Origin of the sequence: Solwaraspora sp. WMMD1047 (genome assembly GCF_029626155.1) — a bacterium.
Lineage (GTDB): Bacteria > Actinomycetota > Actinomycetes > Mycobacteriales > Micromonosporaceae > WMMD1047.
The window spans coordinates 3026111-3081990 of sequence record NZ_JARUBL010000001.1 but is presented as its reverse complement, the minus strand read 5'-3'; the positions used below and the strand labels follow the sequence as shown (position 1 = coordinate 3081990).

General features: G+C 71.4%; 54 protein-coding genes, 3 pseudogenes and 1 riboswitch (2 of these 58 running past the window's edge). Of the genes and pseudogenes, 21 read left to right on the top strand and 36 right to left on the bottom strand.

All coding sequences use genetic code 11. The features are described 5' to 3' along the window. Nucleotides 1–508 carry the 5' portion of a helix-turn-helix transcriptional regulator gene (locus tag O7627_RS14285; RefSeq protein WP_278093995.1) on the bottom strand. It extends 11 nt beyond the left edge of the window, so only the first 508 of its 519 coding nucleotides appear in the window; its start codon is at nt 506–508; its stop codon lies off the left edge, out of view. A 579-nt stretch (nt 509–1087) separates the two neighbouring features. On the opposite strand from O7627_RS14285, the gene O7627_RS14280 reads away from it, so the two are divergent. Both O7627_RS14280 and O7627_RS14275 read left to right on the top strand, forming a co-directional pair. Continuing rightward, entirely contained in the window at nt 1088–2350 is a 1263-nt protein-coding gene (locus O7627_RS14280) for an IS701 family transposase (RefSeq protein WP_278098280.1), read from the top strand. Between the two features lie 173 nt (nt 2351–2523). After that, nucleotides 2524–2868, top strand: a complete 345-nt coding sequence (locus O7627_RS14275) for a hypothetical protein (protein WP_278093994.1) — start codon at nt 2524–2526, stop codon at nt 2866–2868. A gap of 59 nt (nt 2869–2927) precedes the next feature. Here the strand turns inward: O7627_RS14275 and O7627_RS14270 are convergent, their stop codons facing one another. From O7627_RS14270 to O7627_RS14235, 8 genes are all read right to left on the bottom strand, one after another. Beyond that, nucleotides 2928–3395 (bottom strand): hypothetical protein, encoded by a 468-nt coding sequence (locus O7627_RS14270; RefSeq protein WP_278093993.1) that lies wholly within the window; start codon nt 3393–3395, stop codon nt 2928–2930. Between the two features lie 147 nt (nt 3396–3542). Next, on the bottom strand, nt 3543–3731 hold the full coding sequence (locus tag O7627_RS14265; RefSeq protein WP_278093992.1) for a DUF397 domain-containing protein: 189 nt from the start codon (nt 3729–3731) through the stop codon (nt 3543–3545). Further along, nucleotides 3679–4503 (bottom strand): helix-turn-helix transcriptional regulator, encoded by an 825-nt coding sequence (locus O7627_RS14260; RefSeq protein WP_278093991.1) that lies wholly within the window; start codon nt 4501–4503, stop codon nt 3679–3681. Before O7627_RS14260 ends, O7627_RS14265 begins: the two co-directional genes overlap by 53 nt. Nucleotides 4504–4662: 159 nt before the next feature. Further along, nucleotides 4663–5076, bottom strand: a complete 414-nt coding sequence (locus O7627_RS14255; RefSeq protein ID WP_278093990.1) for a hypothetical protein — start codon at nt 5074–5076, stop codon at nt 4663–4665. A 163-nt stretch (nt 5077–5239) separates the two neighbouring features. Continuing rightward, nucleotides 5240–10156, bottom strand: a complete 4917-nt coding sequence (locus tag O7627_RS14250) for a class I SAM-dependent DNA methyltransferase (protein ID WP_278093989.1) — start codon at nt 10154–10156, stop codon at nt 5240–5242. Then, nucleotides 10153–13008, bottom strand: coding sequence for a helicase-related protein (locus O7627_RS14245; RefSeq protein ID WP_278093988.1), 2856 nt, complete (start codon nt 13006–13008; stop codon nt 10153–10155). Before O7627_RS14245 ends, O7627_RS14250 begins: the two co-directional genes overlap by 4 nt. A 46-nt stretch (nt 13009–13054) precedes the next feature. Beyond that, on the bottom strand, nt 13055–14185 hold the full coding sequence (locus tag O7627_RS14240) for a serine/threonine-protein kinase (RefSeq protein ID WP_278093987.1): 1131 nt from the start codon (nt 14183–14185) through the stop codon (nt 13055–13057). 268 nt (nt 14186–14453) lie between these two features. Continuing rightward, nucleotides 14454–16385, bottom strand: a complete 1932-nt coding sequence (locus O7627_RS14235; protein WP_278093986.1) for an N-6 DNA methylase — start codon at nt 16383–16385, stop codon at nt 14454–14456. Between the two features lie 102 nt (nt 16386–16487). Here O7627_RS14235 and O7627_RS14230 point away from each other — a divergent pair, with 102 nt between their 5' ends. The 3 genes from O7627_RS14230 to O7627_RS14220 all read left to right on the top strand — a co-directional run bounded on the left by O7627_RS14230 (nt 16488) and on the right by O7627_RS14220 (nt 19654). Then, a complete protein-coding gene (locus tag O7627_RS14230) occupies nt 16488–17039 on the top strand; it encodes a DUF4352 domain-containing protein (protein ID WP_278093985.1) in 552 nt (183 codons plus the stop codon). A gap of 265 nt (nt 17040–17304) precedes the next feature. Beyond that, nucleotides 17305–19110 (top strand): DUF6119 family protein, encoded by a 1806-nt coding sequence (locus O7627_RS14225; RefSeq protein ID WP_278093984.1) that lies wholly within the window; start codon nt 17305–17307, stop codon nt 19108–19110. Nucleotides 19111–19237: 127 nt separating this feature from the next. Continuing rightward, nucleotides 19238–19654, top strand: coding sequence for a YchJ family metal-binding protein (locus tag O7627_RS14220; RefSeq protein ID WP_278093983.1), 417 nt, complete (start codon nt 19238–19240; stop codon nt 19652–19654). A gap of 320 nt (nt 19655–19974) precedes the next feature. On the opposite strand, the gene O7627_RS14215 is transcribed toward O7627_RS14220, so the two are convergent. Continuing rightward, a complete protein-coding gene (locus O7627_RS14215; RefSeq protein WP_278093982.1) occupies nt 19975–21225 on the bottom strand; it encodes an HNH endonuclease signature motif containing protein in 1251 nt (416 codons plus the stop codon). 139 nt (nt 21226–21364) lie between these two features. On the opposite strand from O7627_RS14215, the gene O7627_RS14210 reads away from it, so the two are divergent. Both O7627_RS14210 and O7627_RS14205 read left to right on the top strand, forming a co-directional pair. Next, nucleotides 21365–21979 carry a hypothetical protein gene (locus O7627_RS14210; protein WP_278093981.1) on the top strand — a complete coding sequence of 205 codons (615 nt, stop codon included), beginning with the start codon at nt 21365–21367 and terminating at the stop codon, nt 21977–21979. A 136-nt stretch (nt 21980–22115) separates the two neighbouring features. Next, nucleotides 22116–22940: a TrmH family RNA methyltransferase gene (locus O7627_RS14205; RefSeq protein WP_278093980.1), complete on the top strand. Its 825-nt coding sequence runs from the start codon at nt 22116–22118 to the stop codon at nt 22938–22940. A gap of 79 nt (nt 22941–23019) precedes the next feature. On the opposite strand, the gene O7627_RS14200 is transcribed toward O7627_RS14205, so the two are convergent. The 5 genes from O7627_RS14200 to O7627_RS14180 all read right to left on the bottom strand — a co-directional run bounded on the left by O7627_RS14200 (nt 23020) and on the right by O7627_RS14180 (nt 27218). After that, a complete protein-coding gene (locus O7627_RS14200) occupies nt 23020–23610 on the bottom strand; it encodes a hypothetical protein (RefSeq protein WP_278093979.1) in 591 nt (196 codons plus the stop codon). Continuing rightward, nucleotides 23607–24938 (bottom strand): hypothetical protein, encoded by a 1332-nt coding sequence (locus O7627_RS14195; protein WP_278093978.1) that lies wholly within the window; start codon nt 24936–24938, stop codon nt 23607–23609. Before O7627_RS14195 ends, O7627_RS14200 begins: the two co-directional genes overlap by 4 nt. A gap of 44 nt (nt 24939–24982) precedes the next feature. Next, complete coding sequence (locus O7627_RS14190; RefSeq protein ID WP_278093977.1) at nt 24983–25783, bottom strand: ABC transporter ATP-binding protein; 801 nt, start codon at nt 25781–25783, stop codon at nt 24983–24985. 77 nt (nt 25784–25860) lie between these two features. Then, nucleotides 25861–26664, bottom strand: a complete 804-nt coding sequence (locus tag O7627_RS14185) for a zf-HC2 domain-containing protein (protein ID WP_278093976.1) — start codon at nt 26662–26664, stop codon at nt 25861–25863. Beyond that, on the bottom strand, nt 26661–27218 hold the full coding sequence (locus tag O7627_RS14180; protein ID WP_278093975.1) for a sigma-70 family RNA polymerase sigma factor: 558 nt from the start codon (nt 27216–27218) through the stop codon (nt 26661–26663). Before O7627_RS14180 ends, O7627_RS14185 begins: the two co-directional genes overlap by 4 nt. Nucleotides 27219–27507: 289 nt before the next feature. Here O7627_RS14180 and O7627_RS14175 point away from each other — a divergent pair, with 289 nt between their 5' ends. Beyond that, on the top strand, nt 27508–28503 hold the full coding sequence (locus O7627_RS14175; protein WP_347404657.1) for an EamA family transporter: 996 nt from the start codon (nt 27508–27510) through the stop codon (nt 28501–28503). 180 nt (nt 28504–28683) lie between these two features. On the opposite strand, the gene hisG is transcribed toward O7627_RS14175, so the two are convergent. From hisG to O7627_RS14155, 4 genes are all read right to left on the bottom strand, one after another. Beyond that, nucleotides 28684–29529: an ATP phosphoribosyltransferase gene (gene hisG / locus O7627_RS14170; RefSeq protein ID WP_278093973.1), complete on the bottom strand. Its 846-nt coding sequence runs from the start codon at nt 29527–29529 to the stop codon at nt 28684–28686. A gap of 95 nt (nt 29530–29624) precedes the next feature. Beyond that, the gene (locus tag O7627_RS14165; protein ID WP_278093972.1) at nt 29625–29888 is read right to left on the bottom strand and encodes a phosphoribosyl-ATP diphosphatase; all 264 of its coding nucleotides are present in this window, start codon (nt 29886–29888) and stop codon (nt 29625–29627) included. A 71-nt stretch (nt 29889–29959) separates the two neighbouring features. After that, the gene (locus O7627_RS14160; protein WP_278093971.1) at nt 29960–31126 is read right to left on the bottom strand and encodes a GerMN domain-containing protein; all 1167 of its coding nucleotides are present in this window, start codon (nt 31124–31126) and stop codon (nt 29960–29962) included. Then, nucleotides 31123–31686 carry a SigE family RNA polymerase sigma factor gene (locus O7627_RS14155; protein ID WP_278093970.1) on the bottom strand — a complete coding sequence of 188 codons (564 nt, stop codon included), beginning with the start codon at nt 31684–31686 and terminating at the stop codon, nt 31123–31125. Before O7627_RS14155 ends, O7627_RS14160 begins: the two co-directional genes overlap by 4 nt. Before the next feature lie 133 nt (nt 31687–31819). Between O7627_RS14155 and O7627_RS14150 the strand changes: the two genes are divergently transcribed. The 6 genes and pseudogenes from O7627_RS14150 to vanX all read left to right on the top strand — a co-directional run. After that, the gene (locus O7627_RS14150) at nt 31820–32680 is read left to right on the top strand and encodes an ABC transporter substrate-binding protein (RefSeq protein WP_278093969.1); all 861 of its coding nucleotides are present in this window, start codon (nt 31820–31822) and stop codon (nt 32678–32680) included. Continuing rightward, nucleotides 32677–33522: an amino acid ABC transporter permease gene (locus O7627_RS14145; protein WP_278093968.1), complete on the top strand. Its 846-nt coding sequence runs from the start codon at nt 32677–32679 to the stop codon at nt 33520–33522. The genes O7627_RS14150 and O7627_RS14145 overlap by 4 nt, the downstream gene beginning before the upstream one ends. 1 nt (nt 33523) lies before the next feature. Continuing rightward, nucleotides 33524–34294, top strand: a complete 771-nt coding sequence (locus O7627_RS14140) for an amino acid ABC transporter ATP-binding protein (protein ID WP_278093967.1) — start codon at nt 33524–33526, stop codon at nt 34292–34294. Between the two features lie 76 nt (nt 34295–34370). Beyond that, the gene (locus tag O7627_RS14135) at nt 34371–35345 is read left to right on the top strand and encodes a D-isomer specific 2-hydroxyacid dehydrogenase family protein (protein WP_278093966.1); all 975 of its coding nucleotides are present in this window, start codon (nt 34371–34373) and stop codon (nt 35343–35345) included. Continuing rightward, nucleotides 35338–36378 (top strand): D-alanine--(R)-lactate ligase, encoded by a 1041-nt coding sequence (gene vanA / locus O7627_RS14130; RefSeq protein WP_278093965.1) that lies wholly within the window; start codon nt 35338–35340, stop codon nt 36376–36378. The genes O7627_RS14135 and vanA overlap by 8 nt, the downstream gene beginning before the upstream one ends. Further along, a pseudogene (vanX, locus tag O7627_RS14125) lies at nt 36375–36977 on the top strand (D-Ala-D-Ala dipeptidase VanX); the annotation flags it as partial. The gene vanA and the pseudogene vanX, both read left to right, overlap by 4 nt. 43 nt (nt 36978–37020) lie before the next feature. On the opposite strand, the gene O7627_RS14120 reads toward vanX, so the two are convergent. From O7627_RS14120 to rpe, 8 genes and pseudogenes are all read right to left on the bottom strand, one after another. Further along, the gene (locus O7627_RS14120; RefSeq protein WP_278098279.1) at nt 37021–38106 is read right to left on the bottom strand and encodes a HAMP domain-containing sensor histidine kinase; all 1086 of its coding nucleotides are present in this window, start codon (nt 38104–38106) and stop codon (nt 37021–37023) included. Between the two features lie 16 nt (nt 38107–38122). Further along, complete coding sequence (locus tag O7627_RS14115; RefSeq protein WP_278093964.1) at nt 38123–38824, bottom strand: response regulator transcription factor; 702 nt, start codon at nt 38822–38824, stop codon at nt 38123–38125. Between the two features lie 65 nt (nt 38825–38889). Further along, nucleotides 38890–39381 carry a 6,7-dimethyl-8-ribityllumazine synthase gene (ribH, locus tag O7627_RS14110; RefSeq protein ID WP_278093963.1) on the bottom strand — a complete coding sequence of 164 codons (492 nt, stop codon included), beginning with the start codon at nt 39379–39381 and terminating at the stop codon, nt 38890–38892. A gap of 122 nt (nt 39382–39503) precedes the next feature. Further along, nucleotides 39504–40715, bottom strand: a pseudogene (locus O7627_RS14105) (bifunctional 3,4-dihydroxy-2-butanone-4-phosphate synthase/GTP cyclohydrolase II); the annotation flags it as partial. Beyond that, nucleotides 40712–41308: a riboflavin synthase gene (locus O7627_RS14100; protein WP_278093962.1), complete on the bottom strand. Its 597-nt coding sequence runs from the start codon at nt 41306–41308 to the stop codon at nt 40712–40714. The pseudogene O7627_RS14105 and the gene O7627_RS14100, both read right to left, overlap by 4 nt. Nucleotides 41309–41312: 4 nt before the next feature. Further along, nucleotides 41313–42374, bottom strand: a complete 1062-nt coding sequence (gene ribD / locus O7627_RS14095) for a bifunctional diaminohydroxyphosphoribosylaminopyrimidine deaminase/5-amino-6-(5-phosphoribosylamino)uracil reductase RibD (protein ID WP_278093961.1) — start codon at nt 42372–42374, stop codon at nt 41313–41315. A 159-nt stretch (nt 42375–42533) separates the two neighbouring features. Next, nucleotides 42534–42710, bottom strand: a riboswitch (FMN riboswitch). Nucleotides 42711–42827: 117 nt separating this feature from the next. Beyond that, nucleotides 42828–43877 carry a response regulator gene (locus O7627_RS14090; protein ID WP_278093960.1) on the bottom strand — a complete coding sequence of 350 codons (1050 nt, stop codon included), beginning with the start codon at nt 43875–43877 and terminating at the stop codon, nt 42828–42830. A gap of 104 nt (nt 43878–43981) precedes the next feature. Next, nucleotides 43982–44650: pseudogene (gene rpe, locus O7627_RS14085) on the bottom strand (ribulose-phosphate 3-epimerase); the annotation flags it as partial. A 308-nt stretch (nt 44651–44958) separates the two neighbouring features. Here rpe and O7627_RS14080 point away from each other — a divergent pair. Next, a complete protein-coding gene (locus O7627_RS14080; RefSeq protein WP_278093959.1) occupies nt 44959–45138 on the top strand; it encodes a hypothetical protein in 180 nt (59 codons plus the stop codon). A 51-nt stretch (nt 45139–45189) separates the two neighbouring features. Further along, nucleotides 45190–45723, top strand: a complete 534-nt coding sequence (cpt, locus tag O7627_RS14075) for a chloramphenicol phosphotransferase CPT (protein ID WP_278093958.1) — start codon at nt 45190–45192, stop codon at nt 45721–45723. Between the two features lie 70 nt (nt 45724–45793). On the opposite strand, the gene O7627_RS14070 is transcribed toward cpt, so the two are convergent. Then, nucleotides 45794–46219, bottom strand: a complete 426-nt coding sequence (locus O7627_RS14070) for a GNAT family N-acetyltransferase (RefSeq protein WP_278093957.1) — start codon at nt 46217–46219, stop codon at nt 45794–45796. A gap of 157 nt (nt 46220–46376) precedes the next feature. Here O7627_RS14070 and O7627_RS14065 point away from each other — a divergent pair, with 157 nt between their 5' ends. Next, nucleotides 46377–46805: an SRPBCC family protein gene (locus tag O7627_RS14065; RefSeq protein ID WP_278093956.1), complete on the top strand. Its 429-nt coding sequence runs from the start codon at nt 46377–46379 to the stop codon at nt 46803–46805. Between the two features lie 249 nt (nt 46806–47054). Beyond that, nucleotides 47055–47537: a GNAT family N-acetyltransferase gene (locus O7627_RS14060; RefSeq protein WP_278093955.1), complete on the top strand. Its 483-nt coding sequence runs from the start codon at nt 47055–47057 to the stop codon at nt 47535–47537. A 65-nt stretch (nt 47538–47602) separates the two neighbouring features. Here O7627_RS14060 and O7627_RS14055 read toward each other — a convergent pair whose 3' ends face one another. Both O7627_RS14055 and O7627_RS14050 read right to left on the bottom strand, forming a co-directional pair. Beyond that, the gene (locus tag O7627_RS14055) at nt 47603–48301 is read right to left on the bottom strand and encodes a TOPRIM nucleotidyl transferase/hydrolase domain-containing protein (RefSeq protein WP_278093954.1); all 699 of its coding nucleotides are present in this window, start codon (nt 48299–48301) and stop codon (nt 47603–47605) included. Nucleotides 48302–48353: 52 nt separating this feature from the next. Continuing rightward, nucleotides 48354–49142: a VOC family protein gene (locus O7627_RS14050; protein WP_278093953.1), complete on the bottom strand. Its 789-nt coding sequence runs from the start codon at nt 49140–49142 to the stop codon at nt 48354–48356. A gap of 175 nt (nt 49143–49317) precedes the next feature. On the opposite strand from O7627_RS14050, the gene O7627_RS14045 reads away from it, so the two are divergent. Then, a complete protein-coding gene (locus tag O7627_RS14045) occupies nt 49318–50010 on the top strand; it encodes an alpha/beta hydrolase (RefSeq protein ID WP_278093952.1) in 693 nt (230 codons plus the stop codon). Continuing rightward, nucleotides 50007–50450, top strand: coding sequence for a GNAT family N-acetyltransferase (locus O7627_RS14040; RefSeq protein WP_278093951.1), 444 nt, complete (start codon nt 50007–50009; stop codon nt 50448–50450). Before O7627_RS14045 ends, O7627_RS14040 begins: the two co-directional genes overlap by 4 nt. Nucleotides 50451–50537: 87 nt before the next feature. Here O7627_RS14040 and O7627_RS14035 read toward each other — a convergent pair whose 3' ends face one another. Next, nucleotides 50538–52013 carry an aldehyde dehydrogenase family protein gene (locus tag O7627_RS14035; RefSeq protein WP_278093950.1) on the bottom strand — a complete coding sequence of 492 codons (1476 nt, stop codon included), beginning with the start codon at nt 52011–52013 and terminating at the stop codon, nt 50538–50540. A 200-nt stretch (nt 52014–52213) separates the two neighbouring features. Here O7627_RS14035 and O7627_RS14030 point away from each other — a divergent pair, with 200 nt between their 5' ends. After that, entirely contained in the window at nt 52214–52582 is a 369-nt protein-coding gene (locus O7627_RS14030) for a RidA family protein (protein WP_347404709.1), read from the top strand. Between the two features lie 33 nt (nt 52583–52615). Here O7627_RS14030 and O7627_RS14025 read toward each other — a convergent pair whose 3' ends face one another. The 5 genes from O7627_RS14025 to O7627_RS14005 all read right to left on the bottom strand — a co-directional run. Next, nucleotides 52616–53194 (bottom strand): dihydrofolate reductase family protein, encoded by a 579-nt coding sequence (locus tag O7627_RS14025; protein WP_278093948.1) that lies wholly within the window; start codon nt 53192–53194, stop codon nt 52616–52618. Next, the gene (locus O7627_RS14020; RefSeq protein WP_278093947.1) at nt 53191–54390 is read right to left on the bottom strand and encodes a sigma-70 family RNA polymerase sigma factor; all 1200 of its coding nucleotides are present in this window, start codon (nt 54388–54390) and stop codon (nt 53191–53193) included. Before O7627_RS14020 ends, O7627_RS14025 begins: the two co-directional genes overlap by 4 nt. Before the next feature lie 18 nt (nt 54391–54408). Then, nucleotides 54409–54762 (bottom strand): YciI family protein, encoded by a 354-nt coding sequence (locus O7627_RS14015; RefSeq protein WP_278093946.1) that lies wholly within the window; start codon nt 54760–54762, stop codon nt 54409–54411. Nucleotides 54763–54805: 43 nt separating this feature from the next. After that, nucleotides 54806–55219: a DUF6069 family protein gene (locus O7627_RS14010; RefSeq protein WP_278093945.1), complete on the bottom strand. Its 414-nt coding sequence runs from the start codon at nt 55217–55219 to the stop codon at nt 54806–54808. Nucleotides 55220–55367: 148 nt separating this feature from the next. Beyond that, a protein-coding gene (locus O7627_RS14005; protein ID WP_278093944.1) for an oxidoreductase crosses the window boundary here: on the bottom strand, nt 55368–55880 show its 3' portion. 381 nt of this gene lie beyond the right edge of the window; 513 of the gene's 894 nt are visible here — the last part of the coding sequence; its start codon lies beyond the right edge, outside the window; the stop codon is at nt 55368–55370.

Here is a 55880-nt window from a genome sequence, read left to right as displayed (position 1 = left end):
GGAGGTCGGTCAATGCTGTCACGTGGGCGACCCGACTGCGGTGCTGCCTGGCCTGGAGCACCAGGTTCGCCATCACCAACGCCGGGTCGACGTCGGGCACGTCGATCGCCAAGTTGTGCCTCAGCCATGGAGCCACCTCGCTCCACCGGTAGAAGAGAGTGCCCTCCCGGGCCGGGTTGACCGGCGGCGGAAAGCCACCCGGACCCCGATCCCCGGTGGCGTACCGCCGTACCGACTCACGACTCTGCCCGATCCGCTCAGCGACATCGGCCAGCGTGATCAGGTCCTGATCCAGGACGCGGAGCGCGATCACGCCGACCCCGTCGAGGCTGCGTACGGCGGTCGCGATCGCGTCGGCCATCGTCTCCGCCTCGCGATCGAACTCGGCGATCGGGAGGCCGTTCTCCGCGCCGAACGCCGCGTCATCGCAGCCTGCGGCGAACAGGGCATCCAGTTCGTTGTCATCGGGCTGCCGATCGAGCACCACCGTGAACACGTGCGTCGCCATGGCTTACCTCCCTCCACCCTCATGAGTCGCCGCCGCTCCCCGACGGGGGCTGGGCGTGACTGTGACTCCGGGTGAACCGGTCGATCTGCTTTGCGTGGGTCGCGGGATCACGAGGTGTCGACCAGACCGCTCGGCTTGCCCGGCAAGGGGCACATCGAACCTCACCCCACCGGTGTCCCCGATGAATCTTGGCGACAGCGAGACCGGCCTCCTCAGCTCCACGCAGCGCATCGGCGATCTCCTTCTTGGGGTGACGACCCGCACTGATCATCTGCGCCCTTTCGGAACGTTTTCGTAAAGACTTTCTTGTGAGATTTCATCGGCCCTCCCGTGGACTCGCATTCCTCGCTGACAGTGGTGCAAGAGTACACCACCCGGTGTAAGAGTGCACCAGCGCTGGTCGGTGAGGACCTTCGCTAGTACGGCAGCCGCCGTTTGAGATCTTGCTGGTGGGGTGGGGTGGACGCGAGGCGGCCACCGCGTGATCGTCTGTATGTTGTGGACATAACTTCAGATTTGGCGGTGGCCGCGTGCCACAGCGTAGCGGTTGGTCGGTGGGAGCGGGTGCTGGCCGAGGTGCTGGGGTGCTTCGCGGGCCGGTTCGGCCGATTGGAACCGCGGCGGGCGGCGGGACAGTTCGTCACCGGGCTGCTGGCTGACCTTGAGGTGAAGACGTGCTGGCAGTTGGCGGAGCAGGCCGGACACGGCAGACCGGATGCGATGCAGCGGTTGTTGTACCGGGCGGTGTGGGACGCCGACGCTGTCCGTGACGATCTGCGGCAGCTGATCGCCGGCCGGTTCGGCGCCCCGGACGCGGTCTTGGCCGTGGACGAGACCGGCGACCTGAAGAAGGGTGTTCACACGGTCGGGGTGCAGCGTCAGTACACCGGCACGGCGGGGCGGATCGAGAACAGCCAGGTCGGGGTGTTCCTGGGCTACGCCGGCGTTGACGGGCACACGCTGATCGACCGGCGGGTGTATCTGCCGGCGTCGTGGACCGACGACCGGGACCGCTGCCAGGCCGCTGGCGTGCCTGACGAGGTCGAGTTCGCCACCAAGTCGGAGTTGGCCGCACAGATGATCACCGCGGCCCTGGACGCCGGGGTGCCGGCGGGGTGGGTGGCCGCGGACGAGGCCTACGGCAACAGCAGTGCCTTCCGTGCGCACCTGCGTGAGCACCAGCTCGGCTACGTCCTGGAGGTGTCCCGCAGCCACCTGGTTCCCCTCGACGGCGGTAAGACCCGCATCCGCGCCGACCAGATCGCCGCTGACCTGCCCGCCTCGGCGTGGCAGCGCCGCTCTGCCGGCGCCGGGTCGAAAGGGCCGCGCTTCTACGACTGGGCCTGGCTCGATGACGTGTGCACCGACGCTGACCCCGACGACGGCGGCCGGCACAGCCTCCTGATCCGCCGCAACACCAGCACCGGTGAGCTGGCCTTCTACCGCTGCTGGACCCCGAGACCCGCCACCCTCGCCCAGCTCGTGCGGGTCGCCGGGATCCGCTGGAGCATCGAGGAGAGCTTCCAGGCCGCCAAGAGCCAAGTCGGCCTGGACCAGCACCAGGTCCGCCGCTGGGACTCCTGGCACCGCTTCACCACCCTCGCTCTGGCCGCCCTCGCCGTCCTGGCGATCTGCGCCGCTGACGCCGCCGAGAATCCGGCCGACACCGGACTGATCAAGCTGACCGTCAACGAGGTCCGCCGGCTGATCAACGCCTGCATCATCCGCCCGATCAGCGGCATCGCCCATCGTTTGCACTGGTCAGGCTGGCGGCGACGGCATCAAGCCCGAGCCCGACGAGCCCACTACACACGCCGCCTTAACCTCGAACTTCAGCCATGATCCCGAACGGCGGCTGCCGTACTAGGGCAGACGCGAGCTTGGGTGATCTCCTCCGGAACGACGCAGCCGGCCGCGAGGGATGCTGGCAGTCACGACCGGCCAGGGTTTCACCGACCGGGCAGCGATTCCAAGGTGGACCAGGTAGCAGCTATCCGGAAGGTGTAGGCATCCGAGTGGTCTGGCTCGCCGACGTTGACGACCGAGTTGGGACCACCTGTAGCAGCCAAGAGATCGGGATTTCCACGGCGACGGCGCCGCCTGGCGGCATGGTCGTCGGCGTCCCACGCGACATCGCCGGACTCCACTCCCCCGAGGCGCCCACAACCCCGCCCGAGATCGTCCTCGACGTACTCGGCGACCGCGACATCCCGGTGCTCGGCAACGTCGACTTCGGACACGCCGGACCGAACCTGCCCATGCCGATCGGCATCCGCGTCGGCCTCGATACCCGGCAGCGCACGTTGTCACTGCTCGAACCGACAGTCCGGCCGCACGTCACGCCGAAGCCGCCCGGCTGAGCGCCGCCCCATTCCGGGACACGCGGTCAGCGCCTGACGGACACCGACGGACGGACCATTCAGTCGCAGCCGACCGGCGGATCGGCCCGCGGCCAAGCCTCCACCTTCTCGCCGGACTCGCTGACCAGGTAGGCACGTACGTCCTGGTCGCTGCCCGCCAGCCACAACTCCGTACCGTCGTTCTCGTAGCCCGTCGGTGCCGCGTCGGTAGGCAGCTCGGCATCTGCTCGGAACCCTTGCCGCAGCTCCGGCACACCGGTCACACCCTCGGGATCACGGACGAACTGGCGGCGTTGCCCCGACTCACCGCTCAAGGGCCGCACCACGTGCAGGAAGTGCGCCTCCTGCCAGTCACAGTGGCCATTGCCCGCGTATGACTCGATCTTCGCGGCGCTCACCTCGGCGCCGTTGTGCCGCCAGTCGCCGGTCGGGAGTCCGTCGTCGGCGCCGCATCCCGCCATCAGGAGTACACCGAGCACCAGGGCTCCCGCTCCCCGCTTGACCACCGTGTCAGCGTAGTTGAGCATCGACGCCGATCCCATGATCAGGGCATTCGAGTGGCGGAGACGACGAAGCCCCGGTCCGGGGTCGTGGACGCTCGGGCCGGGGCGCCGGGTTCGTCGGGGCCGGGAGGAAGGTCCGTGCGTCCCTCCCGCTTCTTCCCGGGTACGCGGTCAGCGCTTGACGGACACCACGAACGCGGTCCAGGCCGCCGACCCGAACGTCAGCGTTCCGCCTTCGCGGTCCTTGGTGTCCCGGACCAGCACCCGGCCGGGCAGATTGTCGGCGACCTCGACGCAGTCGCCACCGTTAGAGCCCGAACGGGTGCTCTTTCGCCAGCTTGGCTCGTTCTTCGTAGTCATCGATCACCCTCAGGATCAGGTTGCGGGACTGATCACAGGGTAGCGCTCGCGCGCAGAGCGCTTCCCAGACGGTGGAGACGTGCCGAATGTCCTGCAGTCTCGCGCCGATCTTTCCCTCAACCTGGTCCTCAAGGTAGACGACCGGGGCTCCGGTGGGCAGTGTGGCGATGGCGAATGCGCCAGTCAGTCCGGCATGCAGACCCGCCGAGAACGGCAGCACCCGGATGTGCACGTTCGCCCGGTGCCCGATGTCCACCAGGTGTTCGAGTTGGTCCTTCATGACGTTTGGGTCGTCGTGCCGCAGCATCGCCTCGCCGATGATCGCGGTCAACACCGCCGGGTCGGGCCGCCCGAGCGTGGCCGCCTGCCGCGCCATCCGTTCCCGGGTGCGCTCCTCCACCTGGATCTCGGTGTGCGGCCCCGCCGCGAGGATCGTCCGCGCGTACTCCTCGGTTTGCAGCAGACCCGGCACCAGGTTGGGCTGGTAGGTCCGGATCAGGACCGCGCGCTCCTCGTTCTCTTTCCACGGCCGCAGCCACGGCGCGACCGCCTCCCCCCGCGCCTGCTTCACCAGCCGCTGACACTCGTCCCCCGTCCCGAGGAACGCGTCAAGAGCCTTGGCCAACTCATCCGGTGGTATCGACCGCCCGCTCTCGTAGTGCCCGATCTGCGACCCGCTCACGTGCACCTCGGCCCCAAGCGCGTCCTGCGACAACCCCCGCTCCATCCGCCGCTGCCGAAGAAAGTGCCGAAACTCATTCGCGTCAGCCAACTCGGTGCCTCCTCGAATAGTGGCTGGCAACCAACTCCCCCCATCCTCCGTTGCCCGCAAGCGTCAGTCCAGGGTGGAGGGCGTATTACAGACCCAAGTGGTTGCCAACTCTTCAAGCAGACCAAGCATTACAGTGCATCGGCGACAACGTCCTGATGATCAGGAACGGCGAACTCCGTCACTGATCCGGTGCCACTCCACGACGACGGGCCGCTGCCCGGTCTCCACGAGGCCGATGACCGCCCGCCGCACCCCATCGATCGACACTCGCGCGAGCCCTCCGGGGATGGTCACGGGCGGAACGTCCGACGACTCCAGGACCACGATCGCCCCACCGACCTCAAGGTCCGCCGCGAAGGTCCCGTCAGCCAGCCACCGCAGCGCGGCCCGCCCAGCATCAAAGTCAACATCCGCCCGCAACACGTCCTCCCCACCCAAAGGCGCGAACCAGTACGTATTTGCACGACGCCCGTGGGGCGCAATCCGGCGCTCCCGACGGGCGAATAATTCGACAACCGCGCCCGCATCCGCTCGCAGTTCTTCATGCATGTAGTAGGCAACGCGGTAGGTCATGCTGCGATCCTCTCACCCGCGCCAACTGGCAGTGGAACCTGCCATATAGCGCGACTCCAACCTGACTATCCGCTGCCTCGCGGTAAAGGTGTGTGTTTCGGCTCCCGCAGATGAATCCGAGTATCATCCGACCTGGCCGCCCAGAGATCGAGAAATGAGAATTCTATGACGCCCCCCAGCCAACATCTACGGCATCCTGCAGCCGCTTACTGAAGACGGCGTGTGCTTTACGGTATTCGCTCTCACGATCTGCCTTATAGAATGGCGCCACGTACCCCTCTGGTACTGGATTTCGTTCCGGATCGTCCAAGTGCGCCATCAGACTTTCGTAATGAAATTTCGTCTGCCCATACCCGAAGACATAGGGGCTTTGAGCAATCTTGCGACCAAACCGATCAAACCACATCCGCTCTTCGCGAGCCGATAGGATCGGATAACGTGAGCGCAGAATTGCAATCAGCTCGTCGACGCCTATGCCCAGCCATACGGCCACTAAAGCATCGATTTCCACAAGAGCCGCCCGGCGTTCGAACTCCGTCCGTAAAGGTGATTCAGTGTTCCAGCCAAAGCCCATCCGTGCCAATTTTTGCACTCGCGGCCAATCGAATACCCAGTCTTCGCTTTCCCATTCCTCGCTGAACACCTCACTCCAGAGGCCCGAGTATGCCGAGGTTACGCAATTCAATCGCAGAACTCTCAACAAAAGGGGCTGTGCGAGCGGGTGACTTGGATTCCCAACAGGCATAGAAAATGCGTCAGAGACGTGGAGATTCGCCTTAGACGTAATGCGAAGGAGGTAGTCAACAGGCAGGGCTGCCCAGAATCCAGACGCCAAGAGTGTTTCGATATTGGTCGAGAGCGCGCAACTCAAGAGGCCATGTGTGTGAGCCGGCCCAGGAGGAAGGATCGCAGAGAAGAGACTCCGCTCCGTGTCGAACGGTACCATCACTCGCCAGGCAAGCCGATAATACTCAGTCGACTTGCGATCGCCCCAAGAGTCCTGTGCCCGCAGGAACTCGTCCCTCGCGCAGTCTCTGACGTAGTTCGAAGTGGGCACGAAGTCTGACGACATGCCTCTGAGGTCCGTGGGCAACCAGTCATTATTGCTCTTGCAAGGGTCCTTCGGTTCCTTACTGAAGGAGGTAGCAATTCCCACGTGCGGACCCTGCAGGATGACCTCCCCAAGGGATTCCACCCTGCTTGTACTCCACCGGATAAGTCCCTTATCTTTTGCCATTTTCTCATGAAAACCAGCACTAGCGCGCGGCCTCAGCGACTTCATCCTATGCGGGAAACCGGAGAGGGCTGAAATTGCATCCCGTTCATGTACTGATATTGGATAGAGGATCGGGGACTGAGCTGGCGGCAATCCGCGATCAGGTGCCAACCGATGCCATTCTTCAAGCAGTGAGTCAACGATGCGAACGACACGGGAGCGATGGGGTCTGACGTCCCATGCACCTCGGTACTTTATGCCCGGGAGAGGGCCAGATCCATCGTGTTCGAGCGACTGAACCAAAGTAGATGGGTCGTGGAGGTAACTCAGGTGACCAAAGTCGACGTCCCGTTCCTTGCCATAGATATGAACGCCAAAATCTGTATTGTTGTGTACGTCAGGAAAAATCTTCCGTTCATTTCTGAAATGTGCGTGCAGCCTCAGACGGCGATACGCCTGGCCACGAAGGCTGCCTTCGCGGGCACCAACGAGATGAGTATCCGGATGTATCATCCCCGCACATCCTCTCGGCGCCGAGTTTGCCCATACCCGACACATGAAAGAACGATAGAGATCCGGTTGCGTACCAACCAATAATGGATACTCAGAGAGTGAGGATACGATGTTCATTAATCCGACATGCCGAGCAAGCTCGAGTGCAAAGTAGAGCTGGCGATCCTTAGATAGAATCATATTCTTGCGATCCCGAACGACCTCGGAACGCGGCTTTTCAGCAAGAGCAAACCACGGATCCACCTCAGCAAGAACAGAATCGAGCTTCCAAGTTGGCCGGACCCAGGGGGGGTTGCCGACTTGGATGTCGAAGCCGCCGTTAGCAAAAGCCTGGGCGAAGGTGAGTTCCCAGTGGAAGAAGCCCTGTTGCTCAGCGAGCTCCTCGGCGGCGTGCAGCCATGGGAAGCGTTCCGCCAACGCCCACGGTTGATCAACGCCGATCAGGCCGTCGAGCTTGGTCTCGTACGCGGTCATCTGAGGCAGAGTGGTGAGATCGGCGTAGATCGCGGCCAAGTCGTCGGTCACAACGTCACGCCGGCCGATCAGGGACTCGGCAAAGGTGATCCAGTCGTCCAGCGATGTGAGCGGGACCTGCTGGCGCAGCGTCTCGTTGGCTGTGGCCTTGCGGGAACCCGTCCAGGTCGGCAGCTTGAGTTGCTGCGATGTCACGTTGCCGAAGAGGTCGGCCTGTTCGACCATGGCCTGCTCCACAAACTCCGGCTCGTCCTCCACTCGGCTCACCTGGACTGAGTTGGCGTACGCCGGGTCCGAGCCGTCAAGCACCGCGACCTTGTCCAGGGGCCAGAACCAGAGGGCGCACCAGGTGTCCATCAGGGTCTTGAGGCGCCAGTACGGGGTGCCGGGGGCGGTCAGGTCGGCCAGGATCTTCTCCCGGGGGACCGCCTCGGTCACCGGGGGCAGGTCGTCGGCGCCCCAGACCGGGATGTGGCGGCGGATCTCCCGCTCCGAGATGGCCAGCCGGCGGCCGACCAGCTCCCACAGGAACTCGACCCGGCCGGCGAGCGCCTGCAACCGGGCCACCTGCGACGGCTTTTGCTTCGAGCCCTTGGCGTTCGGGACGCGCTTCATCGCCGTACGCCATTTTTTGAGTTTTTCGGTTTCGGCCGGGGCCAGCTCGCGGGCCTCCTTCTCCCCCGCGACCGCCCCCCAGCCGTCGGCCGGGAGCAGGAAGTGGTGGATGGTGCCGGGGTCGATCGGACCGTCCCGGAAGGGTTTCTCCTGCGGGGCGGTGGTGAGCCAGGACTTGTCGGCGAGCTGCTTCGGGGCGTACAGCTTGCGGGCGCCGCCGATCAGGGAGTTGCCGCGGCGCAGGTGCAGGCCGAACCAGGGGGCCTGCAGGCCGGCGTGCATGACGTTCAGCCAGACGGAGACCTCGGCCAGCTCGACGGCGGTGCGGTTCAGGTCGACGCCGTAGCAGTTGTGCAGGGCGATGTACGCCTTCACCCGCTGCAGCTCCAGGTGGTAGGTCTCCGGGTCCAGGTTGACCTTCAGTTCGGCCTGGCGGCGGCGCAGGTATTCGGCGGCGACCTGGTTGATCGCCTCGTTGAGGAAGGCGCCGGAGCCGAGCGCCGGCTCGCAGATCGTCCAGTCCAGCAGCTCCCGTGCCCGGGTGGTGGTGCCGTCCTGGTCGAGGCGGTACTTCAGGGCGAGCTGGACGGTGACCTCGGTCAGCGACTGCGGGGTGTAGTAGGAGGCGCTGGTCTGCCGGTCCCGGCCGGCGAGCCGGTAGACGAACTGGCCGGGGTCGTAGCTGACCCGGCTGCGTACCCCGGTGTAGAGGTTCTCCCGGTAGACGAAGACACCGTCGTCGTACTCCTCGGCCTTCGACGCCGGGATCATCCACGAGCCGTCCTTCGGGTCGCCGTGCTTGGCCACCTCGTAGAGCCGCTCGGTGGCGACAAATCCGGTGTACGACATCAGCCCCTCGTAGACGGCGCCGAGCTGGTTGATGCCGAGCTGGGCGTACGAGATGAAGCCGCCGCGACGCTTACGGCCGCTGCCCTTTGTCAGCATCAGCCGGCGCAGCACCTGGTAGAGGGTGACGTTGCGCAGCCGGGTGTCGAGTTTCGGGGCGGCCGGGTCGTCGGGGTCGCTGCCGGGCACCGGGAGCTGCCAGCCGATCAGCCTGGTCTTCTCCGGCAGGAACAGGTCCGAGCGCAGCGGCTCGAAACGCAGGCCGACGTCCTCGCTGGCGTCCTGCTCGACGGCCTGGCCGGCGCGGGGGCGGTGGCCCCGGTTGACCATGTCGAAGAGCAGGTCGAGGGATTCGTAGAGGTGGAAGCCGTCCTCGGCCGACGCGGGCAGCCGGCGGGCCACCAGGTCACCGAGGCGGGCCAGGCTGTAGCCGTCGACGTACTCGGGGTCGTCGACCGGGAGCACGCCCAGCTCGGGACGGGCCTCGGCGTAGAGCAGGAACAGGATCCGGTACAGGTAGCGCAGCGCCTCCCGGCCCAGCTCCTTGGCCAGCTCGTCCAGCTCCATCACCTGCTGCGGCTGGTGGCCGGCCTGGCGGATCCGGTCCAGCACCTCGTTGGCGATCAGCTCCACGGACTCGCGCAGGCCCTGGCGCAGTTCGCCGGAGACGCCGACGGCGTGCTGGCGGGAGCCGGCGAGCAGGTCGGCGAGGGGTTCGCTGCCGCCCTCGGCGGGTGGGCGCAGCGAGTCGGCGCCGAACAGCGCCGCGATCACGTCGAGTTCCCGGTCCTCGTTGCGCGCGTACGCGGTGTCGAGGCTGACGGCCAGGTAGCGGCCCTCGCCCCAGACGCTGCGGTCGGCCAGGGTGACCACGCCGCCGGCCAGGATCAGCGCGTACCGGATCTTCGGGGTGTCGGCGGCGAAGAGCCAGGAGGCGAGCTTCTGGCCGGCGGTGATGGTTTCGCCGGTGGCCAGGGTGGGCGGGTCGAGCAGCTTGCCGGCGCCGTCGGGGTCCTGGGCGGCGTCGGTGTCGACGGCCCAGCCGCAGTCCAGGGCGACGATGCCGTGCCCGGTCCCGACCTCGGCGTGGGCGACCCGGATCTCGTGTTCCTGGCCGGCGCGTTCGACGGTGATGGTCTGCGGGGCGGGTTCGAAGCCGAGCCGGCGCAGAATCTCGTCGTGCAGCTTGCGCAGCCGTTCCGGGTCGAACAGGTCCGGGTCGGCCGCCAACTCGGCGCGGGCGTCGAAGTAGTCGCGGCGCATGCCGCGCAGCCCGGCGCGCGGGGTGAGCCGGCCCGCCTTCTCCTCCTCGGCCCAGCGTTTCAGCAGGCCGCCCTTGAGGGTGGTGGGCAGCACCTCGGCGAGGTAGTGCGCGGAGAGGTACTCGCCGCGGTTGGTCAGCGACTCGAAGCTCATGCCAGGTGCTCCGGGGTTGGGGCGGGGTGCGGGGCTGCTGGGTGCGGGGCTGCCGGGTTCGGGGCCAGGACCGCGAGGACCCGCAGCAGCGGGTCGCCGGCGGTTTCCAGGCGGTCGAGCAGGTCGGCCTGCTCGCGTACGGTGGCGTCGACCCGCTGCCGGCGGCGGGTGCGCTGGGCCGGCGGGACCTCGTCGAGCAGGCTGTCCTGGGCGAAGCGGTCCAGCCGTTCGCGGTACTGGCGCAGCGGTTCGGCGTTCGCCTCGGCCACCTCTTCGCGGCGGCGTTCCAGGTGGGCGCGGGCCGCCGCGACGGCGGCCGGCAGCAGGTCGGCCAGCGGTTCCAGCGGCACCGGCCGGGCGTGGTTGACCATCTCCGGGCCGACGCCGGCCGCCCGCAGCGCCTCGTCCATCGGCCGGATCTGCGGCGCGCCGTCCACGTCGGACACCGCCATCCACTGCACCACGGTCGGCTGGCCGAGCCGGTTGGCGTAGACGCCCTGGATCAGGAAGACCGGGCCGGGCACGTCGGCGGTGAGCACCAGGGCCTGCTGCCGGCCGAGCCGGATCAGCACCTTGTCGACCAGCCAGTCGATCATCGGGTGCACGTCGCTGAGGTAGGCGATCTGCGGCCAGACCGTGGTCCGGCTGCCCCGGGCCTCGTCCAGCTTGCGTTGGGCCAGCCGCCGGTCGAAGGTGACCCGCAGCCGCAACTGCTCCCCCTCCTGGTGCGCCTTCAGGTATGACCGGGGCAGGTCCGACAGGCGTTGCAGCAGGTCGTCGGGGGCGCGGAAGGTCATCAGCTCGTCCTCGCGGCGCAGGTCGAGGGCGTCCTCGGGCCGGTCGGCGTAGAGCTCCCGCAGCGCGGTGTCGACGAAGTCGCGGGTCGAGTCGAAGAGCCTCGGCACGGCGGCGCGGGGCACGTCGGCGGACTCCGGGGCGCTGCCGACCTCGGCCATCAGCATCGCCAGCGGGTCCAGCTCCGCCTCCGCGCCGGCCTCGGCGTACGACTGCTCCACGGACTTGCCGGCCAGCAGGTCCTTGACCAGCCGGTCCTCCTCCACCTTCGCGTCGTAGAGGCCGGTGACCGCCTCGACGCTGCCGAGGGTGCGGTGGGCGTGCTGCTCCCGGTCCAGCAGCTTCTCCGCCACCGTCCGGTCGTCCTTGGCGCCCGGCACCTCGGAGGTCAGGATCATTGCCCGGAACTCGGGCCGGTGCCGCTGGTCGTAGCGGTCCACCCGGCCGTTGCGCTGCTCGATCCGGATCAGGCTCCACGGGATGTCGTAGTGGATCAGGTGGTGGCACTGCCGGTGCAGGTTGACCCCCTCGGAGGCGACGTCGCCGGTGAGCAGCAGCCGCACCTCACTGCCGGCCAGCTCGAACTCCTGCAGGATCCGCAGCTCGTCGGCGTCGGTCACCCCGCCGTGCAGCACCCGTACCGCCGACGGTTTGAGGCCGAGCCGGCGCGGCACCACCTCGGCCAGCCACTTCAGCGTCGCCACCCGCTCGGAGAAGACCACCACCCGGGTCGCGCCGCCCGGCTTCACCCCGATCTCCGTCAACTCGGCGATCAGGTGGTCGAGCTTGCTGGAGTCGTCGTCCGACATCGCCGAGGTCAGCTCCGCGAGCCGGTCCAGCGCCACCCGCTCGGTCCCGGTCGCGGCGGCCTTGCGCCGCCGGGCGGCGACCGTCTCGGCCAGCGCGCGGTGCGAGGAGAGAAAAGACTTCAACAAGGTGTACGGGAAGAGCCGGTCCATCCCGCGCAGCGGCTCGTCGCTCCACTTGCCGGCCAGCCACACCTCGGTCAACTCGGCGAAGATCAGCTCTTCGGGTCCGGTGGCCGGGCACGGCACCGGCAGGGACGGTCCCCGGTCGGCCCAGCGGTCGCCGATCTGGTCGCGTACCTCCGGGCTGATCTTCGTCCGGCGCAGGTAGAGGTGGGCGATGTCGGCCGGCTCGTAGTTCTGCTTGTCGACGATCGCCGCCGGGTCGAGCAGCGAGATCAGCTCCGCGAACGACTCCCGGTCGCCGTTGTGCGGGGTGGCGCTGGCCAGCAGCAGCGCGTCGGTCTTGGCGGCCAGCCGGCGGGCCAGCTCGTTGCGCTGGGTGCCCTTGTTGATCAGGTTGTGCGACTCGTCGATGACCACCGCGTCCCAGGTGATCGCGTCCAGGTGGTGGCCGAACTGGCCGGCGTCCTTGAGGGTGTCGACCGAGATGATCGCCCGCTTGAAGTAGGTGAACGGGTTCCGCCCGGCCGGGATCTCCTGCTGCACCCGCTGGATGCCGGTCGAGTCGAGCCGCACCAACGGGATCGCGAACCGGGTCCAGAGTTCCCGCTGGAACTGCTCCAGCACCTGCTGCGGCGAGACCACCAGAATCCGGTCCCCCCGGCCGCGCCGGATCAGCTCGGCCAGGATCAGCCCGATCTCCAGGGTCTTGCCCAGCCCCACCACGTCGGCCAGCAGGATCCGCGGCCGCAACCCGGCCAACGCCAGCTCCACCGGGCGCAGCTGGTAGCGCAGCGGATCGAGCAGAAACCGGTCCGCCAGCGCCAGGCCGCGTTCCGACCGGGGCAACGGGGTACGCCGTAGCACCGCCTCCAGGAACAGCCGCCCCTGCCGGAACCGGGAGGTGGTGTCCTGCACCAGGACGGTCTCCTCCGGCCGCATCGCCCGGACGGATTCGAGGCCGGTGAAGAAGGTCGCCTCCACGTCGCGCACGAACTCGGAGACCCCGACCGCCTTGATCATCGTGCCGTCGTGCGGGGTCGGCTTCGCGGTCCGCACCAGCCACTCCTCGTCCCGGACGAGAATCCGCGCGCCCGGCGCGTAGGTGGCGGCCTGCGGGGTGCTCATCGTGCGACTCTCCTCAGTGGTCGTTCCGGCGGGCCGGCAGGTCGGGCTACCGGGTCGGTTCCGGGTCCGCGCCGGACCGTTGACCGAGCAGCTTCGGGCGGCGGGCGTACCGGTGGCGCACCTGCTCGACAAGCCACGAGACGTCCGCCTGCGGCGGTGTCGGCTGAGCCGTACCCAGCTCCGGGTTGCCCGGGTCTGAGCCGGCCGGGTCCGAGTCGGCCGGGACCGAGTCGGCCGGGTCCGTTGGGCCGAGGGTGCCCTGTTCCGGGTCGAGGCGGGGGTCGGTCAGGTTGGGCGGGACCACCAGCTCGGTGCCGGCGTCGTAGGTCAGCTCGCCGACCTCGCGGCGCAGGTCGGCGACGCTGGACCCGCTGACGGCGGTGGCGACCTCCAGCAGCCGGGACCGGACCGCCTCCAGGCTCGGCCGGGCGGTCGGGTCGAAGGCCAGCATCGCCCCGATCAGCGGCGCCACCTCCACCGGCACCCCGGACATGTCCGGCAGGTCGTCCGGCTCGGAGACCCGCAGCAGCAGGTTCCACCCGTGCGAGTTCGGATAGAGGGTGTGCCCGGTCAGCGCGAGGACCAGGGTGGCCGCCAGCCCGTAGATGTCCACCGCCGGGGTCAGCGTCCGCTCACCGGTGACCTGCTCGGGCGCCATGAAGGCCGGGGTGCCGACCAGCATCCCCGGCTGGGTGAGGAAGTGCTCGCGGTCGACGAGCACCGCCAACCCGAAGTCGATCACCTTGGGGCCGTCCGGCCCGAGGATGATGTTCTGCGGCTTCAGATCCCGGTGCAGCAGCCCCACCTGGTGCACCTTGTCCAGCCCGTCGGCCAGCATCGCCCCGATCATCGCCGCGCGCGCCAGCGGCAGCGGCCCCCGGGCGTCGACGTACTGCCGCAGCGTCGCGCCGGGCACGTACTCGACGGCGAGCCAGGCCGGGTCGCCGTACGGGTCGGCGTCCTCCAACCGCGCCACCCGCGACCCGTACACCGTCTTCAGACTCTCGATCTCGGCGGCGAACCGGTCCCGGAACGTCTCGTCCCGCACCAGGTGCGGCTTGATCACCTTGAGCGCGACCCGGTCGGCGGTCGGCGACACCGCGAAGTACACCTCGCCCATCCCACCCGCGCCGAGCGGCTTGACGAGCCGGTAGCCGCCAACACTCTCCGGCGTCACCGCTCCCCCTCCGTCCGCACACCCGTCAACCCGCCGACACCCGGCGGCCCGTCCCCGCCCGGCCGCTCGGCTGTGGGCAGCCGCTCGCCTGTGGACAGCGGTCTGCCGGCGCGGGCCGAGCCGATTCCAACGGCGGCGGTCGCCTCCGGCGGGACGCACGACCGTACCTCGCCGGGCGGGTTCGGGTCACCGACCGAACGGGGAGTCGTACCCACCGTGGGCGCCGGGTCTGCCGGCCGCTCGACGGACACCGTCGGGATCGTCCTGTTCACCGCGGCTGCTCGGGTCGCAGCGCGCCGCTGGCGAGGCCGTCGGCGGTCAGTTGGACCAGCTCCTCGCCGAGGGTGGTGAGTTGTCGGATGGCCGACTCGAAGGCGTCCAGCCGGCGGACCGCCGCCCCGTTGGCGCGCTGCTCGTCCAGCGGCATCCTGCGTACCTGGGCGCGGCGGATGTCGAAGCGCAGCGTGCCGGAGAGGCTGCTGGCCTGCCGTTCGTTGGCGGTGGTCCGCAGCTGTCCGGCGAGGAACCACGGGTCCAGGGTGGCCGGGTCGGGCCGCAACAGGTAGAGGTTGCGCCCGAGCAGCGCCCCGCCGGTCTCCACCACCCGGGCGGTGAGCCGGGGAGCGATCATCGGCACCACCACGTCCCCGGCGGCGAGCCGGATCTCAGGGCCGGGTTTCCCGGTCGCGGCGGAGCGGACCGGGCCGAGCAGTTGCAGCGCGCCGGCGCGGATCAGCTCCGCGACCGACTGGCTGTGCGGTGTGCCGGTTTCCCGGTCGGACACCAGGTGGGGCAGCAACCCGGGCAGTTCTCCCGCGATGGTCACCAGCCGGTCGCGGGTGCGGACCAGGTGGGCGCCGGTGTCGGACCGGGCGGCGGGTTGCCGGCGGGACGGGGTGAGGTCGACCTCCTCGTCCAGCAGCTCGATCACCGGCACGGTCCGGGCGAACCCGTCGGCCACGATGTCGACGTCGGGTGCCTCGGCGAAGTCCCGGCAGACGGCCAGCACCCGCCGGTAACTGTCGGCCGGGTCACCGTCGGCCGCGTCGACGAGCAACGCCCGCGTCGGCGCCGCCGCGTCCGCCGCTGGCCGCGCCAGAACCCACAGGTGCAGCGGTACGCCATGCGGCGCGGTCGCCCCCGGCGGGAGCGCCACGACGGCCCGCAGCGCACCCCGGCGCAGCAGGGCGGCCCGGATCCGCCGCCCGGCCCGCCGGCTCGCCACCGCCGGCGGCAACAGCAGCACGGCGTACCCGCCGGGCCGCAGGTGGGCCAGGGTGTGCTGGACCCAGGCCAGCTCCGGTTCGGTACGCGGCGGCAGGCCGTACTCCCAGCGCGGGTCGTTGCCGTCCAGCTCCTCCTGCCCCCAGTTGCTGGCGCCGAACGGCGGGTGGCAGACGACCGCGTCGACGGTGCGGGCGGCGAACGCGTCGGCCCGGATCGAGTCGCCGGGGCTGACCTCGCCGGGAACGTCGCGCAACGCCAGCCAGAGTCCGGCCAGCCGGGCGAGCGGCACGTCCAGCTCCTGCCCGTACGCGCTGGTGCAGCCGGCGCGGACGGCGGCGCGCAGGGTGGCGCCGGAGCCGCAGGCCGGGTCGAGCACCGAACCGCCGCCTACCGCCGCGAGCCCGACCATCAGGTCGGCGAGGTCGTCGGAGGTGGCCCACGGCCGACCCGGCCCGGGTGCGGAGAACCGCTGCCACAGCTCGTCGAAGGCGCCCTGGGCGCCGAACTCGCCGACGAGTGCGTCGATCTCGGGAAGCGACTCGGCCAGGCGCTGGTCGGTCTGGCCGACGGCGGGCGCGCGGCGCTGGTCGGGGCGGCCGACGGCGGGCGCGCGGCGCTGGTCAGGCTGGCCGACGACGGACGCGCGGCCCGGGTCGGGCTGACGGGCGGCGGGCCGTTCGTCGCGGTGTCGGGCGAGTAGCAGGGCGCCGACGGCCACCAGCGCGGCGGCCGGGGTCTCGGCGATGGTGGTCAGCCGCCGCCAGAGCCGGTCCACGGTGGACAGCTCGGGAAGTTTCCCCTGCTCGCGCAGCCACTGCTCGACGTGGATCAGGTCGAACTCGGGGCTGGCGGGAGTGCCGCCGACCGGGGCCGGGAAGTCTGGGTGCCGCTTGCGCCAGTTGCTGACCGCAGCCCGGCCCACCCCGGCGAGCCGGGCGATCTCCGCCGCCGTGATGGTCGGGTTCTCCTGCACCTCCGCAGTGTGGCACACCCGTCAAGCATCATGTCTGTTGACACAGTTCACGGACAATGCTCTCATTGACGTCGCCACAGAATTCCACTGAGGAGGGCTCCCATGCGCAAGCTCACGATCGCCGGACTGCTGCTGACCGCCACCGTCGCGCTCGGCTGCGGCGCCGCCGACACCACCGACACCACCGGCAGCGACGACGAGGCGGCGGCCGGCGCCGGCCCGACCGCCGAGGGCCAGCTCTCGGCCGAGGAGAAGCCGGCCACGATCGGCGACCAGGTCCGCGACGGCAAGTTCGAGTTCACCGTCAAGTCCATCAAGTGCGGTGTCAACAAGATCGGCAGCGACCTGCTCGGTGAACGGGCTCAGGGCCAGTTCTGCCTGGTCACGGTGCACGTCAAGAACATCGGCAAGGAGGCCCAGTACTTCGACGACAGCAGCCAGCGGGCCTACGACGCGAACGATGTCGAGTACTCCACCGACTCCGGCGCCGCCATCTACGCCAACGAGGACGCCGCCACCTTCCTCAACGAGATCAACCCCGGCAACCAGGTCACCGGCGTCCTCGTCTTCGACATCCCGAAGAAGGTCAAGCTGACCCGCCTCGAACTGCACGACTCCCCGTTCTCCGGCGGCGTCACCGTCACCCTGACCTGACCGCCCACCGGCACCCCTCCCGGGCGCTTTCCACCGCTCCCGGGCGCTTTCCACCCCTCCCGGCTCTCCCCACTGCTCCCGGCGCTCCCCACCGCTCCCCACCGCTCCCCGTCGCCTCCCGCCGCTTCCCGGCGCCTCCCGCCGCTTCCCGGCGCCTCCCGCCGCTTCCCGGCGCCTCCCGGCGCTCCCCGGCGCCTCCCGCCGCTTCCCAACGCCTCCGCCCACTCCGCCCGCTTCCGCCGCTCCTACCGCGAAGGAGATCACCATGTGCCCAGTCACGCAGCACCGCAACACCGGACCGGCCAGCCGCCCCGCCGCCCGCACAGACGCCCGACGGCCGGACAACGAACCGCCGCCCACCCTCTTCGACCGCCCGCGACCGGAACCACCCGACGGCCGGGACCCGCCCGCGCCGCCGCCCGGCACATACCTCACCTCGCTCTACCGGCTCGACCGGGTGGCCCCGACCCTCGCCGGGCTCCGGACGGTCCTCAACGACCGCTACCTGCGGGAGAACCGGTTCGAGATCGAGGAACGAACGGTGGCGCAGGCACCGGCGCTGCTGGTGCACGGCACCGTGGCCCGGGAGCGAGCCGAGTGGTGCGACGTGCTCACCACCCTCACCGGCCAGGAGGTGGCCCTCGGCTACAGCAGCGGCGGCGGCGCCCTGCTCATCGCCGTCGACGACCGGGTCTACGCGCTCGCCTACGGCACCCTCGGCCGGCACCTGGTCGACCAGGGACACATCGACCCCGGCTTCGGCATCGCCTTCGCCGTCCGCGCCCTCGTCCCCGACGAGATCAAGCAGGTCCGCCGCCGGGTATTGGGTGTCAGCGGCCGGATAGACCGCAACCTGGTCGCCGGCGGTCAACCCATTCGGATGTACGGCATCGACAAGTGGGGCGAGATCGTCGGCCAGGTCTGCGGGCCGACGATGAACCCGAACCTGACCGCCTGCCGCCGTTCACCGTCGGCGACGGACCGGACCCGGACCCGCCGGCCGACCCGGGTCGAGGGCAGCGACGCGCTCCGCATCCACCTCGGCACCAGCCCCGACGACCTGGTCGCCGACCTGCGGGAGATCGACCGGGTGTGCCAGCGGGAGTCTCCCCTGGCCGACCTGGAGTTCATCACCCAGATCCGGCCGGTGCCGCCCACCGACCCACGCCTGCCCGACCTGCACGAGCAGCTGGACCGGCGGCTGGCTCTGGCCGACCCACCGGACCTGGCGCTGGCCGTCCCCGGTGAGCTGCTCGACACGATCGAGCAGGTGCGGTCGTACCGGATCCGGGTGCCGAAGTCGGGACGGCGCGCGACCCTCATGACGGACCTGACCCTGGCCGACCTGCTCGACCTGGCCCACCGCGTACCCGATGGGGAGCGGTTGACCGCGCTGCGCAACGGCCGGATCACCCTGCACGCCGACGCGGCCGGCGCGGAGGAGATCGGGTCCGCCGCGGCGTCGCGCTGGCTCACCGCGCAGGTCGCGGCCGGCACCAGCCACCTGCTGCTGCAGGACGGCCACTGGTACGAGATCGGCGACCGGCACCGCGAGCAGCTCCGCCAGGAGATCGAGCAGATCCTGGCCGGGCCGGCGAGCGTCACCCTGCCGCCCTGGCCCGCCGGGGAGGACGAGCGCAGCTACAACGACCGGGTGGCCAAGAGCGGACTCGGCCTGGTGCTGCTCGACCGCAGGCTGCTACGTACCGCCCAGCACCACCGGGGCATCGAGGCGTGCGACCTGCTCGGCCCGGACGGCGAGCTGATCCACGTCAAGCGGGCCGATGGCAGCGCCCCGCTGAGCCACCTCTTCGCCCAGGGCCAGGTCTCGGCGGACGCCCTGACCTACCAGGCCGACGCCCGGCAGGCGCTGGTCCGGATGGTCGGGAGTCACCGGATCGGACCTGCCTTCCGGCCCCGCAAGGTCGTCTACGCGATCGCCCTCGGCGCCGGACGGACGCTCACCGTCGACTCCCTCTTCACCTTCGCCCAGGTCGCCCTTTACCGGGCGATGAAGGCGCTGCGCAACGAGGGCATCGAAGTGGAGGTGATCGAAATCCCGGCCGGCTGACAGGGTCGCCGTGCCCCCGGGCTCGGCGACGGCTCGGCGGGCGACGGCCCCGCAGGCGACGGTCCGGTGAGACGGCCCCGCAGGCGACGGTCCAGTGGGCGCCGGCTGGTGGGCGACAATGCTTGGCGTGGCGCGACGAGACACCCGCCGGTCAGCCGGCGACCCGACCCGGCGGCCGTGCCCGTGCGGCACCGGTCACCCGTACCCCGAATGCTGCGGTCCGGCACACCAGGGCAGCGCGGCCGCGCCGACGGCGGAGGCGCTGATGCGGTCCCGGTTCAGCGCCTTCGCCGTCGGCGACACCGCATACCTGCTGCGGACCTGGCATCCCACCACCCGGCCCGCCCGGCTGACCCTCGACACCCGACAGCGGTGGACGCACCTGGAGATCCTCGGAACCGAGCGCGGCGGCCTCTTCGACACCACCGGCACCGTCGAGTTCCAAGCGCACTACCGAACCTCGAACGGTCCCGGTTCGGTGCACGAGAACAGCCGCTTCGCGCGGGAGGACGGCCGATGGGTGTATCTGGACGCCGCCGGGTAGCCAGCGCGATGCCGCGGATCGATAGCGCCGTTTCAGGCTTCACCTCGGGTCCTTATCTGGGGCCTCGTCTCGGCGCCTCGCGCGGGCCATCAACCCCACGCGGGCCGTCATCCGGCGTGGGCCGTCATCCGGCGTGGGCCGTCAACCCGCGTGGGCCGTCAACCCGCGTGGGCCGTCAACCCGCGTGGGCGCCCCGCGGCACGAGCGGTGCCGACCTCCCCGAACAGCACCGGCACATGGTTGGCGATGGAGTCCACAGTGCCCAGTGCTGCCCCGACTGCTGCGGCGACTGCCACCCAGGAGATCTTCCGGAGTGAGGTTCAGTTTCGTCGGTGGTAGTGGTTGCGGCGGGGTAGTTGGGTGGGGTCGAGCCAGGCGGGTGGGATGAATTCGGGACGTCCGTCCGGCGCGAGGCGGACTTGCCATTGGCCGGTGTGGATGAGGCGGTGGTGGTAGCCGCAGATCAGGACGGCGTTGTCGAGGGTGGTGGTGCCGCCGTCGTGCCAGGCGGTGATGTGGTGTCCGTCGCACCATCGTGGTGGTCGGTCGCAGCCGGGGAAGGCGCATCCGCCATCGCGCAGCACGAGGGCGCGGCGCAGTGGTCCGGTGAACAGCCGCCGTTGCCGGCCCACGTCGAGGACCTGGCCGTTGCCGCCGAGGACGGCGGGCAGGATCACGGCGTCACAGGCCAGCCGGCGGACGGTGGCGGGGGTGAGTGCGGCGCCGGTGTCGAGCATGCCGGCGCCCATCTCCCGGACGAGGGCGTGGTAGCCGATGGTGACGACAAGTTGTGGGCGGTCGCCGCCGGAGGCGGGCAGCTGCCCGGTCCGCAGCACCAGTCGGCATACGTCGGCCAGGGCGTCGTGGCGGCGCTGTCCGGGGCTGCGGTCGTCGCCGTCACCGGTCGGGGCGCACAGCGGGTCCAGTGCGGCGTGCAGCAGCCCGGCGGTTTCGAGGTCCAGGACCCCGGTCAGCCGTACCCGCCCGTCGCGGGGCGAGGAGAGGCTGACGTGTCGACGTGGGTGGGCCTGTTCCTCCTCACGGCGCAGCGCGTCGGCCTCGGCCTGCTCGGCGACGTCGGGGGCGACGTGGTGCAGGATCCGCCGGCCCAACCCCCGCAGGATCGACGGCTCGAACCGGACGCTGTGATCGACAAGCGCCTGCGCCGCCTTCTCCACCACCTCGGCACCCACGGTGGCGGGTAGGTCGGACACCATGTCGACGATCACCCGGGCCTGTTCGGCGTTGATGGTTGCGGCGGCCAGGGCGTGGCCCACCACGGCCGGAGCGGCGTCCAGCGCGGCCGCCAACTCCACCGACCGCCGGGCCGCGCTCCCGGACATCCGCAGCCGCTCCCGCAGCCACACCGCCGTGGACGAGGCGCCGTGGGTGGTGGCGACCCCGCGTCCGTCGACCTCCCGCACCAACGCCAACCGCAACGCGGTCAACCGCTGCTCCAGCCCATGCACCGCCTCCAACGCGGCGACCAGCTCACCCTCCGGCAACGCCCACGCGTCACGGAGCACGGCCTCGTCCACCAGGCCACCGATCCCCCGCAACGCCTCCAACACCACCACAGACTAGAACAGGTGTACGACAAGAATCAGCCGGCGCCAACGCGACCAGGTCGACACCCTCAGCCGGAACTTGACGATGGAAAGATCCCGGCCTACCGTCGATCTAGACACTGACTAGATTCGAGGAGCTCACATGATCCTTCTGCTGCCCCTGATCCTCGTCACGGGTTCGGTCCGGGTCGGTGCCGGCTGGCTCGCGCGGCTCGGCGTACGCGCTGCGGGCGCCTGGGCGTCATGGCGCGCGGCCGCGGCCAGCGGGATGGCCGTCGTCTTCGTCTGCACCGCGGCCACCCACTTTCTGGAACCGCAGCGGTCGGGCCTGGTGGCCATCGTCCCCTCGCTGCTGCCCGCCCCGGACCTGCTTGTCACGTTGACCGGGCTGGCCGAGCTGGGGCTGGCGGCCGGCCTGATCGTTCCGCGGCTCCGCAGCCGGGCCGCCCTCGCGTCGGTGATCTTCCTGATCGTGATCTTCCCCGCGAACGTCGTCGCCGCCGCCGGAGTCGACCACCCGGACGCCCCCGATACGCCGCTGCTGCCCCGGACGGTTCTCCAGCTCATCTTCATCGCCTTCGCGGCCGCGCCGCTGCTGCCCACCCGCCGCCGGGCCGGCCAGCAGCCCCGGTACGCGCCGGAGCCCGCCGGAGCCGTCAGCTCGACCGACACGCCGATCACCGCCGACGACCGCGCACCCGAGGCGGCACCGGCGACCGCTGGCGCACCGGTCACGCCAGGCCCTGGCCCGGCGTGACCGCCAACCTCCAGTGGCCCACGCCCGTCAGACCCGGACGCGAACCACCGACCTGCTCCCGCCACCGCATACAGTGACGGTCCGGTGTGGTTCGGTCCGGGTCGGACGGGCGGGCCGGGAGACGGGAGAGAGACCGGTGGCGAGGACGCTCAGGATCACCACGCGGAACGCGACGTTCCAGCAGTGGCAGGCGATGTTGGGCAACCGCAACAAGCGCCAGCGGGCCGGCGAGTTCATCGTCCAGGGCGTACGGCCGATCAGCCTGGCCGTGGCACACGGCTGGCAGATCCGTGCCCTGCTCTACGCCGAGGAACGAACCCTGTCCCGGTGGGCCGGCGACATCCTGGACCGGGCCGGCGACGCGGTCCGGGTCACCCTGGCCCCGGAACTCCTCCACGAACTCGGCGGCAAGGACGAGGAGTCGCCGGAACTCCTCGCCGTCGTCGGGCAGCCCGCCGACGACCTCTCCCGTATCCCTGTCACGCCCGAGCTGCTGGCCCTGGTCTTCGACCGGCCCACCACTCCCGGCAACATCGGGACACTGGTCCGCTCCGCCGACGCGCTCGGCGCCTCCGGTGTGGTGATCACCGGCCACGCCGCCGACCCGTACGACCCGAAGGCGGTACGCGCCAGCACCGGATCCCTGTTCGCCGTGCCCGTCGTGCGGGTGGCGAGCCATCGCGACGTCCTCGACTGGGTCGGCTCGCTCCGCTCGGGTGGCACCGAGATCGAGATCGTCGGCACCGACGAGCACGGCAGCCGCGACATCGCCGGGTACGACCTCACGGGCGCGCGGGTCATCGCGATCGGAAACGAGACGCAGGGCCTGAGCGCGGGCTGGCGGGACGCCTGCGACCAGACCGTCCGCATCCCCATCGGCGGGTCCGCCAGCTCCCTCAACGCGGCCGCCGCCGGCACCATCGTCCTCTACGAGGCGGCCCGGCAACGATCCCGCGGGTGACCGGGGCTGCCGGCGGCAGGCGCGGATGCACCCCCACCGCACCGCCCCGACTCCCGAGCGGAGTGGTGCGGGCGTCGGACTACTCGGCCGGATCCCTGCGGGCCGGGCCGGCGACCGAATAGGCGATCAGCCCGGCGACGGCGAGCACCGCAGCCGTCATCGTGGCGGCCCGGCTGCCGGTCGGCTGACCCTGCCACGTCGCAACCGCTCCCCAGGTGCCTTCCTGCGGATACATCGCCGCGACGGTGGTCCAGCCCAACGGCAGGAACCACGACCGGGCGGCGCCGAGGACCGTCGCGCAGAGCGCGGTCAGGCCGAGCAGGCCGGCGGCGTCGCGGACCACCAGAGCCGCCGGTCCGAACCGAGCCCCGGTGTGCAGCGTGGCGAGCAGGACCGCGACGACGACCAGCAGACCGGCGAGCAGGTGCACCGCCCGCCGCCAGGGCCAGCGCATCGAGGCGGTCCGGTCCAGGTTCTCGTCCGGGCCGGCGAGGGTGGGCGCGAGCGCCGCGACCATCAACACGACGGTCATGACGACCAGCAACCCGGTGGCATCCCGATCCTCGGCGAAGGCCAGGTACAGCGCCCAGACCACCGCCGCGCCGCCCACGCCCACGGCAACGGCCAGGGGTACGCGCCGCGACCGCAGATACAGCAGCGTCCAGCTCACCCGGCGCTCCGAGACAGCAGGCCGGCGGGATCCTGGCAGGCCAGGAGGGCGTCGCGGACCGCGGTGACCCGGGCCAACGCCGCATCCTCGGGCAACTCACGCAGCCCTCGCCACAGGGTGACCGCCTCGGCGTTGAGCGCGGGCTCCTCGAAGATCATGCCGGGCACCACGCCGACGTCGGACTGCGGCTCGCGGCCCAGCAGCCAGTAGGCCGCCGCCCGTTCGACCGCCTCATCGCCGGTGCGGCACTCCCCGTCGTACGGGACACCCAGCCGCCTGACGACCTCGGGAACCACGGCGGCCGGGTGGGCCAGCCCGCCGCGTTTGTCGATCCGGACGCCGATCCGGACGACGCCATCGGGCGAGTCTGGCCGGTCCTCGCCCATCGCGTGGGTGTCCTCGTGTACGGCGGTCGGCGCGTTCGGTAGTTTCGCCAGCACAGCCAGGCCCTCCCGGGCCAACGGGGTCAACGTTTCGAGCACGTTGGTGTTGACCCGGCTGACGCACACCTTCGGGGTGTCGTCAGTGCACACGAGCTCCCGCGCGACCGGGTCGATCGGCCAGTTGAGCACGTCCTTGTCGCGGGGGACGACTGCCAGCGCCGCCACCAGCCCGAGTACCACCGGCACCACCGCCGCCGTCCGGCCCCACCTGCCGTTCCCCACGAACAGCAGCGCGCCAGCGACGGCGAGCGTGATCATCCAGATCGCGAGCGCGCCGCTGACCCGGCTGTCGACCGTCTGGTAGGCGTGGAACGAAGTCGAGCCGTGGGCCGGCGAGATCGCCGCGGCCACCCAGTCCGGCGGCCCGATCGTGCCGAAGAAGACCAGCAGAACGCCGCCCACCGCCAGCGCCGGCGCGGTCACCAGGACGGGAAGCAGCCGCCCGATCCCCAGCCCGAGCCAGGCCGCGGCGATCAGGGACAGCACACCGACCCCGGTGACGACGACGAAGTCCAGCAGCGGACGGTACTGGGCGGTGGTGACGATCCAGGCGAGGCCCGCCGCGGTCACCAGCAGGTAGGCGACCCCGAGGGTGAGGGCCATCGCCACGAGCACCGGCAGCGTCCGCCCAGCCCGGGGTCGGGCGGTGGTGGCGAACAGCTCGCCGACCTTCGCCCGGTGCTCCCGTCGACCCTGCCAGGCGCCGGCGGCAAGGGCCAGTGGCCACAACAGGAGCAGGTACTCCCGGACGGTCAGGGCCAACGCCATCCAGCCACTCGACCACCGGGCGGTGGCCACATACAGTGCGCCGACCCCGACCACCAGCGTGATCAGCGCGGCACCGACCGCCGCGGAACGGCGCAGCTCGATCCCGAGCACGCTCATACCGGCCCTCCGCTTTCGGGGCGCCATCCGCTCGCCACGCTCGTTCATCGGGTGGCCTCCGCGCGGTGCTGGCGCAGGAGTGCGGAGTAGCCCCGCTCGGCCGGGCTGTCGCCGGCGTGACCATGGTCGCCCTGCGCGGCCAGCACCTCGGGGGTGCCCCGCCACACCAGGCGGCCCTCGTTGATCAGAACGACGTCGGTGCAGGCCGCCGCGACATCCTCGACCAGGTGGGTGGAGACCAGTACGCAACTGTCGGTGCCGAGGTCACGCAGCAGCTCGCGGAAGTCGAGTCGCTGTTCCGGGTCCAGGCCGACGGTCGGCTCGTCGAGCAGCAGGATTCGCGGGTCGTTGACGATGGCCTGCGCGATGCCGGCCCGGCGCAGCATGCCGCCGGAGAGCGTCTTCAGCCGGGCGTCAGCCTTGGCGGTCAGCCCCACCCGATCGATGGCGCGCTGCACCGCCGCCGGGATGTCGCCCTTCGGCATCTCCTTGAGCCAGCCGACGTACCCGACGAACTCGCGAACCGTGAACCGCGGGTAGAAGCCGAAATGCTGGGGCAGGTAACCCAGAACGCGGCGTACCGGGCGCAGGTCGGAGCGGCCGTCGACCGGGTGTCCGAGCAGCGTCAGCCGCCCGCCCGACGGAGTCAGGACGGTCGCCAGGGCGCGCATCAGGGTGGTCTTGCCGGCGCCGTTCGGGCCGAGCAGTCCGTGTACGCCGGTGGTCAGCGTGAGGTCGAGGCCGTTGACGGCCAGGTGCCGCCCGGCCCGGACCTGTAGGCCCTCGGTGTGGATCGCCCAGGGATGGGTGGTGGCGGTCGTCTCGACCGCACGTACGGCACGCATCGTCATCGTTTCCTTCGGTGATCGTCGGCGAGCAGGGTGCCTGGCCGGACCGGATGGCCGGCTCGCGGATGTGGCGACTAGTCGCCGTGGGACATGCGCCGGAATCCGTCGACCCGCAGCAGGGCCATGGCGGTGAGCACGACCGTGGTCAGCGCCCAGACGCGGACGCTCTCCGTTCCCATGACCGTCGGGATCCGGGCGGTGGCGAGGCTGGGCGCCACCACCGCGAGTGTCCAGCCCGCCAGCAGTCCGATCGCGGCCCGGCGTACTCCGACGAAGGTTCCCAGCAGGAGCGCGGCGGCGGTGAACGCGAGGCAGGGCAGCAGCATCAGGGCAAGCGACGCTCCGGTGCCGGCGCCGGCCAGGGCGAGCGCGGGAGTGACGAACGCCAGGACCGCTGCGGTACGCCGCAGCAGCATGGTCAGACCAGCGGCGGGAGTGGCGGCGATCAACTCCCAGGCCGGGTCGGCCCGACGATGCCAGGCGACTGCCACGCCGGGCAGCGGCGCCACCGGCGCGATCAGCAGCACGACCGAGGGCAGCCCGGTCCGCAGCGTGCTGAGCAGAGCGGCGCAGCCGAGCACCGCGGCGGTCATGCCCAGCCACGGCAGGAGGGTGCCGACGAACCACCGGTGCCGCAGCACCGACCAGGACCGGGTACGGCCGGCGGGTGCCGGCGTGGCGGCGAGCTCGCGATCCAGGACCATCGCGACCCGATCGATCACGGCCCGGGTGTCGGCGGTGGTACTGCCGGCCAGGCGGGCACGACAGTCGGGGCAGTCCTCGAGGTGTACCTCGATTGCCCAGACGCTCGGCTCGTCGAGCCCGGGATCCCCGGCGGCGTAGCGGTCGATCTGCGCCAGGGTGGGATGGGTGGTCATGACAGCGCCTCCCGCAGGAAGATCCGGGCCCGGCGTACGCGGGATTTGACGGTGTTCTCCGGTACGCCCAGCAGCACCGACGCTTCGCGCATGGAGAGCCCGTCGAGGACGGTGGCCCGCAGCGCGGCCCGAACCTCGGGCGACAGGGCGAGCAGGGCCTGCTCCAGTTCCTGGCCGACCCGGGCGGCCATCACCTCGTCCTCGGCGGCGGGCGCCGCGGTCGGCATCAGCCGCACCCGCGGCACCTGGTCGTTGCGCGCCCGACGGCGGAACGCGTCGACCAGTCGGTGGGCGGCGATGGTCCACAGCCAGCCCACCGCGCTCCCGTCCGCCCCACCGCCGCCCTTGACCCGGGCGCCGGCGAAGCTGCCCGCCGCCCGCCAGACCGCCAGGTACGTGTCCTGCAGCACCTCAGCTACCAGGTCGGTGTCGGCGCACCGGCGGTGCAGGCGCACTTCCAGCCACGGCGCGGTACGCCGGTAGAGCTCGTCGAACGCCGGCCGGTCTCCACGCGCGATGCGTCGCACGAGTTCGCCCTCGTCAGCCGCGTCCATGCCGGTTCTCACATCCGGTAAGACGACCGGCCCACCCGGTTGGGGTCCCGCCCCCGTGTGATTGCCGTCACTCACGCACCTGGCCCTGTGCCAGCTCGGTCCAGGAGATCCGGTCGGGCTGCCCTCAGTTTGGGCCCCGACCGAAGCGGCCACCGAAGGCGGGGACGAGCGTAGGGTGTCCTCGTGCTTTTCCTCATTGTCTCGCCGCCACCACCAAGTCGGTAGCGAACGCGCCCTGACCCGGCTCCGACTTCCTGAGCCCGGGTGCGTCTGTGGCGCCCGGGCGGCGATGACAATGGAGAATCATGTGAATACAATCCTGCGCCCGTCCGTGGGTCGCGGCATTTTCTACATCTGCGTGGCGGCGGCTGCCTGGGGAACCGGTGGCGCCGCGGCCGCTGTCCTCTACGAAACCAGCGGAATGGGACCCGTGGCGGTTTCATTCTGGCGATTCGCCGGCGGGGTCTCGCTCCTCGCCACCGTTCACCTGGTGATCCGGCGCCGTACGGCGGCCCCGGTCCGGGTCAGCTGGCGGCAGGTGGTAGCGACAGGAGTGGGGCTGGCCGTCTACCAGACCGCCTACTTCGCAGCTGTCGGTCACGCGGGGCTGGCCATCGCGACGGTGGTGACTCTGGGATCCGGACCGGTCCTCATCGCGCTCGGTTCCCGCCTCCTGATGGGCGAACGGCTGGGCACGAGCGGCGCCATGGTGGTCACCATGGCGCTGGTCGGACTGGTTCTCCTGGTGGGGGGCGGGAGCGCCAGTACCGCGTCGGCGCCGGTGCTGGGGGTGGCCTACGCTCTGCTCTCCGCCGGGGGGTACGCCGGCGTCACCCTGCTCAACCGGAAAATGGGCCGTGACGGCAGGAACGATGGTCCACACACGATGGCGTTGGGCGGGTTCGCCGTCGGGATGGGGTGCCTGCTCCCCTTCGCCCTGTTCGAAGGGCTGTTGCCAACCTCGGGTGACGCCGGTCAGGTGCTCGGCCTGGTCGCCTACCTCGGATTCGCCCCGACCGCTCTGGCGTACACCCTGTTCTTCGCCGGGTTGGCCGTGGTTCGGGCGACCACCGCGTCGGTGATCGCGCTGATCGAACCGATCACCGCCGCCGGCATCGCGATGCTGCTGCTCGACGAGCGGCTCACGGGGACCGCTGTCGTGGGCTCGGTCGTGCTGCTCGGTGCCGTGGTCGCGCTGACACTTGGCGAGCGGCGGACCCACGCGGCGGAGCAGGACGCCACAATCGGCGTGGCGCAACAGGCGACGCCGGCGCGCGCTGGCTGAGCACCGCGTCATTCGTCCCGGACGGCCACCGGGACGAGGGCGTTACGAGGCGGGGCCAGCGCTGGGGTGCCGACTCCGCCTCGTACGCCAGGCCAGCCACGGTCAGGTGAGCCTGACCGGGCCGGTCTGCGACCTGTTCGCCGATTGCCGCTCCGGCGACCCGCGTGCCCGACGGACCGGCTACAGCCGGCAGGCGTGGATGTCGGTGACCAGGATGGCGCGGGCGCCCACGTCGTACAGCTCGTCCATGATCCGGTGCAGGTCGGCGCGGGGCACCATCGCCTGCACGGCCACCCAGCCCTCCCGGTGCAGCGGCGAGATGGTCGGCGACTCGATGCCGGGCGTCAGCGCGGTCGCCTGCTCCAGCAGGTCGGCGCGTACGTCGTAGACGAGCATCACGTACCGGCGGGCCACCAGGACCCCGTGCAGCCGGCGGATGAGCTGCTCCGCCTGGCCGTTCGTGGCCTTGCCGAGCTGGCGGATCAGCACCGCCGAGGAGCGCAGGATCGGCTCGCCGACGATCACCAGGCCGGCCTGGCGCAGGGTGGCGCCGGTCTCCACCACGTCGGCGATCACGTCGGCGACGCCGAGCTGGACGGCGTTCTCGACCGCGCCGTCCAGGCGGATCACGTCGGCCTTCATGGCCCGCTCGGCCAGGTGCCGCTCCACCACCCCCGGGTACGCGGTGGCGATCCGCCGGCCGCCGATCTCGTCGGTCGACGTCAGGGTCTCCGGCCGGGCGGCGAAGTGGAAGGTGGCCCCGCCGAAGGACAGGTCGACGACCTCCTCGGCCGGGCTGCCCGAGTCGACGAGCAGGTCCCGGCCGGTGATGCCGAGGTCCAGATCGCCGGAGCCGACGTAGGTGGCGATGTCGCGGGGGCGCAGGTAGAAGAACTCGACGTCGTTGGCCTCGTCCCGGCAGACCAGGTCGCGGTCGTCGGGGCGCTGGCGGTAGCCGGCCTCGCGCAGCATCTCGGCGGCCGGGCGGGACAGGGTGCCCTTGTTGGGGATGGCGATGCGCAGCATAATGCGGGTGCTCCTTCGATCGAGCGGATCGGAATCAGATCGGGTCGACGCGCGGCCGGTGCGCCGCGGCGGTGCGGCGGGACCGGCAGGGGCACTCACAGATGTCGGTAGACGTCCTTGAGTTCCAGGCCGCTGGCGAGCATCAGCACCTGGGCCTGGTACAGCAGTTGGGAGATCTCCTCGGCGGCGCGTTCCGGGCCCTCGTGCTCGGCCGCCATCCACGCCTCGGCCGCCTCCTCGACGACCTTCTTGCCGATCGCGTGCACGCCGCGTTCCAGCGCGGCCACGGTCGCCGAGCCCGGCGTCCCGGCCGCCGCCTTGGCCTGCAGCTCGGCGAACAGCTCCTCGAACGTCTTCACAGGGCCGAATTGTCGCAGCTTCCGCCGCCGGCCCGGCGGCCGGGTCGCACCCCGGCCACCTGACGGACCGGTCAGCGCACCTCGATCCGGTGATCGTCGATGTACCGCTCCGCGCCGTCCGCCGCCGAGATCGTGTACGCCTGCAGCAGGTACTCGCCGGGCGGCAGCCGCAGCGTGACCCGCGCCTCCCCCTGCGCCGGGTGGCCGGCCGACAGATTCAGCGCCCGCTCCTCGACGATCCGGCTGTCCTGGCGTACCCGCAGGTGGACGATTGCCCCGGCGACGATCCCCGCCACGTGTACGGCCACGTTCCGCCCGACGAATACGCCGTGCTGGGGGGCGACCAGCCAGACCGGGGCGAGCGCGTCGACCGCCGGACCCCGGCGCTGGACACCGCGCACGTCGACCGCGCCCCAGAGCCGGTCGACGGCCACCCCGTCGAGCTGGATGCGGACGCCGTCGACACCGGCCACGGCGGTCACCGTCCAGACCAGTTGCTGGACGGCCTGCCGGGCCGTCGCCGCGGGCACCCCGTTGGTCCCCGCCCCGGACAGGTCGACGGTGGCGACCCCCTGGCTCACCCGGGCATCCCGCAACCGGGCGCCGGTCGGCCAGCCGCTGGCGTAGTCCGGGTCGTCCGGGCCGCGCGGGTCGAGCATCCGGCGGACGGCGGCGGCCACCCACGCCGCCGCCGAGGCGTCCCCCACGTCGAGCCGGTGGAACTCCCGGTAGAGCCTCGGCCGCGCCACTTCGCCCACCTCGCCAACCGGCTCACCCGACCCGTCGGGCCGCCCACCCAGGTCGCCGTCCGGATCGTCGAAGCCGCCGGGCACCTCGCCCGAGCCGGGCGGATCACCCAGGTAGTAGACCGCCACCGCCGCGATGCCCACCGGACTCGGGCCGGGGGTGTACCGTTCCTGGCCGCCGATCGGTGCGGGCGCCGGGGCCGGCTCGGGGATCACCGCCATCCCGATGGTGACCGCCGTCGCCAGGGTCACCGCGCCGGCCGCCGCCGGCACCGACCGGCGCCAGAACGCGCCGACCCGCCCGCGTGCCCCGGTGGTGCGTCCCGGCCACCAGGCCCGCGCCAAACCCCGCAGGCCGGTGGAGCGCTCGGCCAGAATCCGGTCCTGGATCGCCGACAGGGCGTCGGGGCGTACCTCGATCTGGTCCGCCGCGGCGCGCAGCGCCCGGCGCAGCCGCTCCTCGTCGGCGTCGAGCTGGTCGGAGCCGGTCACCGCAGTGCCTCCAGGGTGCGCCGCAGCGCCGCCAGGCCGCGCGAGGTGTGGCTCTTCACCGCGCCCCGGCTGACCTTCATCGCCTCGGCGGTCTCCGCCTCGGAGAGCTCGGCGTAGTAGCGCAGCACCACCGCCTCCCGCTGGCGGGGCGGCAGGCGGCGCAGCGCGGTACGGATCTCGTCGTGCTGGAGCAGGTCCAACGCGCCGGCCTCGGCGCTGGGCGCGTCCGGACCCTGCCGGACGGTCGCCAGGTGGGTCTCGACGACCTTGCGGTGCCGCAGCGCCGACCGGCACCGGTTCACCACCGTCACCCGCAGGTAGCCGACCGCCTTCTCGGTGCCGCGCAGCCGGGCCCACCGGCCGTGCAGCGCCGCGTACGCCTCCTGCACGACCTCCTCGGCCGCGTCCCGATCGTGCAGCAGCAGACTGGCCAGCCGGACCAGGGGCCGGTAGTGGCTGGCGAACAGCCGGGTGACCGCCTCGTCCGCTTCCCACGCCGGTGTCTGCGGCTGCGCCACGGCCCTCCCGATGCGCGGATCGATCACCACGTCAAGCGTCACCCCTGGATGACGCGCCGGTTCCCGCTCCGGTTTACCGCCAGTCGGTGACCGTTCACCAGCGCAGAGTAGGAAACCCGACCCGGCCGGGTGACACGAGGTGGACCGCCGTCGAGACGTGTCTATGCTTTCCAGCATGGCCAAACGATCTATACCGATAGCGCTCGCGACAGCGGGCGCCCTCCTGGCCGCGCTGGTCGCGTGCTCACCGGAGGAAGCCCCCACCGAACCGGTCGTCGGTCCCGCGACGTGCAGCAAGGACACGATGCAGACCAGGACCGCCGGCAAGCTCACCATCGCCACCGACGAGCCGGCGTACGCGCCGTGGTTCGTCGACAACAAGCCCGAGAACGGCGAGGGCTTCGAGTCCAACGTCGCCTACGCGGTCGCCGAGAAGCTCGGCTACGCCCGCGAGGACGTGGTCTGGGTGCGGACCCGGTTCGACACCGCGATCGCGCCCGGGGCGAAGGAGTTCGACTTCGACATCAACCAGTTCTCGATCACCGAGGAGCGCAAGCAGGCGGTCGACTTCTCCGCCCCGTACTACCTGGTGCGGCAGGCGGTGATCGCGCTGAAGTCCTCCAAGATCGCCGACGGGGCGTCGCTGGGTGACCTGCAGAACGCGAAGCTCGGCGCGCAGGTCGGCACCACCAGCTACCAGGCGATCACCGACCTGATCAAGCCGAAGACCGAACCGCAGGTCTACAACACCAACGACGACGCCAAGAAGGCCCTGCAGAACGGCCAGCTCGACGGCCTGGTCGTCGACCTGCCCACCGCGTTCTACATGACAACCGCCGAGCTCAAGGACGCGAAACTGGTCGGCCAGCTGCCGCAGGTCGGCCTGCCGGAGACCTTCGGCCTGCTGATGGAGAAGGACTCGCCGCTGGTCGGCTGCGTGAGCACCGCCGTCAACGATCTCCGCAGCGCCGGCACCCTCGCCGAACTGGAGCGCAAGTGGCTCTCCGAGAGCGCGGGAGCACCCGAACTCGCGTGACCGCACCGCCGTACGTCCCCTCCGACCCCCAGCTCGACCGGCTGCGTCACCGGCGTCGGCAGACCGTCCGTTCGGTACTGGTCGCCGCCGCCTCCACCGGCGTACTGGGACTTCTGCTCGTCCTCGGCGTGACCGGCGCACCCGGCTGGGAACGGGTGCGCCAGTCCTTCCTGAACGCCGAGGTGGCCCGCGCGGCGCTGCCGTCGATCGTCGACGGGCTCTGGCTCAACATCCGGCTGCTGGTCTTCTGCGCGCTCGGCGCGCTCGCCGTCGGGCTGCTGGTGGCCACCCTGCGCACCCTGCGGGGGCCGGTCTTCTTCCCGGTCCGGGCGCTGGCCACCGGCTACACGTACGCCTTCCGGGGCCTGCCGCTGATCATCGTGCTCTACGTGCTCACCCTCGGCGTACCGGGTCTGCGGTTGCAGGGCATGCCGTCGGTGCTGGTGCTCGGCGGCGCGGCGCTGGTGCTCACCTACAGCGGCTACCTGGCCGAGGTGTTCCGGGCCGGGATCGAGTCGGTGCATCCCAGCCAGCTCGCCGCCGCCCGGTCGCTGGGACTGACCTACCGGCAGACGATGCGGCACGTGGTGCTGCCGCAGGCCGTCCGCCGGGTCGCCCCACCGCTGCTCAACGACATCGTGGCCCTGCAGAAGGACGTCGGGCTGGTGGCGCTGGCCGGGCCGATCGACGCGGTCCGGGCCGCCCAGATCGCCACCGCGCAGACCTTCAACTTCACCCCGTACATCGTCGCCGGGGTGCTGTTCGTGCTGCTGGCCGCCCCGCTGATCGCGGTCACCGACTACGTGACGCTGCGCGCCGCCCGCCGCCAGGCCGGGAGCTGACATGCCCGACAACCCCGATCCGGGTACGCCGGCGGTGCTGGCCTGCCACGGCCTGCGCAAGGTGTTCGGCGGCCGGGTGGTGCTGGACCGGTTCGACCTTCAGGTGGCCGAGCACGAGGTGGTGGCCCTGATCGGCGCCTCCGGGTCCGGCAAGTCGACGCTGCTGCGCTGCGTGAACCTGCTGGAGGAGATCGACGACGGGACGATCTGGCTGGACGGCGAGCACATCACCGCCCCTGGGGTGGACCCCGACCGGGTACGCCGCCGGATCGGGATGGTCTTCCAGGCGTACAACCTGTTCCCGCACCTGACGGTGCTGGACAACATCACCCTGGCCCCGGTGCGGGTGCACCGGCGGGCGCGCGCCGACGCCGAGGCACAGGCCCGGGAGCTGCTGGACCGGGTGGGGTTGGCGGACCGGGCCGGCGCGTACCCGGACCGGCTCTCCGGCGGCCAGCAGCAACGGGTGGCGATCGTCCGGGCGCTGGTGAACTCACCCCGGCTGCTGCTGCTCGACGAGGTGACCTCCGCGCTGGACCCGGAGCTGGTCGGCGAGGTGCTGACGATGATCCGAGGTCTGAAGGCGGACGGCATGACGATGCTGATCGCCACCCACGAGATGACCTTCGCCCGGCAGGTCGCCGACCGGGTCTGCTTCCTCGACGGTGGCACGCTGATCGAGCAGGGCCCGCCGGAACAGGTCCTCGGCGAGCCGACCGAGCCGCGTACCCGGCAGTTCCTCCGCCGCATCATCGAGGCCGGCCGGCTCTGACCGGCCCGGCTCTTATCTTCGGCATATCGGAAAGCGCATACGCGCCGGCAACGCCGCCTCACCTTGACTGGGCGGCATGAGTCACCCAGCAGTGGGCGTCACGATCTATGGGTGCGGGCCGGACGAGGCCGCCCTGTTCCGGGAGCTGGCGCCCCGCCTCGGCGTCGAGCCGACCATCACCGACGAGCCGGTGTCCGAGGCAAATGCGGACCTGGCCGTCGGCAACAGGTGCATCAGCGTCAGCCACCGGTCCGACATCGCACCCGGCACTCTTTCGGCGCTCAGCCGGGTCGGCGTGCGGTACATCTCCACCAGGAGCATCGGATACAACCACATCGATCTGGACCACGCCGAGCGCGTCGGCATCGCGGTCGGCAATGTCGCCTATTCGCCGGACAGCGTGGCCGACTACACCCTGATGCTGATGCTGATGGCCGTGCGACATGCGAAATCGACTCTCCGCCGGGCGGACGTCCACGATTACCGGCTGGATGATGCCCGCGGCAGGGAACTGCGCGACCTGACCGTGGGGGTGGTGGGGACCGGGCGGATCGGCGCCGCGGTCATCGCCCGGCTGCGGGGGTTCGGCTGCCGGATACTGGCGCACGACCGCCGCCGCAAGGTGCCGGCCGACTACGTTCCGCTCGATGAGCTGCTGCGGCGCAGTGACATCGTCACGCTCCACGCGCCACTCACCGCCAGGACGCGTCATCTCCTGGATCGACAACGCATCGAGCGGATGAAGCGGGACGCCTACCTCGTCAATACCGGACGTGGCGCGCTCGTCGACACCGAGGCGCTTGTGGCGGCGCTCGACAGCGGCCGGCTGGGCGGGGCCGCGTTGGATGTCGTCGAAGGCGAGGAAGGAATCTTCTACGCCGACCGCAGAGGAAAGCCCATCGAGTGCAAGTCGCTGCTGCGGCTGCAGGAACTTCCGAATGTGATTGTCACCGGGCACACCGCGTACTACACGGACCATGCCCTGAGCGACATCGTGGAGAACAGTCTCATCAATTGTCGGGAATTTGGAGGCGGGAAGCAGCATGGATAGGGTGCGGATCGGAATCGTTTTCGGGGGCTCTTCCGAGGAGCACCCCATCTCCGTCAAGTCGGCGCGGGAGGTCGCCCGGCACCTCGACCCCGACCGGTACGAACCGTTCTACCTCGGGATCACGACCGGCGGCGCCTGGCAGCTCTGCGCCGGGCCGGAGGCGGACTGGGCGGACGCCGACTGCCGTCCGGTTGTGTTGTCCGCGGACCGCGCCGTCCACGGACTGCTCGTCCTGGACCGGGGTCGGTACGAGGCGATCGGCCTCGACCTGGTGTTTCCCGTGCTGCACGGCAGGCTGGGCGAGGACGGCGCGATGCAGGGTCTGCTGGAGCTGGCCGGCATCCCCTACGTCGGCTGCGACGTGCAGAGTTCCGCCCTGTGCATGGACAAGGCGCTCACCTACACCGTCGCCGGCAGCGCGGGCATCGCCACGCCGAACTTCCGGACGGTGCCGGGGAACGAGAATCCCGACCCCGACCTGTTCACCTATCCCGTGTTCGTGAAGCCGGCCCGGTCGGGGTCGTCCTTCGGCGTGAGCAAGGTGTCCCGCGCTGCCGACCTGCCGGGGGCGGTGGAGTCCGCGAGACGGTACGACTCGAAGGTGCTGGTCGAGGAGGCCGTGGTCGGCAGCGAGGTCGGCTGCGCCGTTCTGGGCAACGATCCGGAGCTGTTCGTGGGCGAGGTGGATCGGGTCGCGCTCTCCCATGGCTTCTTCAGGATCCACCAGGAGAGCCGACCTGAGACCGGTTCGGAGAACTCGACCTTCGTGGTTCCGGCTGACATCCCGGCCGAATCGCGCGTGCTCGTCCAGGAGACGGCGAAGGCCATCTACCGGGCGCTGGGGTGCCGCGGGCTGGCGCGGGTGGACCTGTTCCTCACCGGGGACGGCACTGTGGTCCTCAACGAGGTCAACACGATGCCCGGCCTGACCTCGTACAGCCGCTATCCGAGGATGATGGCGGCCGCCGGGGTGCCGCTCGCCGAGGTGATCGACCGGGTCGTGTCGCTGGCGCTGACGGGGAAGTCGCAGTGAAGGCCGGCTTCGTCTTCGTCGACGAGATCGTTCCCCGCATTCGCTGGGACGCCAAGTACGCCACCTGGGACAACTTCACCGGCAAGCCGGTGGACGGGTATCTGGTGAACCGGATCGTCGGCACGACGGCCCTGTGCGCGGCCCTCGAAGCCGCGCAGGAGCGGGCCGAGTCGATGGGCTTCGGCCTGCTCCTCTGGGACGGCTATCGTCCGCAACGCGCCGTGGACCGCTTCCTGCACTGGTCGAGACAGCCGGAGGATGGTCGGACCAAGCCGCGGCACTACCCGAACATCGACCGGCGCGAGATGTTCGCGCAGGGGTACGTGGCCGCCAGGTCGGGTCACAGCCGGGGCAGCACCGTCGACCTGACGCTCTACCACCTGGGCACCGGCGAGTTGGCCGCCATGGGCGGCCCCCATGATCTGATGGATCCGATCTCCCATCACGGAGCTGCCGGAATCACGCCGGTCGAGGCGGGAAACCGTCAGCGCCTCTGCTCGATCATGGCGGACTGTGGCTTCGACCGGTACGACAGCGAGTGGTGGCACTACACGCTGAGAGACGAACCCTATCCGGACACCTACTTCGACTTCCCCATCGGAATAGTCGAGCCGGGCGGGACCCACCACCGCCGCCGGGGTGTCACCGCCCGGCGGCGGGTAGCCGCACCGTCACGCGGAGCCCGCCGGCGGGCCGAGGGGTGAGAGAGAGGGTTCCGTCGTGTGCCTGGGCGATGCTCCTGACGATCGCCAGGCCGAGGCCGACCCCCGCCTGGCCGTCGCGGACCCGTCCGGTGCCGCGCTGGAACGGCTCGACGATGGTGGCGACCAGCTGCGGCGAGAGCTTCGCGCCGGTGTTCTCGACCGTGAGCACCGCGGTCCCGGGCGCGACGCTTGTCGTCACCCACACCGCGCCCTGTTCAGCCACGTTGTGGACGATCGCGTTGTGCACGAGGTTGGTGGTCAGCTGCAGCAGCAGCGGGTGGGAGCCGACGGTGGGGGTGATGTCGCCCGAGGTCTCGATGGTGAGGCCGCGTTTCTCCGCGAGCGGGAGCAGCGCCTCCGCGGCCTCTTCCGCCAGCAGGGACAGGTCGACCTGTTCCCGGGTGAAGGACCGCTGGTCGGCGCGGCTGAGCAGGAGCAGCGCCTCAGTGAGGTCGATCGCCCGGGTGTTGACGAAGCGGAGGCGGTCGACAAGCTCGGCGGCGTTGCTGTTCGGGTCGTCGCCGGCCACGTCGAGCAGGGTCTGGGTGATCGCCAGCGGGGTGCGCAGCTCGTGGGAGGCGTTCGCGGCGAATCTCTGCTGTTCGGCGTTGTGCGCTTCCAGCCGGGCGAGCATGGTGTCGAAGGCGTCGGCGAGTTCCCGGAACTCGTCCTGGCGGCCCTCCAACTGGATCCGGTGGGAGAGTGATCCGTTGGCGGCTTGGCGGGTGGCGTTCGTGATCCGGGTCAGCGGTGCGAGCATGCTCCCCGCGAGGAGCCAGCCGCCCAGCAGACCGAAGATCAGCAGCAGGGCCAGCACCGCGGCCGCCTTCGGGGCGAAGGCGTCCACCAGGGCGGAGCGGTCCGGCCCGGGCAACCCGGGGGCGAAATTGCCCTCGGCATCGGCCCGGGGCGCGTAGATCTTCTCGGGTACGTAGCGCAGCAGGAACGCCCACACCACGGCGAGCAGCAGGGCGCCGGCCAGCATCAGGAACCCGGCGTAGCTGAGGGTGAGTTTGAGGCGCACGCTCAAGCCGGGCGCCCTAACCACGATCACCGTCCGCCCGCCCCACGCCGGGCTCCGCGTCGGTGTCGATGCGGTAGCCGACGCCGGCGACGGTGGCGATCAGCCAGGGCTCGCCCAGGCGTTTACGCAGGGCCGAGACGGTGATGCGGACGGCGTTGGTGAACGGGTCGGCGTTGGCGTCCCAGGCCCGCTCCAACAGCTCCTCGGCGCTGACCACACCGCCCTCGGCACCGACGAGGACCTCGAGCACGGCGAACTGCTTCCTGGTCAGCGCCACGTACCGACCGTCCCGGTAGACCTCGCGGCGGAACGGATCCAGCCGCAGGCCCGCGATCTCCCGCACCGGCGGCCTGCTGTACGCCCGCCGGCGGTCGAGCGCCCTGATCCTGAGCACCAGCTCCCGCAGGTCGAACGGCTTGGTGAGGTAGTCGTCGGCACCGAGCCCGAACCCGGAGACCTTGTCGTCGAGCCGGTCGGCCGCGGTGAGCATCAGAATCGGCATGCCGCTGCCCGAGGCGACGATGCTCTCGGCGATCTCGTCGCCCGAGGGGCCGGGAATGTCGCGGTCGAGGACGGCGATGTCGTAGGTGTTGACGCTCAGCAGCTCCAGCGCCGTATCGCCGTCACCGGCGAGGTCGGCCGCGATCGCCGACAGCCGCAGCCCGTCGCGGATCGCCTCCGCCAGCAGTGGTTCATCCTCGACGACCAGCACCCGCATGCCCTGAATGCTACGAGTCGGCCCATATCGTCGGCATACCGAAAACCGCGATGACCGGGTCCGCGCTACCGGACGGCGGCCGACGGCTGCCGGATCGACCGGATCGCCAGCGCCGCCTCCAGCGCGGCCACCGTGGCCGACCACCCCTTGTCCTCGGCGGAGCCGGGCAGGCCGGCCCGGTCCCGGGCCTGCTCGATGGTGTTCACGGTCAGCACGCCGTGCGCGACCGGGACCGAGGCGTCCAGGGCGACCCGGGTCAGCCCGTCGGTGACCGACCGGCAGACGTAGTCGAAGTGGGCGGTGGCGCCGCGGACCACCACGCCGAGCGCGACCACCACGTCGCAGCGGCGGGCCAGCGCCTGGGCGACCACCGGCAGCTCCACCGAGCCGGCCACCCGGGCCACCACCACGTCGGCGGCGCCGCAGGCCCGGGCCGCCTCGGTGGCCCGGGCCACCATGTGGTCGGTCAGCTCACCGTGCCAGCGGGCCGCCACCACGCCGACGGTCAGCCCGGTGGCGTCGACCGCGTCCGCGCCCGGTTCCCCGAAACCCGCCACTACCCCACTCCCTTCACAACCTGGCCGGCCGCACCGTTCACGCCCGCACCGTTCACGCCCGCACCGTTCACGCCCGCACCGTTCACGCCCGCACCGAACGGGCGCACCTCGGCGTCCAGGCCGTCCAGCAGGTGACCCATCCGGTCCCGCTTGGTACGCAGGTAGCGCACGTTCTCCGGGGTGGGGCGCACCGGCATCGGCTCCCGGCCGACGATGGTCAGGCCGTACCCCTCCAGGCCGGCCCGCTTGGCCGGGTTGTTGGTCAGCAACCGCATCGAGCGCACCCCGAGGTCGTAGAGGATCTGCGCGCCGGTGCCGTAGTCGCGGGCGTCGGCCGGCAGCCCCAGGTCGAGGTTGGCGTCCACCGTGTCGCGGCCGAGATCCTGCAACTGGTACGCCTGCAGCTTGTGCAGCAGCCCGATCCCCCGGCCCTCGTGGCCGCGCATGTAGAGGACCACCCCGCGCCCCTCGGCGACCACCCGGGCCAGCGCGGCGTGCAGCTGCGGGCCGCAGTCACAGCGCAGCGACGCGAAGACGTCCCCGGTCAGGCACTCGGAGTGCACCCGGACCAGCACGTCCCGGCCGTCGCCGATCTCGCCGTAGACCAGCGCGATGTGTTCGGCCTGCTCGTGGGCGGCCCGGTAGCCGACCGCCTCGAAGAGCCCGAACTCGGTGGGCAGCCTGGTGTCGACGACCCGCTCGATCTGCTGCTCGGTGCGCCGGCGGTAGGCGATCAGGTCGGCGATCGAGATCAGCGTGAGGCCGTGCTCGGCGGCGAACGGCACCAGGTCCGGCAGCCGCTTCATGGTGCCGTCGTCGTTGACCAGCTCGCAGAGCACCCCGGCGGGTCGCAGCCCGGCCAGCCGGGCCAGGTCGACGGCGGCCTCGGTGTGGCCGGGCCGGCGCAGCACCCCGCCGGCCGCCGCCCGCAGCGGCACCACGTGGCCGGGGCGGGCCAGGTCGGTCGGGTCGGTGGCCGGGTCGGCGAGCAGCCGGATGGTGTGCGCCCGGTCGGCGGCCGAAATGCCGGTGCCCACCCCCTCCCGGGCGTCCACCGCCACCGCGTACGCGGTGCCCCGCCGGTCCTGGTTGGTGTGGTACATCGGCGGCAGTTCGAGGCGGTCGCAGTCGTCGGCCGTCAGCGGCACGCAGACGTACCCGGAGGTGTGCCGGACCATGAAGGCCAACAGCTCCGGGGTGGCCAGCTCGGCGGCGAAGATCAGATCGCCCTCGTTCTCCCGGTCGGCGTCGTCGACCACGACCACCGGCCGGCCGGCGGCGATCTCGGCCACCGCCTGTTCGATCGGCGCGAACACCGGCTCCGCGGCGGTCATGACCGCACCCCGGTGACCATCTTCTCGACGTACTTGGCGATCACATCGACCTCCAGATTTACCAGGGCGCCGACCTGCTTGTGGCCGAGCGTCGTCGCGGCGAGGGTGGTGGGGATGAGGCTGACGGCGAAGCTGTCGTCGGTGACCGAGACCACGGTCAGCGACACCCCGTCCACGGTGATCGAGCCCTTCTCCACCAGGTAGCGGGACAGGCCGGGCGGCAGCGAGAACGTCACGTCCTCCCAGCGGTCGCCGGGGTCGCGGGCCAGCACCGCGCCGACCCCGTCGACGTGGCCCTGCACGAGGTGCCCGCCGAGCCGGGTGGCCAGGGTGGCGGCCCGTTCCAGGTTGACCGGGTCGCCGGGGGCCAGGGTCCCCAGCGAGCTGCGGTCGAAGGTCTCCTTCATCACGTCCACGGTGAAGCCCTCGCCGTCGACGTCGACGACGGTCAGACAGACCCCGTTGACGGCGATCGAGTCGCCGTGCCTGGCGTCGGCGGCCACCAGGGGTCCGCGTACCGCCAGCACGCCGCCGTCGCCGTGCCAGTCGAGGCGGCCCGCCTCGCCCAACTCCTCCACGATGCCGGTGAACATCTCGTCAGCCCTCCCTCTTGCGGGGCAGCGCCGTGATCCGCAGATCGGCGCCGATCGGTGTGATGTCGACGTACTCCAGGTCGATGACGTCGGAGATGGCGCCGATGCCGGCGTCGCCGAGGGCGGCCGGGCCGGCGCCGAGCAGCTTCGGCGCCAGGTAGCCGACGACCTTGTCGACCAGGCCGGCGGCGAGGAACGCGCCGGCCAGCACCGGTCCGCCCTCCAGCAGCACGGCGCGCACGCCGCGCCGGTGCAGCCCGGTGAGCATGGCGGCCAGGTCGACCCGGCCGGCGGGGTCGGCCCCGACGTCCGCGGTGGTCACGATCCAGGTGTCGGCGGCGGCGTCGCGGACCCGGGCGTCGACGGGGGTACGCCCTGAGCTGTCCACCACGACCCGCAGCGGCTGCCGGATGGCGAGGCTGCCGTCGCGCAGGTTGCGGGCGGTGAGCCGGGGGTCGTCGGCGAGCACGGTGCCGACCCCCACGACGACGGCGTCGACGGTGCCGCGCAGCTTGTGCACGTCCATCCGGGCCGCCTCGCCGGTGATCCACATGCTGCTGCCGTCGGCGGCGGCGACCCGCCCGTCGAGGGTGGCGGCGTACTTCCAGATCACGTACGGCCAGCCGCGCCGGGTCGAGGTGAGCCAGGCGATGTTGCCGGCCTCGGCCTCGGCGGCGCGTACCCCCGTCTCGACGGTGACCCCGGCGGCGCGCAGGGTGGCGGTGCCTCCGCTGGCGACCGGGTTGGGCTCGGCGACGCCGACCACCACCCGGGCGACCCCGGCGGCGATCAGCGCGTCGGTGCAGGGGCCGGTGCGGCCGGTGTGCGCGCAGGGTTCGAGGGTGACCACGGCGGTGCCGCCCCGGGCCCGCTCGCCGGCCTGGGCGAGCGCCACGATCTCGGCGTGCGGGCCACCCGCGTACGCGTGGAAGCCCTCGCCGACGATCGTCCCGGCGGCGTCGAGCAGGACGCAGCCGACCACGGGGTTGGGGCTGGTGGTGCCGAGCCCGCGCGCGGCCAGTTCGATCGCGCGGCGCATCGCCTCGTCGGTGGAGACGCTCCCCATCTGCCGGCCCGCTCCCCTCGTACACCTGTTCGGCGCGCGGGCGGGGAGGGTGGCCGGGGTGCCGGCCGCGAGCGGTGGCGGAGCGCGGGGTCGGCGGACCGACCCCGGCGGACGTCGCGCGGCGGACATACTGCTCCGCCACGGACACCCGTCCGTCCCGCGCGCTGTCTCCCATCCGGACTTTCTGGGATCGGGCCGAAGCCCGCGCCCAACCGTCGGCCCTGGGTTCTCACCAGGTCCACCGCTCGACAACGTGTCGACCGGGTCGCGGGCTTACCGTGGCCTGGGCCGCGGATCACCGCCGGTTCGGAATTTCACCGAGTCCCGCCAGCGCGTGGTGGGTATGGTGCGAGTCTTACACGGATTTCGGGCCGCGTCGTCACCCGGGCGACCTAGCTCACATCCGGGTGACCCGCGTCACTGGCCGTTCCGTCGGCGCCCGTCCGGCAATCGTCAGCCGACCAGGCCGGGGGCGGGCGGGTCGGGTTCGATGGGTTGCCCGGAGCGGCGGGCGGCCGCCGTCCGCGGGTCGATCCCCCGGTGTCCGTCGCTGCGTCGCCGGTCCATCGCCACGAACGACCCGGGTTGTCCCTTGGCGACCGATTTCATCTCCGAGGCGGCGGCGATCACCTCCAGCGGGTCGGTGAAGCGGCGCTCGGGCACCGACAGCGACACCCCGATCGAGAGGGTGACCAGGGCGGCCCGCTGGATGTTGCCGCGCCGGTCCTTCAGCTCGACGTAGCCGCGCCGGGCGTCGTCGGGGTCGTAGAGCGTGTCGGCGGTGTTCTCGAAGTCGGCGACGGCCCGCTTGGTCAGCGGCAGCACCTGTTCCGGGGCGCAGACGATGACGAAGTCGTCGCCGCCGATGTGGCCGAGGAAGGCCGGCGGCAGGCCGACCCGCACCATCGCCCCGTGCAGGCAGCGGGCCAGGGCGGCGATGAACTCGTCGCCGCGCACGAAGCCGTACCGGTCGTTGACGCTCTTGAACCGGTCGATGTCGATGTAGCCGACCGCGTAGTCGACGCCGCTGCGGACCCGGTCGGTGATCTCGCGGCGGATCCGGCTGTTGCCGGGCAGCCCGGTCAGCGGCGAGACCTCCCGGAACTCCTTGTTGCGGCGCAGCGTGGAGCCCACCCGGGCGATCAGCTCGGCGGTGTCGAAGGGCTTGACCAGGTAGTCGTCGGCCCCGGCGGTCAGGCCGTGCACCTTGTCGACGGTCATCCCCTTGGCGGTCAGCATGATCACCGGCAGGGCCGAGGTCATCGGATTGGCGCGCAGCCGCCGGGTCAGCTCCAGGCCGTCGACGCGGGGCATCCGCAGGTCCACCACGGCGAGGTCCGGGCGACGCTTGTCGATCATTTCGAGGGCTTCCTGGCCGTCTCGCGCCCGCGCCACGTCGAAGCCGTGCAGTCGAAGGTTGAACTCGACGAACCGCGCGATGTCGTCGTCGTCGTCGACGACGAGAATCAGGTCGGGCCGTTCCTCGGCCGGTTCGACGGTCACGACCGGGCGTTGCCCTGCTCAGAGCTGCCCTGCCCGGGGTCGCTGCCCTGACCGGCGCTGTCCTGGCCGGCGGCGCTGCCCTGGCCGGCGGGCGGCTGGTCGGTGGCGGCCTGCGCGGCGAGCCGGCGCAGCTCGGCGACGGCGGCGGCCGGGTCGGTGGCGCCGTAGACGGCGGTGCCGGCCACGAAGGCGTCGGCCCCGGCGGCGGCGGCCTGCTCGATCGTGTCGGCGGCGATCCCGCCGTCGACCTCGATGCGCAGCTGCAGGTGCCCGGCGGCGGCGTGCCGACGGGCGGTCCGGACCTTCTCCAGCAGTTCAGGGATGAACCGCTGACCGCCGAAGCCCGCCTTGATCGTCATGATGAGCAGCGTGTCGAAGCTGGGCAGGAGGTCGAGGTAGGGCTCGATCGGGGTGTCCCGGTCGATCGCCAGCCCGGCCTTGGCGCCCGCCGCCCGCAGGTCCTTGGCGAGCGAGACCGGGTTGTCGCAGGCCTCGGCGTGGAAGGTGACGTTGTAGGCGCCGGCGTCGGCGTAGGCGGGTGCCCACCGTCGCGGGTCCTCGATCATCAGGTGGACGTCGAACGGCAGTTTGCTCACCGCCAGTAGGCTCTGCACGACCGGCAGCCCGATGGTCAGGTTCGGCACGAAGTGGTTGTCCATCACGTCGACGTGCAACCAGTCCGCGGCGGACTCGACCGCCCGGACCTCGTCGGCGAGGTGGGCGAAGTCCGCGGCGAGGATGCTCGGCGCGACGATCGGCGCTGGTGCGGTCACCGCGCCAGTCTACGAACGTGAACAAGCCTCCCGCAGCGGCTACCCGCAGCCACGCCGGGTCACACCGCCGGCCCCGCCCGGCCGAGGTCCGGCCCCGCCGCTCGTTCGGCGACCTCCGGAAGACGGTGCCACCGGGCCTGGTGGGCCTGCGGTACGCTGGCACGGCGACCGGCACCCGCCGACGATCCGGCTGGGCCGAACGGGACCATCCCGCCGCGTTTTCGCACCTTTTCCGCACCCCTCGTCGACCATCGCGTCGACCGGCTGGTGATCGCGCCCGCGCGGCGCGCAACCCTTGGGAGCCCAGCTTGTCCGACCTCACGCCACCGAACCTGAATCCGTTCCGGGCCGCTCCCGACCCGGACGCGCCCGACGACCGGTCCCCCACGGCCGACCTCAGCCAGGCCGGGATGAGCCGGCTGCGTTCCCCGTTCAGCCTGGACAGCGACCCCGGTGACCACCCGCGTTCCCCCACCCCCGCCAGCTGACCCACCGACCACCCCGGGCCACCGACCGCCGGTGGCCACTATCGTGACGTCGTGACGACCCGCATGATCGTGTTGAACGGCGGATCGAGTTCCGGCAAGTCCGGGATCGCCCGGTGTCTGCAGGCGGTGCTGCCGCAGCCGTGGTTGGCCGTCGGCGTCGACACGCTGGTCGAGGCGATGCCCGCCACCCTGCGGACCACCGGCGCCGGGATCGAGTTCGCTCCGGACGGCGCGGTACGGGTCGGGCCGGAATTCGACGCGTTGCAGGCGGCCTGGATGACCGGGGTCGCCGCCATGGTCCGGGCCGGCGCCCCGACCATCGTGGATGACGTCTTTCTCGGTGGAGCGGCATCTCAGCGGCGGTGGCAGCAGGTCCTGGCCGGGCTGGACGTGTTGTGGGTGGGCGTGCGGTGTGACAGCGCGGTCGCCGCCGGCCGCGAACTCGCCCGCGGCGACCGGGTCACCGGAATGGCCGCCTCGCAGGCAGCGGTGGTCCACCAGGGCGTCAGCTACGACCTGGAGGTCGACACCACCCACACCGAGTCGCTGACCTGCGCGCGGACCATAGCCGCCCGGCTCGGCTGACCGCCGCGCTGGGTCCAATTCGTGAGACGGCCCATCGTCGTCCTCAGGACCTGGGAGGCGCTCGGTCCGATCAGGACGTCGTCGGCTTCCACAGTAGGAGCTGGCGGTCCTGGCTGAAACCGTTGCGCAGGTAGAAATCGACCGCGCGACGTCCGGAGTGGACGGTTACGTGCAGCAGCCCTCGGGCGCGGGCCTCGGCGAGGATCGCGGCCATCAGTGCGCCGCCGATGCCGCGGTCGCGGTACTCCTCGCGGACCGCCACCGACTGGACGTCCCCGAAGCAGCGGCGCGACGACTCGCCGCTGGGCACCCGTTCCGCGATGAGGAGCCAGGCCGCCCCGACCACCCGCCCGTCGACCTCGGCGACGAACGGCAGATGCGTCTCCGGGTGGGCGGCCACCCAGTCCGCGAACCCGGCAACCGCGTCCCCGTCGATGCCGCGCAGCTCCGCGAGCGCCGCCACGTCCGACCTGACCGCCGTCCGTACCACCACCACCCGGCGAAGTCTAGGCGAACCCCGCCGCCCGTTGGCATCAGGCACCGATCCCGAGCAGGATCACACCGCCACCCGATCCCGCACCCCGACCGCACCGATGATCTGAGCGCTACTGCTGTCAAACGCCGGCGGCGGGCCGGGGTGGGATCATGCACCGATGAGTACCGAGTCCCGGCACCTGAGCGTGCATGTCGATCGTCCGGTCGACGAGGTCTACGCCTTCGCCTCGGAGCCGGCGAACCTACCCCGCTGGGCGCCCGGCCTCGGCAGCTCGGTGGAGCGGACCGCCGACGGCTGGTTCGTCGACACGCCCGGCGGGCGGGCCCGGGTGACGTTCGCCCCGACCAACGAGTACGGCGTGCTCGACCACGAGGTGCTGACCCCGACCGGCGAGACGGTGTACGTACCGTTGCGGGCCGTCGCCGACGGCGACGGCTGCGAGGTGATCTTCACGGTGCGGCGGCTGCCCGGGATGACCGACGCCGAGTTCGAGCGGGACATCGCGGCGGTCAGCGCCGACCTCGCCAACCTCAAGCGGGTCGTCGAGAGCGCCGCGGGCTCCGGCCCGTTCACCGAGCCCTCGTAGGGCGCGATCAGTCCCGTCGACCGCGCCGCCGGTGGCCGTCGACGATCGAGGGCTACGCCGCGCACGCCGGCTGGTCCGCGTACCCGAAAGGGTTCGCCGGGAGCGGCGCGGCCGGCTATCCTCGCCGGCATGGAGTGCTTTGCCGCTGGCCGTATCCGCCGCTGAGGGTCCCGCTCGGTGCCTGCGGGCGCGAGTGGGGCGACCGACGTTCGTCCTCGGTTTCGACCCTCGCCGGAAAGGCGCACTCCCATGTTGATCCGTTCGTTCGTTCCGCACGACCTGGCCCAGCTCACCGAGCTGACCATCACGACATTCGGTCCGTTCTACGAGGACCACTTCCGGCCCCTGGTCGGCGACGTCATCTTCAGCAACCAGCACGGCGACTGGCGCGGTGACTACCGCACGCTGGTCGGCCAGCTCCACGAACCGGCCCGGCACAGGTACGTCGAGGTCGCCGAGATCGGCCCGGCGATCGCGGGCTACCTCGGTTGGAGCGTCAATCCCGACCGCCGGAACGGGACCGTCACCATCCTCGCCGTGTCGGCTGGGCACCGCCGCCACGGCGTCGGCACCGCGCTGTGTGAACACGCGTTCAACCGGATGCGCGACCACGGCGCGGAGGTGGTCGAGATCGGCACCGGCGGAGACCCGTTCCACGCGCCCGCCCGAAGGCTGTACGAACGCCTCGGCTGCACGCCGTTCCCGACCACGTTCTACTACCGGCAACTGTGAGACGCGGCCCGGTCGGGGGCGGGTTCGCCGTCCCCGACCGGCTGGCCGCACCGCACCGCACCAGGTCAGGCCCGGACGGCGGCGAGCAGCGTGTCCAACGGCCGGGGCAGAACATCGCGGGCGACGGCCGTCTCGACGAGCAGCCGGGCGTAGCGCGATTTGCGGCGCGAGCCGCTGCCCATGAACCGCCGTAGCTGCGCCCCGGCTTCCCGGCCACGCCAGGCGGGCTGGCCCTGCAGGGAGCGGAACGACCCGAGATCGCCCTGCGAGTCCAGCAGCGCCTCGACCCCGTCGATGCCGACCGCGCGGATCAGCTCGTCCTCCAGGTCGTCGACACAGACGAAGAACCCAAGACCTTCAAGATCTTCCTGGGTACGCGGAGAGCCGATCCCGGCGGTGGCCAGGCCCCGCCGGTAGATCTCCGCCTCGTGCCGGTCACACAGGCCGGCGAGGCGCACCCGGGTGTGCAGCGGGCCGAGCGTGGTCAGGAACCGGCCGATCGCGTGCGCCCCGCCGATCGGTACCACCACCACCCGTTCGGCGGCCAGGTCCCGGCCCCGGCCGAGGGCGGCCGTCTCCACCGCGATCTGGTCGCTGATGCCCTCGACCAGCACCAGTGACCCGGCGTCCTCGATCTTCGCCAGGGCGCGGGCCGTCGCCTGCACCGGGGCGTCGGGGCCGCTCACGTAGCCCTCCAGGGCCTGGCGGGCGAGCTCACGGCGACGGCCGACGTCCCAGCTACCGGCCGGTCGGGGGGTGGCCATGCCCGCCATCATGCGCCCGGCGGCGGTGGCGATCCAAGCCTGGCTGGGCGCACTACCGGGACGCCAGCACGCAGAACTCGTTGCCGTCGGGATCGGCCAGCTCGACCGGGCCCGTCGCGCTCCCGTCGAGGTCGCCGCGCACCACGACCGCGCCGCCGGCCGGCGCCGGCCGGCCGTCATCGGCCGGGTTGTGCTCGTCGAGTCGGGTAGCGCCGAGCGAGAGCAGTCGGTCGACCACCGCTTGTTGATCATCGTCGCCGGACGGCACCAGGTCGAAGTGCAGCCGGTTCCGGCCGGTCTTCGGGGGGACCGGCGGGCCACCCCAGGTGATCTTGGGACCGCCGTGCGGGGAGCGGATCGCCGTCTCCTGGTCCTGGTCCCAGACCAGCGGCCAGTCCAGCGCCGCGCTCCAGAAGTAGCCGACCTGCTGTGAGCCGTCGCAGGCCAGCGCCCCGATGAGGCCGCAGTCGGCGAGGAAGTTGTTGCCCGGCTCGATGACGCAGAACTCGTTGCCCTCGGGGTCGGCGAGCACCACGTGGCCGTCCGTCGGGTCCTGGCCGACGTCGAGGTGCCGGCCGCCGAGCTCCAGCGCTCTGGCCACCGTCTGCTCCTGGTTCGCCTGGGAGGTGCTCGTCAGGTCGAAGTGCGCCTGGTTCTGGCCGACCTTCGGCCCTCGGGCCGGGCGGAACCGGAGGCGGAACCCGGTGTCGTCGGCGGGCGGCAGGACGATCCCGTCGGACGGGTCGTCGGTGATCTCCCAACCGAGCAGCCCGGACCAGAACCGCGCCAGCCGCAGCGGCTGATCCGCGTCGAAGGTGAGCGCGTACAGGTGACAGGCCATTGGGCTTGATCATCTCCGATCGCCCGGACGGGCGCCGTCGCGGTGCCGCTGGAGATGCGAGCGTAGGGCGCACCGGCGTCGCCCGCAGCCGATTATCGCCGCGGGCCGGCCCGCCCGCCGGAATCGCCGCGGGCAGGACGCGCGGTTGTCGTACCCGGGTGTAAGGCTGCGGGGTATGGCGACGTTCGTTCTTGTCCATGGTGGTGGCGGCAGTGCCTGGGACTGGCACCTGCTGGTTCCGGAGCTGGCCGGCCGGGGCCACGAGGTGGTGGTGCCGGAGCTGCCGATCGGGGACCCGTCGGCGGGTTTCGCCGAGTTCTGCGAGACGGTGGTCGGCGCGATCGGCGATCGGCGCGACCTGGTGGTGGTCGGTCACTCGTACGGCGCGTTCACCGCGCCGCTGATCGCCGACCGGCTCCCGGTCCGGCTGCTCGTGCTGCTCACCCCGATGGTCCCGGTGCCCGGTGAGCGGCCCGCTGACTGGTGGGCCAACACCGGCTACCAGGAGCCGGCGGGGCTCAGCGAGGAGCAGCAGTTCTACAACGGGGTGCCGGCCGAGGTCGTCGTGGAGGCCGGCAGGCACACCCGGGATCAGGTCAGCGCGGAGGGGAGCGAGCCGTGGCCGTTGCCGGCCTGGCCGGACGTGCCGACGAAGGTGCTCATCGCCCGGGAGGACCGGTTCTTCGAGCCGGATTTCCTGCGCCGGGTGGCCGCCGACCGGCTCGGCGTCGTGCCGGACGAGGTCGACGGCTGCCACTGCGTGGCGCTCAGCCACCCGAGGCAACTTGCCGACCGGCTCACCTCGTACCTCCCGGAGGTCGCACCGGACGCGCAGCCGGCCGCCGGCCGCCGGGCGGGGTCGCCGTGACGGTCACCGTGCGCCCGGCCACCGGGGACGACCTGGCGGTGCTGGGCGCGCTGCTCGCCGAGCTGCATCCGGACGATCCCGCGCTACCGCCGGAGCAGGCCGCGGGGATCTGGCAGGACATCGCCGACCAGTCGGGGCGCACCGTGCTGATCGCCGAGCGCGACGGGCTGGCGGTCGGCACCGTCGACTGCCTCGTCGTGCCAAACCTGACCCGCGGCGGCCGGCCGTTCATGCTGGTGGAGAACGTCGTCGTTGCCGGCTCGGCCCGCCGCCAGGGCGTCGCGAGCCGGCTCTTCGACGAGGTGATCGACCGGGCCCGGGAGGCCGGCTGTTACAAGATCCAATTGCTGTCCCGGGCCGAGCGGGACGGCGCCCACCGGTTCTACGAGTCGCGCGACCTACGTCCCATCGCCAAAGGCTTCCGGCGCTACCTGGACTGATCCCCCGGCAGCCTGCCGGCCGCCCCGGCCCCCGGCGGACAGATCAGCTGGATTCCGCCAACCGGTCAGCCGGGTCCAGGGAACACGTCAGATGGGGTAGTGGCGCTCGCCGCTCTGGACGGTGATCCAGCGGAGGTCGGTGAACTCGGCCAGGGCGGCGGTGCCGCCGAAGCGTCCCCAGCCGGACGCCTTGACGCCGCCGAAGGGCATCGGCGGCTCGTCGTGGACGGTGGAGCCGTTGACGTGGCAGATCCCGGACTCGATCCGCTCCGCGACCGCCAGCCCGCGCTGATCGTCACCGCTGAAGACGGCCGCGGCCAGGCCGTACTCGGTGTCGTTGGCGATCTGGACGGCGGCGTCGGTGTCGGCCGCCTCGATGACGGCGACCACCGGACCGAACGACTCCTCGCCGTAGATGCGCATCTGCGGTGTCACCCCCACCAGCACGGCCGGGGAGATGACGTTGCCGCCGAGGTCCTCCCCGCCGGTGAGCACCCGGGCGCCCTTCGACCGCGCGTCCTCGATGAGGCCGAGGACGTGCTTGCGGCTGGCGTCGTCGATCACCGGGCCGATCATGGTGCCCTCGTCGCGCGGGTCACCGGCCACCAGCCTGCTCGCCCGCTCCGCGAGCTTCTCGGCCAGCGGGCCGGCGACGGCCGTCTCGGCGATGATCCGCTCGGTCGACATGCAGATCTGGCCGGCGTTCATGAACGCGCCGAAGGACGCCGCGGCCGCCGCCCCGTCGAGGTCGGCGTCGTCGAGGACGATCATGGGGGCCTTGCCGCCCAGTTCGAGCACGGAGGGCTTGAGGTGCTCGGCGCACTTCGCGGCGATGATCCGGCCCACCCGGGTCGAGCCGGTGAAGTTCACCCGCCGGACCGCCGGGTGCGCGATCAGCTCGTCGACCACGTCCGGCGCGCCCTTGGTGCTGTGTACGACGAAGTTGATCGCACCCGCCGGCAGACCCGCGTCGTGCAGGACGGCGGCCACCGCCGCGTGCACCCGCGGGCACTTCTCCGAGGACTTGAGCACGACGGTGTTGCCGAACGCCAGCGGGGCGGCCACCGCCCGGACGGCGAGGATGACGGGCGCGTTCCAGGGGGCCATGGCGGCCACCACGCCCGCCGGGCGGCGGACGGCCCGGGCGTCGAGACCGGGGACGCCGGACGGGATCGTCTCCTCCCTCGTCGCCAGGTCGGTCAGGCCGGCGGCGGCGCGGAGCATCCCCGCGGCCAGGCCGCAGTTGAACATTCCCCAGCCGAACGTCTCGCCGCACTCCTCGACCATCGCCTTGGCGATGGTCGGCGCGCGTTCTTCCAGCAGGTCGGCGGCGGCTTCGAGCAGGCGGGTCCGCTCCGCCGGCGCCGTCTGCGACCAGGCCCCGAACGCGGCGGACGCGGCCTCGACCGCGGCGCGGACGTCGGCACGACCGCCGTCGGCCGCCCGCGTGACCACCTCACCGGTGAACGGATTGTGGCACTCGAAGTGGGCACCGTCGGCGGCTGGCCGCCACGCTCCGCCGATCAGGTGCTCCTGGGTGGTCACGTCAACTGTGTTCGTCATCTGGCGCCTCACTTCGTTGTGATGGTGTCGCGGCAACATCTCACAAGATCTCACAGCCCGCCACGGCGAGGGGCGGACCTGGCAGATCCCCGGACCGCGTACGCCGGAACGCTTTTGACCTTACGTCGCGGACCTCTGCGGTCTGTGACAATGCGGTGGTGACCGGACCCAACCCTGTCGAGTTGATCCGTACCCCGCAGCTGACCGATCGGGCACCCTACGCCTACGCCGCGGTGGCCTCCGACGTCCGGCGGCTGGTGTTCACCGCCGGCGCCTGCCCGCTCGACCACCGGGGAAACACGGTCGCGGTCGGCGACGTGCCGGGGCAGGCCGAGCAGGTGATGGCGAACCTGCGGACCGCGCTCGCGGCGGCCGGCGCCGATCTCACCGACGTGGTCAAGACGACGGTCTATGTGGCGAGTAACCGCCGGGAGGACCTCGTCGCGGCGTGGAACGTGGTGAGCCGGCACTTCGGGGCGCACGACGTACCCAGCACCCTGCTGGGCGTGGCGGTCCTCGGCTACCGCGACCAGCTCGTCGAGGTCGAGGCCGTCGCCGCCCTCCGATGACGGGCCGACTCGGCCCTCAGGCCGATGGCCCGCTCAGCCGTGCCGGGTGGGGCGGTAGATCAGTTCCTGGGTGCGCCCGTCGAGGGTCCGGCTGGAGATCAACTCCAGGTCGAAGTCGGCCGTTCCCTGGAAGACCGGCTCGGTGCCGGTCTGGCCGGTGATCACCGGGAAGACCGTCACCTGGACCTGGTCGACCAGGCCGGCGGCCATCAGCGCGCGGTTCACCGAGAGGCTGCCGTGCGACCGCAACGGCACCGTGGACTCCTGCTTGAGCCGGGCGACGACGTCGACGGCGTCTCCGGTTTCGACGGTGGCGTCCGGCCAGTCGAGGGGTCCGCGCAGCGTGTTCGACACCACGGTGGCCGGAAGGTTCCGCATCCGGGTGACCCAGGCGTCGCGTACCTCGGACTCCTCGGTGCTCGCGGCCAGCATCGCGGCGAACGTGCGGTAGGTGCCGGCCCCGAAGACCATGCGCTGCTCCTCGCGGTACAGGGCCAACCGGTGTTCGAGCAGCTCGGGGCCCTGCTTGCCCCAGTAGCCGCCCCAGTCGCCGCTCGTGGTGCCGAAGCCGTCCAGGCTGGTGAAGACGTCGAAGGTGTAGGTGGCGGTCACGATGATCTCCTTGGGGAGGTGAGTTCGGTGCGGCGGGTCCGCAGGTAGGCGCGTTCGGTTTCGTTCGTGGCCAGGGCGATGGCCTGGTCGTAGGCGGCCTGGGCCGCCGCGACCCGGCCCAGCCGGGCCAGCAGCTCGGCCCGGGTCGCGGGCAGCCGGTGGTAGCCGGGGAGTTCGACGTCGGCCAACGCGGCGAGGGCCACCGCCGGACCGTGCACCTCGGCGACGGCGACCGCCCGGTTGAGGGCCACGATCGGGGTCGGCGCCAGCGCGAGAAGCTGGTCGTAGAGGGCCAGGACCTGGCGCCAGTCGGTGGCCGGGCCGTCGGTGTGCACCGCGCTGATCGCGGCCTGGATCTGGTACGGGCCGGGTCGGTTCCGCCGCAGGCAACGGCGGACCAGGTCGTGCCCCTCGGCGATCAGTTGGCGGTTCCACAGCGAGCGGTCCTGGTCGGCCAGCAGCACCAGGTCGCCGGTCGCGCCGAGCCGGGCCGGGCGCCGCGCCTCGGTCAGCAGCAGCAGGGCGAGCAGGCCGAGCACCTCCGGCTCGTCCGGCATCAGCGCGGCGAGCTCGCGGGCCAGCCGGATCGCCTCGGCGCAGAGGTCCGTCCGGATCAGCGGTCCGGTGGTGGCCGCGTACCCCTCGTTGAAGATCAGGTAGAGGACGGTGAGCACGGGTGGCAACCGGTCCGGCAGCTCGTGTCCGGCGGGCACCCGGTACGGGATGCCGGCGTCGCGGATCTTCTTCTTGGCCCGCACGATGCGCTGGGCGACGGTCGCCTCCTGGGTCAGGTAGGCGCGGGCGATCTCCGGGACGTCGAGGCCGCCGAGCAGGCGCAGCGTCAGCGCGGTCCGCGCGTCCGGGGCGAGCGCCGGGTGGCAGCAGGTGAAGATGAGTCGCAGCTGGTCGTCTTTCACCGGTCCCACCTCCGGGGGCTCGTCCGGTTGGTACAGCAGCAGGGCCTGGGCGTGCCGGGCCTCGCGGGTCGACTCCCGGCGGAGCCGGTCGACGGCCCGGTTACGGGCGGTGGTCACGATCCAGGCGCCCGGATTGGGCGGCGGCGTCTGCCACTTCTGCAGCGCCGTGGTGAAGGCATCCTGGACCGCCTCCTCGGCGAGGTTGAGGTCACCGAGGAGGCGGGTCAGAGTGGCGACGCAGCGGCCGTACTCCGCGCGGTAGATGCTCGCCAGGTCCATTCGGGTGACCGCTGGCGCTCAGGCCTGGGACAGGTCGTCGAAGGGGCGCACCTCGACCGGGCCGCAGGCCGCCGCGCACTTCTCGGCCCACGCCAGCGCCTGGTCCAGGTCGTCGCACTTGATCACCCAGAACCCGGCGATGTGCTCCTTCGTCTCGGCGAACGGCCCGTCACTCATGGTGGCGACGCCGTTCTCGATCCGGACGACGGTGGCGCTCTCCGGCGAGGTGAGTCCGCCGGCGAAGACCCAGGCGCCGGCGGCCTGCAACTCGTCGTTGATCCGGCCGGTCTCGGCGAACATGGTCTGCGTCTCCTCCTCCGACGGCTCGGGCGCGCCCTCGACGAAGTGCACGGAAATCAGGTACTGCTTCATGATCGTCCTCCGGTGTTCTCGTTGGTGGGGTTCGGGCGACTGTTCAGGCTGCCAGACGACGGGCGAGCGCGGGGATCACGATCGCGGCCGCGACCAGGTGGGTGAGGATCAGCAGCACCTTGGTGGCCGGCCCGGCGTCGGCGATCACGTCCGGCACCAGGGACAGCACGGTCAGCACCACCGTGGTGCGGACGAAGGTACGGCGGGGACGCCGGGCGAAGCGGGCCATCAGCGCGGCCATGATCACGCCGACCAGGGAGAAGGCGGCGGTCAGCACGCCGAACCCGGAGACCGGGATCGGGGCGCCGCTCATGTCGAGGCTGATTCCCGCGGCGTGGCCGCCGGCGGCGACGGCCATGGTGGCGACGCTCGCGGCGACCGTGGCGACAAGCCCGGCGCGGACCAGCGCACCGGTGCTCGAAGCGGTGGCGCGGGTCGCGGTCACGGTGGTGCTCATGGTGCCCTCCAGCGGGTGGGTCGGGCCGGCTCCGTACCGGCCTCTCACCAGGGCTACGAACCAGACCACGCCCGATCGACACACCCGCCAAGATCTTTTAAGGAAAAAATCCGGATCCTTGGTACGCGGGTCGAACGGCCCGCCGCCGTCAGAGGTAACCGACTCCCGTCAGGTTCTCCGACACGTCCCACAGGCGCCGGCCGACGGCCGGGTCGGCCGCCTCGGGGCTGGGCCGCACCTCGGTGACCCGGCCGCGCAGCTCCATGAACCCGGCCGGTCCGAAGAACTGGCCGCCGCGCAGGCCGGGTGCGGTGGCGGCGTGCAACTGCGGCCCGGCGCCCCGGTCGACCGGCTGGGTGAGCAGCAGCCCCGCGCTCGCCAGGACGCGACCGAACCGGCCTCGGTCCTGCCACGCCCGCGGGGTCAGATTGCTCCGGGTGATCCCGGGATGCGCCAGCACGCTGATCACCGGTGCGCCCGCGGCCCGGAGTCGGCGGTCCAGTTCCAGGCCGAAGACCGTACAGGCGAGCTTGGAGACCCCGTAGGCGCGGGAGGCGTTGTAGTCGCGCCCCGACATCAGGTCGTCGAAGTCGAGGTGGGCGTTCTTGTGGGTGATCGAGCTGAGGTTGACGACCCGGGCCGCCCGGGCCGCGGTGAGGTT

Bases quoted from the DNA above. Each gene is read 5' to 3' on its own strand.
- O7627_RS14065 (WP_278093956.1), top strand. From the start codon at position 46,377: ATGAGTACCGAGTCCCGGCACCTGAGCGTGCATGTCGATCGTCCGGTC.
- O7627_RS14015 (WP_278093946.1), bottom strand. From the start codon at position 54,762: ATGAAGCAGTACCTGATTTCCGTGCACTTCGTCGAGGGCGCGCCCGAG.
- O7627_RS14035 (WP_278093950.1), bottom strand. From the start codon at position 52,013: ATGACGAACACAGTTGACGTGACCACCCAGGAGCACCTGATCGGCGGA.
- O7627_RS14045 (WP_278093952.1), top strand. From the start codon at position 49,318: ATGGCGACGTTCGTTCTTGTCCATGGTGGTGGCGGCAGTGCCTGGGAC.
- hisG (WP_278093973.1), bottom strand. From the start codon at position 29,529: ATGCTGCGCATCGCCATCCCCAACAAGGGCACCCTGTCCCGCCCGGCC.
- O7627_RS14010 (WP_278093945.1), bottom strand. From the start codon at position 55,219: ATGAGCACCACCGTGACCGCGACCCGCGCCACCGCTTCGAGCACCGGT.
- O7627_RS14180 (WP_278093975.1), bottom strand. From the start codon at position 27,218: ATGGACGCGGCTGACGAGGGCGAACTCGTGCGACGCATCGCGCGTGGA.
- O7627_RS14225 (WP_278093984.1), top strand. From the start codon at position 17,305: ATGTGCCCAGTCACGCAGCACCGCAACACCGGACCGGCCAGCCGCCCC.
- ribD (WP_278093961.1), bottom strand. From the start codon at position 42,374: ATGGGGAGCGTCTCCACCGACGAGGCGATGCGCCGCGCGATCGAACTG.
- O7627_RS14245 (WP_278093988.1), bottom strand. From the start codon at position 13,008: ATGAGCACCCCGCAGGCCGCCACCTACGCGCCGGGCGCGCGGATTCTC.
- O7627_RS14150 (WP_278093969.1), top strand. From the start codon at position 31,820: ATGGCCAAACGATCTATACCGATAGCGCTCGCGACAGCGGGCGCCCTC.
- O7627_RS14115 (WP_278093964.1), bottom strand. From the start codon at position 38,824: ATGCGGGTGCTGGTCGTCGAGGATGAACCACTGCTGGCGGAGGCGATC.
- O7627_RS14195 (WP_278093978.1), bottom strand. From the start codon at position 24,938: ATGAGCGTGCTCGGGATCGAGCTGCGCCGTTCCGCGGCGGTCGGTGCC.
- O7627_RS14185 (WP_278093976.1), bottom strand. From the start codon at position 26,664: ATGACCACCCATCCCACCCTGGCGCAGATCGACCGCTACGCCGCCGGG.
- O7627_RS14140 (WP_278093967.1), top strand. From the start codon at position 33,524: ATGCCCGACAACCCCGATCCGGGTACGCCGGCGGTGCTGGCCTGCCAC.
- O7627_RS14060 (WP_278093955.1), top strand. From the start codon at position 47,055: ATGTTGATCCGTTCGTTCGTTCCGCACGACCTGGCCCAGCTCACCGAG.
- O7627_RS14250 (WP_278093989.1), bottom strand. From the start codon at position 10,156: ATGAGCTTCGAGTCGCTGACCAACCGCGGCGAGTACCTCTCCGCGCAC.
- O7627_RS14050 (WP_278093953.1), bottom strand. From the start codon at position 49,142: ATGGCCTGTCACCTGTACGCGCTCACCTTCGACGCGGATCAGCCGCTG.
- O7627_RS14265 (WP_278093992.1), bottom strand. From the start codon at position 3,731: ATGACTACGAAGAACGAGCCAAGCTGGCGAAAGAGCACCCGTTCGGGC.
- O7627_RS14210 (WP_278093981.1), top strand. From the start codon at position 21,365: ATGATCCTTCTGCTGCCCCTGATCCTCGTCACGGGTTCGGTCCGGGTC.
- O7627_RS14190 (WP_278093977.1), bottom strand. From the start codon at position 25,783: ATGCGTGCCGTACGTGCGGTCGAGACGACCGCCACCACCCATCCCTGG.
- O7627_RS14270 (WP_278093993.1), bottom strand. From the start codon at position 3,395: ATGCTCAACTACGCTGACACGGTGGTCAAGCGGGGAGCGGGAGCCCTG.
- O7627_RS14055 (WP_278093954.1), bottom strand. From the start codon at position 48,301: ATGGCCACCCCCCGACCGGCCGGTAGCTGGGACGTCGGCCGTCGCCGT.
- O7627_RS14020 (WP_278093947.1), bottom strand. From the start codon at position 54,390: ATGGACCTGGCGAGCATCTACCGCGCGGAGTACGGCCGCTGCGTCGCC.
- O7627_RS14230 (WP_278093985.1), top strand. From the start codon at position 16,488: ATGCGCAAGCTCACGATCGCCGGACTGCTGCTGACCGCCACCGTCGCG.
- O7627_RS14175 (WP_347404657.1), top strand. From the start codon at position 27,508: ATGACAATGGAGAATCATGTGAATACAATCCTGCGCCCGTCCGTGGGT.
- O7627_RS14135 (WP_278093966.1), top strand. From the start codon at position 34,371: ATGAGTCACCCAGCAGTGGGCGTCACGATCTATGGGTGCGGGCCGGAC.
- O7627_RS14100 (WP_278093962.1), bottom strand. From the start codon at position 41,308: ATGTTCACCGGCATCGTGGAGGAGTTGGGCGAGGCGGGCCGCCTCGAC.
- O7627_RS14255 (WP_278093990.1), bottom strand. From the start codon at position 5,076: ATGACCTACCGCGTTGCCTACTACATGCATGAAGAACTGCGAGCGGAT.
- vanA (WP_278093965.1), top strand. From the start codon at position 35,338: ATGGATAGGGTGCGGATCGGAATCGTTTTCGGGGGCTCTTCCGAGGAG.